The sequence below is a fragment of the Breoghania sp. JC706 genome (assembly GCF_037026715.1).
In the GTDB taxonomy this organism is placed as follows: Bacteria; Pseudomonadota; Alphaproteobacteria; order Rhizobiales; family Stappiaceae; genus Breoghania.
Window position 1 is genome coordinate 1 of the sequence record NZ_JBANCG010000014.1, and the last position, 57,671, is coordinate 57,671.

Consider the following 57,671-nt stretch of genomic DNA (forward strand, 5'->3'; position numbering starts at 1 on the left):
GTCGCGCCATCATTCATGCAAGCCCCAGTTTCGATCAGGGTCGTTACGTCGATTGTCGGCCTCCGGCGGGACCGTCTCGGAGTGCCGGGGCTGACCATCCGATCCTGTCCAGTCAAACCGAACGCGCCAACCGGTGCTCTTCCCGCTATTGCTCTTGTAGCCGATGACCTGCTTATGCACTGTGATGCCCGCTAACACCATCGAACCTGATCCGGTGCCGATGTTAGCAATAAAAACGCTGTCGATCAGGCGATGATCCATGAGATCGCGCTCTAGAATTAGCGATGGGTTTTTGACCGCTTGCTCCCTCCTCCTTCTCTCCGCGAGCTGCTCCCTAAGTTTGTCTCCTTCGGCGAGATAAGCCTCTGCTTCCGGCGCATTCGTTGGCGTACAGCCTCTCTTCATCGGAAGGCGTCCGTCCTTGTAGGCTGACAGGATCGCCGAGGCCGCATCAGGACCGACCTCAAGAACGAGATCGAGCCAATTCCTTTCGCGCATGTAGATGTCGGCGCGATCAGCTTTCGACAGAAGACCTCCTTCGAGGACGAGCTTCCTCGCCTTGATGGGCATGATACCAGGCAAACTAGCAAGGAAATCCGTAAGTGAGCGCATCGCCGAGTCCTATAGAGTCATTCGTAGGCCGCTAGAGCAGCAGATGTACTACTGCTGTCGATCGAACAAGATCGCGTCAGCCTTCTCCCCCCAGTGTCAGGCTCGTCCAATCCGGAAAACTGCCGCGCTGAAGGATGGCTTGCACGACACGGACAACAAGCTGATCGGCGAGATCGAGATCGACCTTAGACTTCGGCGGAAGCACACCCGAGTGGACCGCATCCGATCGGGCCTTATATAGATATTTCATCTCATCGAAGATCTTGGTCCGCTCGGCGGCACCCTCACCCAAGAGCCAGGCAGCGCGACTGCCGATCTTATAGGTGATTTCGGTATTCGACGTTCCGAGATCGTGCATCAGCACGATTTCCGCCGCCATGCCCAAATCGAGAGCGCGGTCGACAGGATGGATTGCCAGCCGCGAGCGCCCGAGTCGGTCGATTGCTCGGGTAAGACTATCTCCCTCGGCGAATGCCGCAAGCTGCCCAAAGACGGTCTTGATCATCGCCATGTCCGCTGGGAAAGCCACGAGCGGGTGAGCCGCAAACGGACGGCCTGACATAGTGCCGCCGGCCGACAGCAAAGCGCGGCGATCCGACAGAATTACCGACATCGGCAACTCGACACCGCCACTGGAGCCAAGCAAACAGGCGAGCCGGAAACGACGGCGGATTGCATCACGCGCTGTTGAGGCGGGCTGTGTTATGCTGCTCCTGGCTGGCCCATTTGCTTCGACGGTGCGTTGCTCAAAGGCTGGCTTAACCTTGTAGGACTGGATGAGGAAGCCGGTTCCTGTGGGCATGCTCGGCCACGAATATCGCCAAGGGTAGTCGAACGCGCTGAAGATGTCCGCCGCTGGCGGCACAAGGCGAACACCATCGCCCAGTTCACAGGGCTCGTTGATTTCGATGCCAAGCACCGGCGAAACGTCCTCGTAAACTGCGGCATTCCTCGCCACTTCGTCCGTGAAGAGCGCAACGATATCTTCCGGCGCTATTTTTTCGACAAGCCGGTCAATCGCCCATTCACCGAAGCGGCCCCCAACGAATGAGCCACCGCCGTCACCACTGAACACCCAACACGTCGCGAAATCGGAGAACGGCTCCGCGCCGGAGAGATATTGATCGACGCGGTGCTTCGCCTCGCCGCGCCAGAGTGAATAGTCGCTGCCGCGGTGGATCTCGGCGAGCTCTCCAGCGATCCCGCGCAGGAAGGCTACCGCGTCGGGGGCAGTGTCCGCTCCACTCATTCGTCCCACCGCCCGAGGTTCACGTCGACGAAGCCGGCCGGGTAGCCCCGAGCCATGGCGCCGAAACTGGGCTCGCCTTCGCTATGAACGGCGAGGACATGCTCAGGACCGAGCGGCTGATGTGTGTAGAGGTCGAACGCATGTTTGTCCGGCCGGCAGCCGAGCAACCGGCCATAAGTGGCAACCACGGCCTCAGCCGCCGGGTAACCATGGCGCGAATGGACGAGCGGCATGGCAATCTCCAGGACACGCGGCCGACCGATCCGCTTTAGCATGTCCTGAAGTGCCGCATCTCGCTGCCCAAAATAGGCTGACTCGCCGCCCCAGCTCTCGAGGAGCAATTCAACGCCGCCGTCTTCGACGTCGACGGGATGCGAGACCATCCAGAACTTGTCGGAGCGGGAGTCGAGCTGATCGCTTTGGTACGGGCTGTCGGCGAACAAGCGATCTGCCACCTCTTGGCTGAATGCGCCAGCAGCAACTTGCGCCGCGAAGCGTGATCGGATGGTGTCGAGGCTAGATGGATAAATGCCGCCCTGCCGAAGAACGTCGACTTCTGCGTCGGTCAGGCGGGTATAGTGCCAAGCGCGGATCGTGCGGACTTCCATCAGCCGCATGATATGCTCCTTCACCCACATGAACTCGCCCGCATAAGGATTCTCGGGATAGGGCATGGTGCGATCGGAGGCTTCACGCTCAAGCCATTGGCGGCGCGAGGTGAGCATGTAATCGCGGATGACATCGGTGTGGGCGTCGAGGTCCCCGCGCAACTCGCTGTCGAAGGTTTCGACGTCCCAGACGTCAATGATGGCGACGCCCTCGATCATGCCTCATTCTCGTTTCTTGCTACGATCCGCGCGCATGACGGGCCGACCAACTCCCAAACCCCTTCGATGATCGATTCCAGCGAAACAGCGTCGAGTTCGAGCGATGCGGCGTAAGCACGCCATTGCCGTTGCTTCCCTTCGTCGCCGAACATTTCGACCGAGAGACCTGGTGGGCGTACTTTAGGGATTGGCGTCCGACGGCGTTCGAACGTCGCGCTGATGGCCGCATCCAGATCGTCTGCGGAAATGTCGATCGCGCGTGGGATCGCCCACAGGTCGTAATAGTCCTTCATGCGTCCGTTCAGGACACCAAGCACCACCATTGCCTGGAATTTCTCGGCGATCACCGTGGCGGGCGGATAGGAACGAACCTGCGGAGCGGGAAGATCCAGCAATGTTGGATAATCGAGGCGCTGCGCCGCATCGGCCATAGCGTCTCCGAAACCGATGTCGATTGTGACGGGAATGCGCGTCCTTTCGAGATAGGCCGCGGTTTTGAGGCGAACGCCGCCGTATTCCATCTCTTCTCGAATAACCGTCGCAGCGAGCGCGTCGATATCGAAGGCAAGGCCATCGTCGCTCTCGATCGCCATGATCTCCCCGAAGTCGGCGATCAGGCGGTCAGGATCGGCGTCTCCATGTCCGAGAAAGTCCGCATCCCGCGTCACCCGATTGTTGTCGGCCACCCAGACCGTGACCAGCATGCCGCCTTTCAGGACGAAGCGGTCCCGATGCGCTGAGATTGACAGGCGGTAGAGCAGCCGTTCGAGCGCGAACCGCACCAACAGGATATCGAATGCGCGGCCTTCCTTCCGGGCGATATTGAGCAGCCGGTCCTTGACCGACTTCGCCATATTCGTCGCTGCTTTAGCCATTGGAGGTGAGCGCCTCGAGATAGGGTTGCATCACCTTCCAAGCGCCACCGGCCTTCGCGGCCTGGGCGATTGCGCTCGGAGTTGCCTTGCGTTGCTGGAGAGCAGCGCGCAGGCCTTCTACAGCGACCGAGCGGTCGACCAGTTTGGGGTTTCGGAACAGGTCGGCAAGGGTCTTCGGGATCGAATAGACCGGGACGTCGATGCCCGCGATCACATGATGCTCGATGCCCTGGCGCAGATAGGACTCCGTGAAACGGACCACGCGCAGCGGCGGATAGGACTGCACGGGTGTCCAATCGCTCGTCCCGATCGCCATCCAGACGCGCCGTGGCATCTGGTCGGTCAGTCCATGGAAGGCGAGCGCCGAAACCAGAGCGACCACGCCTTTGGAGACGCGCATGGCGGCTTCTGCGAGGATTTGGTTCTCTTCGACCTCCGCGCCGCGCTTCTGATAAACCCCGCGCGAGATACGCGCGACTTCACCGCTCTCGACGGCGCGCGCGATCGTTTGCGCGCTGACGCCAGCCTCGCGCAGTTCATGCGCATGCATCATGCTGCGCGCATTGAGCAGGCTTCTGAGTTTCGCCTTTTGCGAATTTTGCGCCGAGGGCATGTTACAAATCCTCTAATCTGTCGCGATTTTATCAGAGGTTTCGTCACAAGTCACCACTCCTCCCGCGAGGAAGAAATCTTTGAATTGAACCTCCGATGGGCCACTCCCGGATGACCGTGCTGTTGCGGCGCCGGACACGAATTCCACAAAGGTACAGAAGCTCGAAGTTTGGCGCTCTTTATCCGAGGAATCACTTCACTCGCTCCGGAAATGGACGTAACTGTGAGTGTCGGGCCATGGCGGCAATTATGCTTGCGAAGATGGCAGTTATACAAGAAATAATAAACGCATGGGCGAAGCAACTGCTTGGGAGGGGTTCATTATCTCGATATGTTTCACTGATCTGCATCTCAGTAACGATCTCGTGGGATATCTTCGAGCTCGCGCCTGCGTGGCCCACCTTTTCAATCTCGGTGCCATCAACCAATTGGTCACGGACCTATCTGCTCGGTGCGCTGGCGATAAACGGAGGGGCGCTTGACACCGCAAACGATCGCTCGGTTATTGGCATCCATGAACGCAGGTCGCCTCTTGGTGGTCTGCGGTGCCGGCCTTTCCATGGCGCCCCCCAGCAGCCTCCCATCTGCGCGTGCAGTGGCGGAGCGTTGCTTCGACAAATATCGGCTTGAGTCAGACCCTGATTGCGACGTCGGCCTGCGGGAAAACCTGGAGGCGCTGGCAGAGCACTTCGCTGGCCTCAACACCCTACAATCTGTCTTCATCGAGCACCTCGTCCCGTGGTCGTCTTTTGTTCGGCCTTCGAACACGGGTCATGCCGCCATCGCAGATTTCCTCATCACACGCGCGGCGGTAGCCGGCATATCGAGCAATTACGACACGCTCATCGAGAGACGAGCCTGGGACTATGGCGCGGACTTTCGTGGATCGCTCGATGGAGACGAGGCCACAGCCGACACCGTTCGACAGGCGCCGTTGCTGAAGTTCCATGGCTGCTCCCACCGTGATCGTCCCGCCACCGTTTGGGCGCCGTCGCAACTCGACGATCCGACGATTTCAGCACGCATCGCCCGCAGCAAGGTCTGGATGGCCGCCAACATCCGATAAAAGGATGTCCTCGTTGTCGGTTTCTGGTCGGATTGGGAGTACCTCAATGCGGTGATCGGTGAAGCTTTGATCGATGTGCAGCCGCTGTCCGTCACCGTGATCGACCTGTCGCCAACAAACGCCCTCGAACAAAAGGCACCGCAGCTCTGGCAGATCGCGCACGCGCAGAACGTGGCGTTTGAACATGTCCAAGAGTCCGGCGCCGCAGCCCTTGATGAGTTGCGACGGGCATTCTCATCCAACTACCTCCGCCAGGTCTTGAATGCTGGACGGGCCGCCTTCGAGCAGGCTGCCGGAGTTCAATGCGACCCCGCGTGGCTCGAGATCGGCGACTTCGATAGCGAGGTATTATATGGGCTACGACGAGATGCCGAAGGCGTCTCGTCGGCGGAGCCTGCGACGCTCCTGCGTCCGGCCAATCCGGAAGCGCTCGGTTTCTTTCACTTGTTGCTCCGTCAGGCTGGTGCCGTGCAAAGCGCCGACGGCTACGATTTCAATGGCCGGAGCATTCGCGTCGTCAACGGAGCGCAGAGTGTGCTCGGCACGCTTCGCGGGCGGTTCGTTGAACCGCCGGCAGGGATCGACGCAGAAATTGTGGTCGCCGTCGGCGCGATTGATTTGGGCGTCCCCGATAACGTCATTCGCAGCGGGCGGGCGGGCAATCTGATCCGTCCAGATGCAGGCGGCGAATGGTACGATCTCGCTGGGGCAAGAACGGCGTTGGGCATATGATGGACATCTACATTCAATCCGAAATCCTTCTTCGCGATGCCCAGTATGACACTTGGACATGGACCGGCCCGTCTGGGCCGGTGACGTGTTTTGAAAATGCGGCGCTTATGGGTTTTGTACACGTCTTCGACACGACAGATGCGCTCCTCGCGTCTTGGGAAGAACGGCAAAAACTCGCACTGGCTCGACACGCGACGTTTCTGCGCAGCGCCGGCACCAAAGCGTGGAACGTCTATTCCCTCTTTCTCACTGAGGATGCAGACGCACGCCGGGGGCGTGAGATTGAGCGCATAGAAGAAGATTTCTCGCTAACTCGTAAGATCGCGAGAGCCTCAATCAAGACGGTCGATGATGTCGAGATGGCCTTGCTACCGCTGCTATCCATTCGATCCAAGCCATTACTCGGCGCCGCCAACTTCGAAACGAGACTGCGCGCCAGGCTCAAAGAAATCGCCCCGGACGGCGTTACAGCCTTCCTCAATGATGCGTCCCCGGCGGAAGTCGCTCGCATCTTGGGAGCGAAATCATGAGGCTGGATTTCGTCGAGATATGTGGTTTCCGTGGGTTCAGGGAGGCCGCACGGATAAGCTTCGGTCGCGGCTTCACAGTCATCACCGGTCGAAACGGTGTGGGCAAGAGCACGGTATGTGATGCTGTAGAGTTCGCCATCACGGGTTCCATCGACAAGTATTCTGTCGAGAAAGCCGCTAAGGAAAGCCTCAGCGATTATCTCTGGTGGCGCGGTGAAGGTGTGCCCAAAGCGCACTACGTCATTGCGTCATTCCTCGATGACGACGGCAAGCCGTTCACGATCACGCGGACGCGGGAATCGGGGGCCGACCGCTCGCCGGAAGAGATCGAAGCCGCGCTATGTCGTGGGCCAGTGCCCGATGACGCGCTCAAGCAACTCACCCGCACGTCAATCATCCGCGACGAGTGGATCGCCGCACTTAGTTTGGACCTCACCGAAACAGAGCGTTTCGACCTTGTCCGTGCGGCGCTTGGAGCGATGGAAGGCTCGGAAGCCGGTAGCAGGGCAAAGGAGGTTGTGGCCGCTGCCGAAGCCAATCACAGCAAGGATGAAACGGCCTATGAGGCAGCTCGCACACGGCTAGCCGATCGGCTCACGCAGCAGTCAGAAATCCAGACTGCTCTGACCCGGTCTGGCGACGTATCCTTGGCTCTGCAAGTCGTCGCTGCAGCCGCGCCTGATGCGCCGCCCGAGCTGACCGCGCAACTGTCTGCAGCGCGGGCCGCTCTCGCGAACGGGCGCGCCAAATTGGGTCGCATGAGCGAGGCCATCCAGCTCGGTCGAGACATGGCAACCGCACAAGAAGCCTATAACGACCCGGCTGCCGTTGCCGTGCGCGCAGCGGCAGCCGCCGCGCATGAGCTGGCGCAGCGAGAGCACGAAGCGGCACAAAAAGCAGTCTCTGACGCCGAGCAACGCCTCGCGCGTGAAGAAGATGTGGATGCGGTCGCGGCCTCCCTCGCACTTCTGGTCGAGCACGGGGAGAGCCTGGGTCTGCATGACGATCACTGCCCGCTCTGTGCGGCTCATCGCACTTCAGAGGAATTTGCGGCCGGTCTCGCGATAGCACGCAAGAGGGTTGCGTCGCTCTCGTCGGGCATTCAGACCGCTCGCGATGATCTCGCCAGCGCAAATGCGAATGCGCGCGAGTCGGGCCTCAAGCTCCAACAAACCGCGGCCGCCGTTCAGGCCCATGCGGACGATCTACGAAGGCTGCATGAACAGGAAGCCGCGCATGTCGATTTCTACGACCACTGGAAGCTCGATCACAGCTATATCCAAAACCCCGAGGGCCTCGATCGAGCCGTCGCTTTGGAACGGGATCGGCTGATAGACCTTGAGCGGGCGCTGCTTGTGATGGAGGCATCGCAGGCGGTTTCGCGGATGTCATCGATAGAAAGCAATATCGCCGCGCTGCGTGAAGACATTGAGAAACTGGCGCTGGCGGTTGGCCAATCGCAGACGGCCGTTACGGCAGCCCGCGAAATCGAGCGGTCAGTCAGGCGGGTGAGTGGAGAGATCATTGACGAGCGGCTTGCTCAGATCAGCCCCTTGCTCAACGAACTGTATCAGCGTCTTCGTCCTCACGCCGACTGGCGCACGATCGACTACAGCATCCGCGGTGATGTTCGTCGGTTTCTAAGCCTGAAGGTGGGCGACGGCCTGAATCCCCAGTTTGTCTTCAGCAGTGGCCAGCGCCGCGCGGCCGGTCTTGCGTTTCTGCTGTCTGTCCACTTGGCTCGCGCATGGACGCCGCTGCGATCGCTCCTGTTGGACGATCCCGTTCAACACATCGATGACTTCAGAGCGCTTCACCTCGTCGAGGTGCTTGCGGCCCTGCGTTTCGATGGGCGCCAGATCATTTGTGCTGTTGAGGATCCAGCTCTTGCCGATCTTCTCAGTCGGCGTTTGATCAGCACGGCCACGCAAGGCGGCCGCCGTGTGGATATCGAACTCGGACCACTGGGGGCGACGAGCGTCGTCATGGAGCGGGAGATCTACCCGATGCCGGTCGGTGTTCTGCGAGGTGTGGACACCGCATGAGCACTGAGACTGAGTTGAACAGGCGCCGGGCACATGGTCCCTGGAGCGATCTGGCGCTCCACACAATCGGGTGGCGCGCATTCCAGGACCTGTGCTCGCAAGTTTGCGAGGTCGTGCTCGGCCGCCCAGTTGAGATTTTCCGCGAAGCCAATGATGGCGGACAGGATGCAGTGTTCCTCATCCCTTCCGAGCCCACGACTCCCCCGATCGGCACTGTTCAATGCAAACATACGTCGGACGCCGGCAAGGCGCTGAAAGTTTCGGATCTGACCGCTGAGTTGGGGAACGTCGAGGAACTGGTCAAGGCGGGGCAAGCCGACACATACATCTTCATGACAAACATGAGCGTGGACGCGCCAGTGGCTGTCGCCGCACGTGCGAAGCTGCGGGCGCTCGGCGTGCGCAAAGCGCATATTTTTGGCCGACAGCATATTGTTCGGGTCATCAGGAGCAGCGCGCGTCTCCGTGCGTTGGTTCCACAGGTATATGGCCTGGGAGATCTCACGGCGATCGTCGACGAACGCCTCTGTGAACAGTCTCGTGCGCTGCTGGATAGCTGGATTCCAAAACTACGCACCTATGTCCCGACCAAAGCCCACCGCGACGCTGTAAATGCCATCTCGAAACATGGCGTGGTGCTGCTGCTCGGAAATCCATCGAGCGGAAAGTCCGCAATAGGCGCTATCGTTTCAACGATCGCCTCGGAAAATGCTGACAATACCGTCCTTGCTCTGACGAGCCCGCGTGATTTCGAATCCGGATGGAATCCCAACGATCCTGGCCGCTTCTTCTGGATAGACGACGCGTTCGGCTCGAACGTCCTGCGCGACGATTACGTCCAGGACTGGGCATCGGCTTTTTCGAAGCTCCGCGCGGCCATCGCGCACGGAAACCGCTTTCTTCTCACCTCGCGCAAGCACATCTACGAGGCGGCGCGGCGGCGGCTAGGCCAGCGAAACCTTCCGCAGTTTGCCGACGAAAGCGCGGTAGTCGATGTCGGTGAACTGACGATCGATGAGAAGACGCAAATCCTGTATAATCACGTGCACTTCGGCACCCAGACTCAGAGTTGGCGGTCGAGCGTGAAGCCTCATCTCGAGGCAGTCGCCGCTGTACCAGGGTTCCTTCCGGGCATCGCCGAACGTATGGGCGATCCAAACTTCACGAAAAGCCTGGCGCCCCGCGAAAGCGCGCTCGTCCAGTTCATGAAGGAACCGCGCGAGCATCTCGTCGACACCGTCAACGCGTTAGACGACCACCTTCAGGCTGCTCTCATCCTGGTCTATGTGCATCAATCGGGCTTCGACCCGAACGATCATGATCCTTCAGCCGCGCAAGCCGTCGCCGAGCTGACAGGCTTCTCCCTGACGCGCATCCAAGATTGCTTCGCTGAACTGAAGGGTTCCTTCCTGAAGCTCTCCGGGAGCAAATGGACATTCGCTCATCCGACGATCTCCGACGCCTTGACGGAGATCCTGCGACAAAAGCCGCACATGATGGCCGCACTCATCCGCGGCGCGACCATCGACACGATCCTCAGCAGTTTCACCTGTGAAGGTTCATCGCTCATTCGCGACGCGCTGGTGATCCCCACTAGCCTCGACGACGCTCTTGTCGGCCGGCTCGGCCGCACGCCCAACGAGCTGCATCGCAATTGGATGCTCTTCCTCTTCCTGGCCTACAGGGCCAGCGACGCGGTCTTCATCAAAGCCATAAGTGCTTCGCCGGAATTATTGCGCCGCTCATGCTGGCACACGGAACCGGTAGGGAATGATCCGCGTGTAGCTACCTATGCCCGCGCGCATCGGCTTGATTTGCTTCCGGGCGACCTCCGTTCGGAGGTGGCCGACGAGCTTGAATCTGCCGCACTCAAGAATTTCGACGCATCGTTTTTCGGTGAGGAGGACAAGCTCGCCCTCATTCCACCACTTCGGCTGGTCGGCTTGGGTGTTGGGCTACGAACTGCGGTGCTGCCATCGCTCGAAGAGCGCATCGATGAGATTACGGCTGATGCCGACCTAGACGAGGAGCCGGATAGCCATTTTGAGAAACTGCTTGGCGTGCTGGACCATGTCGAGGCTATCGGTGTCGATGACGATGCCACCACACTTATCGATGACGCGCGTGAGCAGGTGAAACGATCGGTCAGGGCGATCGAGGAGCGCAAGCGCGAACGCGACAAAGAGGCCGCAGACACCACAGACTGGACCCATATCGTCACACAGAAGAAGGACGAGGCGTCGACCAGCACTCCGCCTCCAACCGCCACCAAACGCTCGGTGTTCGACGATGTCGACAAATGAGCCTCGCAGCGTCGACGCTGTAAACACGGTGGAACATTCGCCCGCGCAAACACCGCCACGTTCCAGGCAATCCCTGCGAGGAGCAGCCGCGGCTCAGGCGGGGTTTGATTACCAGCTCGACGTCTCGATTCTGGCGGCCCTGCAGCTCCTCCTCATATCCAAGGCTGCGTCGCGCTTGGTCCTGGAACCCGCAAACGAAGAAGATCTCGAAGCGGATCTGCAACCGAATGTGCCCGGCCGCGTGCAATCCAGCGCGACTGTGACCGGTAGCCAGAAATTGGTCGTCCAGGTCAAGCTGGACAACGGAGATCCGTGGCGGGTCGAGGATTTCGAGGCGCTGCTCAAGCACGGTTCCGATAAGAAAGGCAGTCGCCGGAAGGCATTACATCATCTTGACGACTCCAACACGCGCTACCTCCTCGTGACCAATGCTGATGCCGCGGGCGTCGCGAGAGGACTGCTCGTTCAAGGCTTTGAAGAGCTATCCGATAAAACAAGCTTTCCCCCCAGCCTGCATGCGACGCTGAAGAATTCTCCTGAAGGTCGTGTGGCGATCTGGGGAAAACTCACCGAAAAGCAGCTCGCCTCCGACATCCGCGAGCTGATGTCGGACCTCCTGCATGTTCCCAAAGTTGAACAGCAGAAACTCCTTGAACAGCTACGCCTCGAAGCGAAGCGCCGCACCAGAGGAGGCGCCCCAGGCATATGGACCCGCGACGATCTTCTCGCGACCGTGCGTGCGCATGGCGGCTTTCTTGCCAGTTCGGCGAGCCTCGAACATTTCGTCGCACCGGCAAATTTCGATGAGATGGTCCGTCTCCTGAACGATAGGAATGCCGTGGTCCTTCGTGGTCCATCGGGAACGGGCAAAACCCAAGCTGCGCTGAAGCTGTGCGACATGGCACGGCGTCGGGATGGGACGTTGGACATCGTCAGCCTTGGCCCCGACGATGCGCCCACGAACGCGCGCAAAGTGGTCGATACGGGTCCCACCCTTTTCTACGTAGATGATCCATGGGGACAATACAGCCTCGCCGGCGGTAACGAGGCTTGGACCGAGCAGTTGCCGCGCCTGCTGGCGAAAGCTACGCCGGGGCATCAGTTTGTCGTCACGACCCGGAGTGACATGCTGCATGGCGCGGGCGTCGGCAGCAGCCTCGACACCTGGTCCGTCGAACTGGACGCCGTTCAATATCGCGACGGCCAGTTGGGCGACATCTATGATAATCGCATGGACCAACTGCCGGCGCCCCTGCAGACGAAGGCGTATGAATTCCGCAAGGATGCACTCGGAAAACTTGAAACGCCGCTAGAACTCGAACTGTTCTTCAGTCATTTGCAGGTTGGCCCCGAGGCAGACGAGCCAGACCACGCTTTCTGCCGTCGCCTGCTCGAACTGGCACAGCGCGACGCAGTTGAGGGCGTGGTCGTTCGAGCGCTTTCGTCAATGGACACATCCGGCGCTTCAGCCCTCGTTTGGGCACTTCTGGCGTCGCGGGCTCAGTTCGACCGCGCTCGAATGCACCCCCTCCAGCGCGCCCTGCGCGCCTTCGACAGCACACTCAGCGAAACCTTCGGCAAGGTCGTCGACCGGATGGTTGCCGCCCGGCACCTTCGCCAGCCGGCGAGAGTGGTCGCCTTTGCGCATCCCAGCGTCAAACAGGGCTTCGAGGCGTTTGTCAGCGCTAACTGGGTGCGGGGCGAAGCCGCCATCGAAACCCTGATACCGGCCCTTGTCCAGTTGCCAGAGGCTCACAGAGAATGGGGATTGGAGACAGCCACGCGCGTGCTGGAAATGACCCGGTCATTCTCTCGCCGCAGCGATATCGATCAGCCTTTCGACATCGATGCTGCCAGCCAATCATTGATCGACGGCTGGCTCGACGAGAGATTGCTGGATCCACGATCGAAATTTGCGCCCTTGCTCGAACTTGCCTCGGAGGTCGGAAGCGACGCATCCGTCCCCAGCCGAGTGGCGCGCTGGCTCCTGAAAGGCACACAGCGCGGCGCTTCGGTCTTTATCCGGAACTGGCAGCCCCCGATTTTTGACGACGACTGGTATCGGACCGTAGCGGCCGATCCTGTGTCGGCCCAAGTTGCGGCACGGTTCATCCGAGAGGTGCTTGGTTTCGATAGGGGCAACTACGGATCCAGCTTCGCCCAGCGGCTCGACCGTTTCGCTCCGAACCTAACACCAGCCTACTTAGACGCGGCTCGCCAGATGGTGGGCAATGGGTTCGAACTGAACGCAGATGCCGTTGCGACCGGGGCAATTCGCGATCTCGTCGGATTCGAAAGCGTGCTGCAGGCGTCGCTCGACGATCTGGCCACGCTCCACCGCCGATACGCGCAAGACGGCCTGGAAGAATGGCGCGCGATCGAGGACGGAGAGCGTGACCATGCTGCCGAAGAGGCAGCGCAGTGGAACCACGAAGGTGACGGCTACACATCAGGTGTCTTCATCGACGCCTATGTCCGCCGGCTTCGTGCCGAGGGGCGCTGGCAGGTTCTATCCGATCACCCTCGCATTGCTGAATTGGTCCAGGCATGGTCTCAAGATCTGCACAGATCTGCTGACCGCGCGAGCGAGGATGAGCTTAGGGCGCTGATAAATGCCGGCAAAGGGCTCGACGCAGAAACGAATATCTGGGCCGCCGTCCGACAACACTGGCATCCCGCACTGGAGGTCTTGCTGACCGAGCGATTAGGCGCAGGGCTGCTCGCGGCGAACCTTCGCGATGAACTCGCGCTTACCGCTCTGAGTGTCGCACCCTCCGCGCTGATTGCCGCGTGTGCTGCCCAACGGGAGCATCCTGAACGACAGGTGCATCTGCTGTGTAATATGCGGCGCGCTCAGTATCGGCTTGGAAAAAGTGGCCGGGCGCGCAAGCTGAAACGCGTCACCGATGCGCTATCACCGGACTTGGCAGAGATCGCCAACGCCCTGCCGAACAAGCGGAAGACTGCGCATCAAGTTGGACCGGGAGCCCTCGCTCTTCTGACGAACTGCGCAGCGAAATTGGAAGCGGACTCGCTCGCGCTGGTCGTTCCAGTCATTCTCAAAAGTGGCAGCGCCGCCTCAGCAGCGATCGCGCAGTGGCTTGCCGTTTCTTCCCGCAAAGAGCAGGCCATCCAGGCAACGGAAGCTGCAATCGCTACCGGCGACACCCCTCTGATCGAACAAGCGCTCCGCCACGATCGCGCCGATGCACGTCGTTTGGCGTTGCTGCATTTGGCGCAGACCCTGCCGGACCCATTGCCGCCAGCGTTTCTGGCGATGGCGGAAGATCCTGGTAGTCGTGTGCGGCGCGCCTTGGTCTCCATCCTTAGCGAGCGCCCGCATCCGGACCACCTTCGTACCTTGCTGAGTCTGATTTACGACACGTGGTCGAGCGCAGAGCCGCATCATCATGAGCCCGAGAGTTACGATGTGGCCCAGGAGGCCGTTATCGCGCTCGCGGCCAACAAACCTTTGTCGGATGAAATTGGAGATATGCTGCTGCATCTCGCCAACACGACAGATGATCGAGTGCTCAGCCAATACGCGCTTATTGTTGCGGTCCATTGTTGTAGCGCCGGAATCCAGCAGAAGATTTCGAACTTGGTCAACATCCCCGAAGCGCGATGGATACGGCTGGACGCCATGGATGCGCAGGCCGATGCAGAAGCCATCGACCCTTCTATCGTCTCCCAGCTAACGCCCGCGTATCTGCTGAAAGCGCCGCCCATTCTGGCCGCGCCGGCCGCTCACCTTATCGGCGCGCATGCCGCAATCCCTGAGGCCGTGCGGTGTTTTGAAAGGATCGCAAGCTCGAACAAGAGGCGCGCGCTCCTGCTCGTTGGAGCCGCTGCCATGGCGCCACGCGACGGAGACGCTGCCGCTCGTATTATCGATCTTCTCGAACCAGAGCATCCCGGACGCCAATTGCTCTCGACGTCCGAACCTTTACCGGCGTCGATATTGGATGACCTCGGCAAAGTACAGCTCCGAGAGGCAGTCCGAAAAAGACTCGGAAATCGCATCGCATCTGCCGAGAAGTAAAGGTTCTGGTCGCCCCTTTCAGCTACCACATGGACACCGCGACGAATGCTGCATGGTTCGCCGACGCCGTTCCCGTGCCCAGACGACAAAAGACTGCGCACACGAGACTTCGATGCCCGCGACCTGCACATCGCTCGCCCCCCCCCCCCCGCAAACTGAGGACGCAGATTTTCCGTTGACGTGCCGGTCTAATGTCGCAGAAAGCGCTAACGCCTCTTGCCAGAAAGGTATGGGAGCGGGTTTGATACCAAAAATTGCTGCCGATCTGCGGGCCATAGCTTATCCGGTCGAAAGTAAATATCTCCAATTTGGGGCTGGAGGGCTCATGGCAGGCGAAGAACACGTTTCCGTTGCAGTAAGAGATGACTTTCTGGCACGGCAGACCAAGGCGAAGCCGATACCTGCTCTCGCGGAATTATTGTGGAATAGCCTCGACGGTGATGCCACCGATGTCTCAGTGGAATTCGTATACGAAGACTTGGCCGGCGGAATGTCCAAAATCGTCGTCTATGACAATGGTGACGGGTTCTCACGAAACGACGCGCGCGCGCTTTTCGGCAATCTCGGTGGCTCCTGGAAACGCCATATCCGTCAGACGAAGCGCAACCATCGTATGATCCATGGGCAAGAAGGACGCGGCCGCTACAAGGCATTCGCCCTCGGTCAGTCCGCCACTTGGAAGGTGTGTTACGACGAGCCGTCTGGACGAAAGGCATTTGAGGTCAAGCTGCTCGAAGCTGATCTCACGGACGTCACCATAACTGAGGAAGCACCAGCGCCGAACCGCTCGACAGGGGTCATCGTCGAGATCGATGATCTCCGGCGCGATTTCAGAACCTTCGAGAGCGACGAAGGCATTCAGGACATGAACGAGATTTTCGCGCTCTATCTCATGAATTATCGGGCCGTATCCATCTCACTTGCTGGCCAGAGGCTCGATCCTGAAAAGGCGATCGCGAGCCACCATAAAGTTCCGCTGCCGCCGATCGAAACTGCGGAAGGTGCTCGGCACAGCGTTGAGCTGGAGATTATTGAATGGCGAACGGACGCGCGCCGCGTACTATATCTCTGCTCCGCAAGCGGATTTCCGTTCGATCAGGTCGAGACCCGCTTTCACGTGCCCGGCTTCTCTTTCTCCGCCTACCTGAAATCCACCTACGTCGAGGAGCTTCACAACGAGGAGCAGGTTGCCCTGTCGGAGATGGATCCTCTGCTCACCGCGGCAGTCGAAAACGCCCGATCAGCGATCAAAGATTATTTCCGAGAGAAGGCCGCAGAAAAGGCCCGGTCGCTCGTCGACGAATGGATCGCCGAGGATGTCTACCCATACCGAGGCGAGCCGCAAAACGCCGTTGAAAAGGTTGAGCGTCAAGTCTTTGATATCGTCGCGGTTCAAGTTCAGGAGCTGGCGCCGGACCTCGCGATCAGCTCGGCAAAGGCCAAAGCTCTGCACCTTCGTATGCTTCGGAACGCAATCGAGCGCGGACCCGAAGAGCTGCAACTGATCTTGAAGGAAGTTCTAGACCTACCTGCGCGCAAACAGAAAGAACTCGCCACCCTCCTGCAAGAGACGACACTTTCAGCAATCATCACCGCCGCGAAAACAGTTGCCGATCGGCTCAAGTTCATATCTGCCCTAGAGTAGATTGTATTTGATCCTGAAACCAAAGGTCGACTGAAAGAACGAACCCAACTTCACAAGATACTCGCCGAGAATACGTGGATTTTCGGAGAAGAGTATAATTTATGGGTGAGCGACAAGGACCTCCGTCGCGTCCTTGAAAAGCATCGCGATTATCTCGATCCGGACATCTCGATCGACGAGCCAGTCAAGGTGATCGGCAAGGCGCGTGGGATCATCGATCTGATGTTCTCTCGCTCCACCCGGCGGCATCGTGCCAACGACATCGAACACATGATCGTCGAGCTCAAAGCTCCTAGGGTGAAGATCGGGGCCAAGGAGATCACGCAGGCAAAACAATATGCAATCGCCGTCACCTCGGATGAGCGGTTCTCGACTGTCGATGGGGTCCGCTGGCATTTCTGGCTCGTTTCGAACGCCTACGACGATTTTGCCAAGCACGAAATTGAAAGCGGACCCGATCGCGAAAGGCGTCTGATCGCAAAAGGGCCGAGACATATTGTGGGAATCAAGACATGGGGCGAGCTCATCGAGGACAATCGTGCTCGACTACAGTTCTTCCAGGAGCATCTGCAACATTCCGCCGATGAAAGCACCGCGATCAAGTATCTCCAGGAAAAGCACAGCCAATACCTGGAGGGTGTCATTGTGGAGGAACCCGAGGAGAGCAATAGGGATGAGTCTGCGACTGGTGCCTCGGAAGATCCAGAGCAGCCTATCCACCCATCTGCTCCGCCTGCAGCCCCCAGCGACGAGCGTCCGCACTGACATTGACGATGCGAGGTTGATCGAAAGCAAACGCATGCCCGCAGACAGGGCTGGACAGGAGATAGGGCATGCTCACGCTTGAAATCTTCGATGATGGCGGTGTTTTCCGTCATGCTGACGACTATGATCGGATCGTCGAAGAGTTGGATGATGCGCTTGAGCAGCGCGACGGCGGGGCGCTCGCGCCTGCAAAGTACCTCAAGACGCTGAAGGCGCTGGTCGATCGTCATCCTCACTTCATCGATGGCCATGCCCATCTGGGCTATGCGCTCATGGAAGAAGGCAAGCCCAAGCTTGCACTCCAAGCCTGCCTTCAGGGTCTGGAAGTAGGTGAGCGTGCGATCCCCGCCGGCTACGCCGGTTTGATCGAATGGGGCTTCCTGGAAAACCGTCCCTTTCTGCGCGCGGTGCATGGCGTTGTCCTGTCGCAGCTCCGGCTTGGCCAGCGCAAGGACGCTCTACGGCTGATGGAGAAGATGCTCGCCTGGAATCCGAACGACAATCAGGGAATCCGCTACCTGATTGGTTCGGAATATCTGCGTGCTGGCGAAACCGCAAAGGCCGAGCGCATCTTTACGGATGAAGCCTCGCACTACCCACCTTATCACTATGAGCATGCCCTGCTGCACCTGAAGGCCGGTGATCCCGTCTCTGCCGCGACTAGGCTGCGCCATGGTTTTGTCGCGAACGGCTATATCGCCGAGATGTTGTCAGGGAACCCCGAGCCGGCGGCGCTTGCGATTTGGCACGGCTCCAACCTTGCCGAACCGGAAACGGCTCGCGACTATCTGAATCAATGCGGTGACCTGTGGCAGCGAACTCCCGATGCTGTCGCCTTTGTGCGCTGGCTGCACACTCATCCGAAAGTCCTCGCCGAAAGGGTCCCCGTCCTCGAATGCCAGGAGGCGCTGTTATGGGAGCGTGACTTTGAAAAGCGGCAAATGCTGGTCTTGAGAGAGGAGGCAGCACGCGCACGGATAGATGACGTTCTTTCGGCGGAGATCGTTCAGAAGAAACCCGACCGTCACGGGCACCTGATCGAACCATGGCGATATCAACGCACGCGTTTTTGAAGCCTTGAGTACGGCGCCCGGCTTCATGGTTCTCGGGTTCGTCCTATGACCATTGAAGCAGCGCAACCAGAGTCCATGAGGCGGATCGGCCTTTGGTGTCGATCATATTTGATTAATTATCGGACCTTATACGTCAAATATGAGTTAAAGAACGTGCGCCGTTTCCGTCTCAGCGCCGACGAAAGCAGCCTCATAGTCACGCGCCAGCGCGCCAGAAACGCCAACCTGTCTGAAGGCTTCCCGCCATCCGTCCGAAATGCGCTGCGCCATGGTTCGGATGATCTCCCGTGCCTCGGCCTCGGAAATCTCGAAAAATTCGCAGGCTTCCAGTGCGAGGATGATCGACCGATCATGGGCCCCGCCCTCAAGGATCGCAGTTTCGAGATGCGGGTTGCGATCCGGCGCCGGGTTCACGTCGAACACCGGCGACAAGCGCCACTGACCCGCCCCCACATAGAGGAAGCCGTGGTTCTTCAGGTGATCGTCTTTGTTGGACACGAGGACCGTGAAGATCAGACGGCGGTAAAGTTCACGGAAATCGTCAGAGGGGTCGGGTGAGTAAGCCCGCATGAAATCGACGATCTCCGTATAGGAGCCCAGCTCCACTCCCGTTTTGCCGAGTGCGGTGCGCGCGGAGATGTACGGAATCCGTGCGGCCCCACGGCGGTCGAACCGCTGGATCAGCGCGACCGGGAACGGCGTGTCGGCCAGTTCCAACCGTGTCTCGGGCGTGCGGATACCGCAGGCCGCCGCCAGGCGGAGGGTTGCGACCTCGACGCGCTCGATCGGCTGCTGATCGTGGACGGAGGTGAACTTCGCCAGCCACAACACATCGCCGTCCCTGACATTCGCTTTGGGACGAGCGCCGCCCGAGCCGCCGGCGCCGGCCAGCGCCTGCATCTCCTCGGGCGAGATTTCCTTGCCCTGCTCATAGGCTCGCGCAATCGCCGTGATGGTTTCGAGATCGACCAGACGCGGAACGGCGTCGACCGCCTTGCCGCGAATGACCTCGCCCTTGTCATCCAGAAAGCGCAACGCGCCTTGCCGACAGGCATCGTCGGAAAGCGTCAGGTACTCGAATTCGTTGAGACCATTGCCATAGGCGCGTTCGAGCAGCCTGCGTCCCCAACTGTCCGGAGACGCATCGGCGAAAACGCCCGCCAAGGCGTCGCGCATGTTGCCGGGCTGCCCCGAAGTGTGGAATGGACCGGCCTCCAGAAGAAAATCAGGCTGTATGGCGAAGGCGCGCGGGTTTTCGATCCATTCGGGACTATAAGCGAAGGTCGAGAATTGCCGTGGCCCGGCATGGGTGAAACGCAACTGGCCCACCGATGCCCGGGCTTCGCCAAGCGCAACATGGGCGACGAAATCGGCCATCAGAAGGAGGCCCCGTCAGGGTCCACGACATCCTGCTGATCCTGCTTTTCCTCGGCCTGAGCCTTCTGCCTTTTCAGCCTTGCCGCGAAGGAGCGGCCCCTGCGCGGTCCGTGCTCCGCTGCCAGCGCCAGCCCCAGATCGTCCTTGCGGATATCGACCAGGTCAGCGAGCTTCTCCAGAAGGCCGAGCACAACGAGAACGTCGGCAAGCGTTCCGATCGCAACGCCCGGATCACCCCGTTCAAGGCGGGCGATGGAACTTGGCGAGGTTCCCGCACGCACGGCGAGATCCGCCACGGCGATGCCACGCCGCAGACGCGCGTTGCGTATATCCTGGCCCAGCCGTTCCAGCGCTGGTTTCGCCTTGGGAGACCCCATATCAATCATCCATATTTGATGGCATACTGCAAACAAACGGTCATATATGACAAATTAAGCTATTAGTCAAGATTTCTAACCAGTGCCCCGGCAGCGCGAGCGTTTCGGTTCGATATTTGTGACCAGAAGGTGGGGAAGGCCTTCCCCTGCGTCCGAGCCTTGGGTTTCGGCCGACCCCTTCGAGCGGGGAGATCCCCGCAACGCCCCAGAGTGAGAGAGCGGACCGGTTTCCGTGACGGGTGAATAGCTGGGAGAGAGGCTCCCCGCGCCCGTCGTGGAGATTGGTACCATGAACGTGCAAGCACTCGATGCGCGCCGTGACACGAGCGGCGGTTACAAGGTGGATGTCAGCCGTGGCGAGCGGATCGGCCGCGTCTCGTCCGAATGGTTCTCGCGCCCGGCCGACGAGCGCTACCTGTCGCTGTCCGAGTTGGCGCGATCGGTCCGCGACCGCGCCGATCGCAGCCGGACACGCGTGGTGGAAAGCGCACTGATCCATGTCGAGGCCAATCGCAACGATCCGGAGCGGCTGGCGCTCATGTTCCCCGCCGCCGACGCACCCGTCTCGCCGACGCACTGGTCTTTCGGTCAGCTCGCCAGCCTGGTCGGCGCGCCCGCCGCCTATTTGCGGCAGCTCCCCGCCGCGCTTGTCGGCATCAATCTGCAATATGGCCTGAGCTCCAACCGGGCCGAGCAGATCAAAACGTTCGAAACTGACGATGGACGCGTCGAGCTGCGCGCTGTCACCGGCCCGGACTATGGCCGCATCTTCGATCACGAACTGGTCGAGGCGGTACAGCACATCGCTGGCAACGGCACAGGCGACACACGTTGGAAGGTGCCCGGCGTGCTGGACTGGTCAACCGGCGTCTACAATCCGCGCGTCGACATCACCAAAGATACGACGACGCTCTACGCCTCGGATCGCGACGTCTTCCTCTTTCTCGTCGACGATCTGAATCCGATCGAAGCCGGCCGCCTGCCGGACGGATCGCCCGATCTGTTCTTCCGCGGCTTCTACTGCTGGAACTCGGAAGTCGGCGCCAAGACCCTTGGCATGGCAAGCTTCTATCTGCGTGCCGTTTGCCAAAATCGCAATTTGTGGGGCGTTGAGGATTTCGAGGAAATCACCATCCGCCACAGCAAATATGCCGCCAACCGCTTCTCCCATGAGGCGGCGCCGGCGCTCCTGAACTTCTCGAACTCGTCGCCCATGCCCTTCGTCAACGGCATCAGGGCCGCCCGAGAACGGATTGTCGCCAAGACCGACGAGGACCGCACCGATTTCCTGCGCCGTCGCGGTTTCTCCAAGGTCGAGACCGGCAAGATCATCGACACGGTGCTGGCCGAGGAAGGTCGCCCGCCCGAAAGCATCTTCGATTTCGTGCAGGGCATTACCGCCGTCGCGCGTGACAAGCCGCATCAGGATGCCCGCCTCGATATGGAGGGCAAAGCGAAGAAGCTGCTCGATCGGGTCGCCTGAATTACTCAAAGCCGGAAATGCAGATGTCCGTGTTTCCGGCTTGCTATCTGGTTGATCCAATATGTCACAAACAGGCCTACGCGGTGGAGACACCCTCTCGCTCCAGAACCGCTCGCACCTCTTCAAAAGCTGCGGCTATATTGTTGCGAGGAAATCTGATCTGACCAAGCCCCTGAATGTTCGAGAACTCCGCACATCCCTCCTCCAACAGGACTATGGCTTTGGTGAAGCCGAGACGACCCTGAAAAAGCCCTACCTCATGAATGACATTCATCCGGGCACGCTCGGACCCGTCTTTCATTTCATCTTCAGCGGTAAGTACGACCAAGGCACACGCCGCGCCGTCCAGCATCTCTGACAGGCGCGCGATATTTGTGACGCCAGCCACGGGAACGCGGTTGAATTCCTCATAAGGCAGCCCCAGTCGACCCACCACGAAATCTTTCAACTCTCGCCACAAAGGAGATCGGCCGTGGCCAATGAATACATTGGTTCCTATCCGCTCTTCTCTACGACTTTTCTTACTGCGGCGACCCAAATGAGAACCCGCCTTTCTAGCAATTTTACTTAGCTCGCTACATTCATCGGCAGGAATTTGTAGGGCCGCAATTTTTGCAATAACTTCTTGGTGAGGTGCGAGGTGCAGGCCGCCGCTAATCGCATTACTGTCGCGCGACCAAACTTGACCGCTTGGTAGCATGGCGCGACCTAAAACATCTGCGGTTGGCAGAGATATTTTCTCCGCCTCATCTTTTAGCCTTCGGAGAAACTCGTCACTTTCTTCATCCAAAGCGACCGTCAATTCTGAAATAATTTCATCACGGATATCTTCAATTTTTTCACGTATTGCCGCGCTATCACGGATGGCTAGTGTAATATCCGGATTACCTGCTCGCCGCTCGATCTCCTCCTTCACGGCCCCACTTGGATATTCCTGCCAATCGCCAACAGATCCCATGCTGGTAAAACTCATGTCCATTAGCCCCCATTCCGGACTAAACTGCGCTCCTGGTGGCCGAGACGACAAATTAGAATAATAGACATAGGCATGATAACCCATGTTGGAACCACTCCAGGATTCTTGAAGACGCACCGCCTCATCCATTATTTTTTTGAGTTGAGGGTGGTGCACCTGCTTAAATGCCTCAGATAAATTTTGTAAGTCTTCAGCATATCCTAATAAGCTCAATGGATTTCTCCCAGGCAACAAATGGCATTGATTCGATTTTCTTGATTATTGTAGGGCTTCTGTCCCTTTCTGTATCCACATCTTCGGTAGGCGCTGCCCTCCAAGAGTGAGAGGGCGGCGCTTCGCTTCGTGACGGGTTGGAGGTCGAGAGAGAGGCTCTCGGCCGCCCGTCGCGGAGTAAATCCCGATGGCTACTGCCGTTCAGAAAATCACCCTGTCGTCCTCGCGCGACATCCCCTTCAACAAGCTGGTGCTCAGCCAGTCCAACGTCCGGCGCGTGAAGGCCGGCGTCTCAATCGAAGACCTGGCGGCTTCGATCGCTCGTCGCGGCCTGATCCAGAGCCTCAGCGTCTTTCCCGTCGTTGATGCCGAAGGCAACGAGACTGGCATGTTCGAGGTGCCCGCCGGCGGCCGCCGCTTCCGCGCACTCGAACTGCTGGTGAAGCAGAAGCGTCTTGCCAAGGTCGCGCCCGTCCCCTGCGTGGTCCGCGATCGCGACGACGCCATACTCCCCGAGGAGGTGTCGCTGGCCGAGAACATCGAGCGCGCCCCGCTCCATCCCCTCGATCAGTTCCGCGCCTTCCACGACATGCTGACCAAGGGCATGACCGAGGAGGAGATCGCCGCGGCATTCTTCGTGCCCGTCAACGTAGTCAAGCAGCGCCTGCGCCTCGCAACCGTCTCACCCACGCTGCACGACGTCTATGCCGACGACGGCATGACGCTGGAGCAGCTCATGGCCTTCACCGTCTCCGAAGACCACGAGCGTCAGACCCAGGTCTGGGACGCGATCAAGGACGCCTGGTCGAAGGAACCCTATCAGATCCGGCGCATGCTGACCGAGACCACGGTGCGCGCGTCCGACAAGCGTGCCGTCTTCCTCGGCATCGAAGCCTATGAGGCGGCTGGCGGCACCGTCATGCGCGACCTGTTCCAGGCCGACGATGGCGGCTGGCTGCAGGACGTGGGGCTTCTCGATCGCCTAGGACCTGTCCCCATAAAGGGGTTTCGTTGATGTATGAGATTTGATTCAACCTCCCTGATAAGGAGGTTGCCATGCGCCGTCACGAGTTGAGCGATAAGGAATGGTCGATCATCGAGCCGCTGCTGCCGCGCAAGAGCCGGGGCGTGAAGCGTGTCGATGATCGACGTGTCATCAACGGGATCCTTTGGCGTTTCCGCACCGGCTCGTCGTGGCGCGACGTGCCAGAGCGCTACGGCCCACGCACGACGCTCTACAACCGGTTCTGCCGATGGCGCGCATCAGGCGTCTGGGACCAGCTTCTGGACGCGGTGTCAAAGGCTTACGACGGCGACATCGTGATGATCGACAGCTCCTGCGTCCGCGTTCACCAGCATGGTGCCGGCGCGAAAAAGGGGGATCTGAAGATCCGTGCATGGGACAGTCCCGCGGCGGGTTGACGACCAAGATCCATGCGCTGGTCGATGCTGAAGGTCGCCCGGTGAGGATCGAGCTCACCGCCGGGCAGGCCGGCGACGCGCCCATGGCCACGAAGTTGCTGGAGACGATGACGCCGGGCGCAACCGTACTGGCCGACAAGGCCTACGATACCGACGGCATCCGGGCTTTCGTGGCCGCACGCGGTGGCTGGGCGAACATCCCGCCAAGGATCACCCGCAAAGGCACATTCGCCTTCAGCCCCTGGGTTTATCGCCAGCGCAACCTGGTCGAGCGCTTCTTCAACCGCCTCAAGCAGATGCGAGGTATTGCGACACGTTATGACCGGCGCGCCGACAACTACCTCGCAGCTGTCAAACTCGCTGCTCTCAGGATTTGGATCAAATCGTTATGAGTCCGCTGCCTAGAGGCAGCTCGCAGGCGAGGCGCACCGCCACCAACGACCACGCGCACCGGCATCATGCATATGCGGAGGGCACCAGCCTTCACCTACGCCATGATGATCGAAGGCGCTTCACCCCCTTCGTTCAAGATTGGCTGGGCGTTTGACTGGAGGCAGCGGGAGCGCGATTTCAACCAGGTAGCCATGCCCGAGCTCGGTGGCGTTCGATATCGCACGATCCTTCACGAACTGTGGGATACTGCCATGGATGCTTTTCGCATGGAGCAGGCGCTCCTCCGCCATTTCGACGCTCTCCGGCATGCGCGCAATCAGGAGGTGGTATCCGCGGTCGCGGCGGACAAGATCCAGAAGTCGTGGATCGACTACCTTTCGAACCACAGAAGGCGGAGCACTCGGGGAGGAAAAGGCACATGAAGAATCCATCCCCCATGGTCAGCAAGAGCACCAGGTTTCCCTTCCAGGTTGCTGTTTCCTGTTGGGTTGACCTGCTCGGCTATGGCGAGATGATTTCCGCCTCCGGGTTCAATCCACTGCACGCCGAAGCGCGCGATGCCCTCGCTCGCATCAGGACTTTTCATCGTATCGTCGCCGAGCACAGCGCGAGATACTTTCCTACATTGGTGATGAATGATGGGGCGGTCGCCTATCGTGATCTCTCCCTGCGAGCGCGCTCACCTACTCACGATTTTCTCGTGCGGGCGTGGAAGATGTTCGAGGAGGTCCGGAACGAGGACATGAAGAGTGGCCATCCAGGACCGCGGATGGTCTTGGCCTGCGGGTTTCGCATGCTGGGACGGCGTGCCGGCCTGGACGCGTCTCGCGACCACTTCAAATCAATCGTCGATCGGTTGCAGAGGGGCGATATCGGCGCCGAGCAAGCGGTACGCGAGGCGGCATCGATGCGGCCGCGCTTTGATATCGTCCCTCAACTGCAAGCGAACTTCGCCTTCACAAAAGCCTATGTCGCCGAGCAAACCGGGACGAAGGGCAAGCTTCCTGGTCCCGCATTCTACGTGGACATGGCGATATTCGGCGACGACCGTCCGCAATGGATTGATCTCGGCCCTGACATTGACTGGGCACACCCCAAGCTGAACTTGCACGCGGTGTTCGCCGAGGTCCGTGGCATGCAGGATGGGCGACATCCGATCGGTGGCCCGACCGATATTCGCGATGGCCTTGCCGTTGCGCAGACGCTCGCCAATGACCCAGATGTCCTTTTGGCGCTACGCGCTGCGGAAAAACGGTAAAGATCGCCTGTGGGTGGCCCGCTCCCCATCCACAGCTGGACTAAACAGATCTGCGTCCGTTAACCCCATGTGATCGCCGCTTTCGTGGCCCAACGCGCCGCAGCAGTGCTTGGGCCGGGATGCGCTTCCGCTTGGACAGAATGCGTTCCGTAGCGTCATAGCGCGTGATCCGCCGGCCCTGACAGGGTATTCGAGAGTCGTAGTGTTCCGGAGAGGCGACAACCGTGCCGCATTACGTTTTCGAATCCGATGATGGTGGCAACATCGTCCGAATCCTAAAAGACAACCAGCCGCACGACCAATCGGTGCATCTGGAGCAGCTATACTCGATCGTTACAATCTACTTCCGGCTCGCATCCGAGCATCTCGCGCGGATGGTGTCGCTCCAGGAGTGTAACGCCAGGCGGTGTGCCGGTCTGCAGTCGTTCCTGATGGGCCTCACGGGACTAGAGGCGTTCACTAATACATTCTTCCAACTACGCGCGCAGGAGCTAGGGAGCGAGGAGATGATCGCACGAATCGCTAAGACCCACGGTTCGCTCTCGCGGAAGATATCCGACCTAGTCGCGATGACGCCGGACGGCCCCCTCGTCGATCAGGAAGCGCTTGTCAAGAGGATCTTCGAGCTCTCCCAATTGCGACACGAGATCATGCATCCCCGCTGGACCCCGTCAGCGCTGACCATCGCCGGACAGGTACCGGTCAACATTATGGGTCTAGTCGAGAACCGCCAGGCGATGTTCGAGGACGAGACGCTGTGCCGGGAGGCCCTTCTCTGGTGCCTGCTAGCCGTCGCGCGGATAGGTGAGGCTCGTGGCCACCAGGAACTGAGCGGTTTCATGTTTCACTGGACCGGGAACTATGGCCTGACCCTGGGTATGATCACTTTACAACTCGGCATTCCCTAATGGGCCTATCGCCCCACCTACCGTCGCCCTGAAAAACCAAAACGCTTATGTCCGCTTTATCCATCGCGATCCAAAAGCTGCCAATCCGCAAACAGGCCTCTTCCCGGACGTACCAGTCTAGCTGAGGAAATGTCAAAAAAGTCCGGCGCTTCGAGCTTTGCCCGATTCTCAATTGCCTCCCATAAACACCATCGACGGTGGCAACAGCGTCGGCACTCGCTTCACTCCGTTCACCCAGGCATCGACCATGTCGGCCCATTCCTGGAGCATATGCCGGCGCTGCGGTTCGTATTCGGCCTTGTTGTAGACGCCGCGTGACGAGCGCCCGTCCTCGTGGGCGAGGCATTTCTCGATCCAGTCGCTGTTGAAGCCCATCTCGTTCAGGAGCGTCGAGCCGGTCCGGCGCAGGTCGTGGACGGTGAACGGCTCCAGCGGCAGCCCCTGCTTCTTCGCCCGGGCCACGACGGCCGTGGTCACGCGATTGAAGGTCGCGCGCGACATGGGGGCATCGGCATCATAGCGGGACGGCAGCAGATAGCGCGAGTTGCCGGCGCAGGTTTTCAAGGCGATGAGGTTGTCGAGCGATTGTTGCGACAGATAGACGTTGTGCGCCTTCGACCGCTTCATGCGCTCCTTTGGGATGGTCCAGACGGCGTTCTCGAAATCGACTTCATCCCAGACCGCGTCCTGCAGCTCGCTCTTGCGCACCATGGTGAGCAGGATCAGGCGCAAGCCGAGGCGGATGGTCGGCAGGGTCGGCACGTGCTCGATCTGCTGCAGCATGATCTTGATCTCGGCCGGTGACAGCGCGCGATCCTTCGGCTGGAAGGTCGCGATCGAGGCCGGCCCGACCTCGTCAGCCGGGTTCGGCACCTTCTCGCCGTGCAGGATGGCGAAGGCGAAGATCTGTTTGACGATGTCACGAGCGTGGACGGCGGTCGCCGGGGCGCCGCGCTCCTTCACCTTGGCGCAGAGCTGGCGCAGATCGTCCGGCGTCACCTCGGTCAGAAGGCGGTTCTTCCAGGCGGGGAGAATGTCGCGATCGAGGATGGCCTTACGCATCGAGCGGGTGCTTTCCGCCATGCGCGCTTCCTTTATCCATAACGCGCTCACCGCGCCGAAGCTGCGCTCCATGGCCTTGCGCCGTTTGTCGCGCTGTTTCTCGTGCGCGGGAGAAAGCCCCTCCGCCACCTGCTTGCGAGCAGCGATGCAGCGCTCGCGGGCTTCGGCGAGTGTGAGGCCATCGGCGCCATAGCGGCCGATCGTCAGCGTCTCCCGGCGGCCGTTCAGACGGTAGTCGTACCGGAAGGTGATTTGACCTGTCGTGGCGACGGAAACGTACATACCGTCACGGTCGGCCACCTTGTATAATTTATCCTTTGGTTTCAGCCTCTTGATGGCCATGTCTGTGAGCATTTGGACGGCCTCGTTGACGATCTAAAACGCCTTTTCGAGCCCCAATTTTACCGTCAAATCTGATACCGTCAATCAACGCGAATAATCGTTATAAAACAGCCTGCTAACTTTGTTTTCCGTGGGCTTCTTCCGTTTTCGGTCTGACGGTAGGGTAAAAATCCGCCTGACGGCGAAAAACACATACCGTCGCGCACACCGTCAGAGCCCATCGCTTGAAGGCGATAGGCTCCGATAGTGATCGATTGACTTTTTGTTTGATTTCAGCTAGTTATGAGGGTGTGGCGATAGTTCGTGAAACGCCACGAACCACATCATTTCACTCCCACTCGATCGTTCCCGGAGGCTTGGAAGTGATGTCGTAGGTGCAGCGGTTGATGCCCTTCACCTCGTTGATGATCCGGGTCGCCGTTTCTCCCAGGAACTCGTGGCTGAACGGATAGTAGTCCGCCGTCATGCCATCGACCGAGGTTACAGCGCGGAGCGCGCAGGCGTAATCGTAGGTGCGACCGTCGCCCATCACGCCGACCGTGCGTACGGGCAGGATTGCCACGAATGCCTGCCAGATGGCGTCGTAAAGGCCATGCTTGCGGATCTGGTCGATGAAGACGGCATCCGCCCGCCGCAGGATCTCAAGCTTTTCCCGCGTGATCTCTCCCGGGCAGCGGATGGCAAGGCCTGGCCCCGGAAACGGGTGCCGGCCGATGAAGTGGTCAGGTAGACCAAGCTCCCGGCCGAGCTCCCGGACCTCGTCCTTGAACAGCTCGCGAAGCGGCTCGACGAGCTTCAGCCCCATCTTCTCCGGCAGGCCACCCACGTTGTGGTGCGACTTGATCGTGACCGACGGGCCGCCGGAGAACGACACGCTCTCGATCACGTCCGGATAAAGTGTGCCTTGCGCGAGAAATTCCGCGCCGTCGATCTCGCTCGCATGCTTCTGGAACACGTCGATGAAGAGCTTGCCGATCGTCTTGCGCTTCACTTCCGGATCGGACACGCCTTCGAGTGCGTCGAGGAAAAGATCCTGCTCCTGCGCATGGATGAGCTGCATGTTGTAGTGGTCGCGGAACATCGTCACGACCTCTTCAGCCTCGTTCAGGCGCAGGAGACCGTGATCGACGAAGACGCAGGTGAGCTGATCGCCGATGGCCTCGTGAATGAGGACGGCAGCCACCGAGCTGTCGACGCCGCCGGAAAGACCACAGATCACCCGCTTGTCGCCGACCTGTTCGCGGATCCGGGCGATCGCCTCCTCGCGGTAATGGCCCATCGTCCAGTCGCGCTTGCAGCCGGCGATCTCGATGAAGTTCTCGTAGAGCGTCTTGCCATTCGGGGTGTGATGCACTTCCGGATGGAACTGGACCGCGTAGAAGTGCCGCGCAACGTCCGCAGTGATCGCGAAAGGCGCATTCGGCGACGTGCCATAGACCTCGAAACCCGGCGCGATCTGGCTGACGTGGTCGCCGTGGCTCATCCAGACCTGCTCGCGCTCGCCTTCGAACCAGCCCTTCAAGAGATCAAGCTTGCCGTTCTGAGGCGTGACGTAGGCGCGGCCGAATTCCGCCGTCTTGTGACCGCTCTCCACCTTGCCGCCAAGCATGTGCATCATTGCCTGCTGCCCGTAGCAGATGCCGAGCACCGGAACGCCGATCTCGAACACCGCCGGAGGCGGCAGGGGCGCCCCGTGCGAAAAGACCGAAGCAGGCCCGCCCGAGAGGATGACCGCCTTGGGCGCAAAGGTCTCAAGGAAAGCATCATCGACGTTCTGGAACGGATGAATCTCGCAATAGACGTTGAGCTCCCTCAGGCGCCGGGCGATGAGCTGCGTTACCTGGGAACCGAAGTCGATGATGAGAATGCGATCGGTCATGCGGCGGCCTGTTCTTGGCGAGTGGAACTTGAAGTCATGCGGCGGTCATGCGTTCTTGACCATGACAGCGACAAAGAAGCCGTCGGTCCCGGTGGAGGCCGGGGTCATGGTTATGGTCTTCATGTCGGCGGACCAGGGATGCGGCTTGTCGAAGCCGAACGTGTCCTGCCAGACCTCGCCAACGGAAACGAGCTCGAACTCCTCGTTGGCCTCGGTGAAGCGGTACACCTGCTCCTCGTTTTCCTCTGCCAGGACGGAACAGGTCGCATAGATGAGGAAGCCGCCCGGCTTGACGAACGCCGATGCGATCGAAAGTGCCTGTTCCTGCTCCGCGATCCGGTCCTCCAGCGCGGGTTCGGAAAGCCGCCACTTGGCATCGGGCCGCCGGCGCCAGACGCCAGTGCCGGTACACGGGGCGTCAACCAGCACCCGGTCCATGCGCCCGACCAGATCATCAAGCGCGCCTTCGACGGGTTGCCGCACCTGAATGTTGCGGGCCCCCGCCCGCGCGATGCGCTCGTGAATGGGCGCGAGCCTCAGCTTGTCGCTGTCATAGGCGTAGATCTGTCCCTTGTTCGCCATCGCGGCCGCCAGAGCCAGGGTCTTGCCACCGCCACCGGCGCAAAAGTCGAGCACCTGTTCGCCGGCCTGTGCGAAAACAAGCAGGGCAGCGATCTGGCTCGCCTCGTCCTGAAGCTCGAACCAGCCCTTTCGGTAGCCCTCTTCCGCCTGGACATGCGGCATGCGCGCAGGCCCCGGGCGCGCCTTGAGCCGGACGCCCGTTGGGGCGATCCGCGTAGACTCGGCACCGAGAGACGAAAGCCGCTTCAGCACCTTCTCCCGCGTCGCCTTCAGCGTATTGACACGCAGATCGATCGGCGCCCGCTCGGCAAGCGCGGCACCTTCGGCCACGGCTTCGTCATCGAAATTGGCGGCGAAGGACGGCCAAAGCCATTCGGGAATATCCGCCTTTACCCAGTCGGGCGCATCTTTAAGGGAATTGGCGGCAATCGCCGCCTTTTCCTTGTCGCTCAATGCAGCCGGCGCGTGACGATCCTCGGCCAGGGCCGCATTCACGGCCTCGGCGTCGTTGCCCCATTCCAGCGCATAGACACCGAGCACGAGATCGCGGGCGCTCTCCGCCCCCATCCGCCAGGCGAGCGATGAGCGTTTGCGCAGAACGTCGAAGACCAGGTTGCCGATCACCGTCCGGTCGCCCGATCCGGCGAAACGATGGCTCGTCCCCCAGTCCTTCAACGCTTCCTGCACCGGGCGGCGCCGGCTTTCGATATCCTCGATGACCTCGATTGCCGCAGAGAGGCGGCCGCCGTCCTTCATACCGTCATCCCTTTGCGCACCCGGCGCGTTTGAGCTGTCTTGAGGCCCTCGCGATCAGACGTGCGAGGGGTAGTTCGGGCTTTCGCGCGTGATCGTCACATCATGCGCATGACTTTCGCGCAACGAGGCCGAGGTGATGCGCACGAAGCGGGCCTTCTCCTGAAAGTCCGAGATCGTTTTGGCGCCCGTATACCCCATTGCCGCACGCAGTCCACCGGCAAGTTGGTGCAACACACTGGAAAGCGCCCCCTTGTAAGGCACCTGCCCTTCGATCCCCTCCGGCACCAGCTTCAACGTGTCGCGAACTTCCGCCTGGAAATACCGGTCGGCGGAACCGCGCGCCATGGCGCCAACCGACCCCATCCCGCGGTAGGCCTTGTAGGAGCGGCCCTGGTGCAGATAGACCTCGCCGGGGCTCTCGTCCGTGCCGGCCAGAAGCGAGCCGATCATCGCGCACGAGGCACCGGCGGCAAGCGCCTTGGCCAGATCGCCGGAATACTTGATGCCGCCATCAGCCACGATAGGAACATCGTCCTTGGCGGCCACTTCAACGGCCTCAAGGATCGCGGAAAGCTGTGGCATGCCGACGCCTGCCACGATGCGGGTCGTGCAGATGGAGCCCGGCCCGATACCAACCTTGACCGCATCCGCACCTGCATCGATCAGTGCTTTGGTCGCATCGGCCGTCGCCACGTTGCCAGCCAGCACCTGAACCGCGTTGGAGAGCTTCTTGACCCTGGCAACCATCTCGAGAACGCGCTGGGAGTGTCCGTGCGCGGTATCGACCACCAGCATGTCGACGCCGGCATCGATCAAACGCTCTGCCCGGGAAAATCCCTCGTCGCCGACGCTCGTCGCCGCAGCGACCAGCAACCGGCCCTGAACGTCCTTGGACGCGTTCGGATTGAGGTGGGCCTTTTCGATGTCCTTCACCGTCACCAGGCCAATGCACTCGTGATCGGAATTGACGACGAGGAGCTTCTCGATGCGGTGCAGGTGGAGGAGTTTCTTGGCTTCTTCCTGGCTGACCGTCTCGCGAACCGTCACGAGCCCTTCCCGCGTCATCAGCTCATAGATGCGCTGGTCGGGATTGGAGGCGAACCGCACATCGCGGTTGGTAAGGATGCCGACGAGGCGCCCGACGTGCTGCCCGCCGGAGCCACCGTTCTCCACGACCGGAATGCCGGAGATCTTGTGCATGGCCATAAGGTCCAGCGCGTCCTTCAAGGTCGCGTCAGGGCCGATCACCACCGGGTTCACCACCATGCCCGATTCGAACTTCTTGACCTGCCGGACCTCTTCGGCCTGCTGATCGTGGGTCATGTTTTTGTGAACAACGCCGATGCCGCCCGCCTGGGCCATTGCGATGGCAAGCTTCGACTCGGTGACCGTGTCCATCGCGGACGACAGGATCGGCAGGTTCAGTTCCAGACCACGCGTAACCCGCGAACGCAGCTCCGTTTCGCCGGGCAGCACTTCGGAATGTCCCGGCAGGAGCAGGACATCATCGAATGTCAGTGCTTCGCGGCTTTGAGAAGGTTCATAAAAGGCGGGCATCGGCCAAGTCCCCTTGAATAAAAAACGGATTACGCCGCGCGCCTTGGGAGGAAGACGGGCGGGCGACGAATCTCTGCGGTCCCGGAGGAGTTGGCGCGGGTCAATACCACGCGCACCCGGCAATGGGAAGTGCAATCCAACGGCCTCAATGCCGCGCCTCGTTTCGACGGGCATGCCCCGGCCTGCCGGTTGCGACGGCCTTATCGGTTTCTGATATACATGAGGATCGGAACCTCAGCTCCCCGCCATCGTTCCCACGCATGAATGGAAAGACCCGCCGGCAGAACACGCTGCGCGCGGCGCCCGAAGACAGGGCACAGCGACCGCGCGATCCCGCCACAACCAGGACATCCCGTTGAACTCCCGACAACGCATCGTCGCACTTACCGTCGCCTGCGCCCTGTTCATGCAGACGCTCGATTCCAGTGTCCTCGGCACGGCGCTGCCGGCAATCGGACGCGATTTCAATCTCGACCCCGTCCGCCTGCACCTGGCGATGACGTCCTACCTGATCGCACTCGCGGTTTTCATGCCGATGAGCGGCTGGATCGCCGACAGATACGGCACGCGCAACGTGTTGCGGATCGCAATCGTCATCTTTGTCGGCGCATCGATCGGCTGCGGCTATTCGACGTCCATTCTCGAACTCGTTCTGATGCGGATCGTCCAGGGCGTGGGCGGCGCGATGATGGTGCCTGTGGCCCGCCTCGCCCTGCTGCGCGCCGTCCCAAAATCCTCGCTCGTGCAGGCGATGACGTGGGTTTCCGTGCCGGCCCTGCTCGGCCCCGTCGTCGGCCCGCCGCTCGGCGGCTTCCTGGTGACGTATGCAAGCTGGCCCTGGATCTTCTGGATCAACGTGCCGATCGGCGTCATCGGCATTGTGCTCGCCACAATCTTCTTCGAAAACCTGCGCGCACCCGACATCCCGAAGTTCGATCGCGTCGGCTTTCTCTATTCCGCCATCGGCGTTGCCGGCACCCTGTTCGGCCTCGAGCTCGCGCCCCGTTCGAACGCCGCGACTCTTCCCGGCTACGGCCTGCTCATCGTCGGCATCATCTCCGCCCTGCTCTATGCACGGCACGCGAGACGTCACGAAGCGCCGATTCTCGACCTGTCGCTTCTTTCGGTGTCGACCTTTCGCGTCTCGATCCTTGCCGGCTCGCTGTTTCGCATCGGCATCGGAGCGATTCCCTTCCTGCTGCCGCTGATGCTGCAACAGTCCTACGGTCGCTCGGCCCTGTCCTCGGGACTGATCACGTTTTCCGCCGCAGCCGGCGCCATCGCCATGAAATTCGTCGCGCCGCGCGCGCTGGCGGTTGCCGGCTTTCGCAAGACACTGACCTGGAACGCTGCACTCGCCGGTGTGTCGATCGCCGTCATCGCCGCCTTCACCGATGCCACTTCGGTTGTGGTGATGCTCATGGTGCTGTTCATCGGCGGCTTTTTCCGATCGCTCCAGTTCACCGCAATCAATGCCATCGGTTTTGCCGATCTGGATGACCGTCAGATGAGCCGTGCGACGGGGTTCTCGGCCATGGTGCAGCAGCTCTCACTCTCGATCGGCGTGAGCATCGCGGCACTCATCCTGCAATTGTTGCCCTACCTGCGCACGGAGGCAACCGCCTCGGAGACCGATTACTCGATCGCCTTCCTGTTCGTGGGAGCTCTGGTGACAGCATCCGCCCTCGCCTTCGCCCGGCTTGAAGCGGATGCCGGGCAGGCCGTTTCCGGCCATGCGGCAACCGTCGGAGGGGCGCACCGTCCACCGTCCGATCCGCGAACCTGAAGACGTTCGTTACCGGTCGCCGTCCGGTTTGCCGCGAAAGCCCTTGGCGAGAACGAAAAGCTCCGGGCTTTCCTTGCGGCTCGACGGCGGCTTGAGGTGGTGAACGGAGGTGTATTCCTTCTTCAGCTCCGCCAGGAGCGCGTTTTCCGTGCCTCCCCGGAAGACCTTGGAGAGAAACACGCCGCCGGGCACGAGCACCTCGCGGGCAAAGTCGGCCGCCACCTCGAAAAGATGAGTCGTGCGCAGGTGGTCAGTCTGCTTGTGGCCGGTGGTGGGGGCCGCCATGTCGGAAAGGACGAGATCGGCCTTGTGACCGCCCAACGCCGCCTTCAGCACCTCCGGCGCGTCGTCGTCCAGAAAGTCCTTTTTCAGAAAGACGACCCCGGGGATCGGGTCCATGTCGAGAAAATCGATGGCAACCACATGCGGGTCCGTATCTGTGGAACCGACGCGGTCCGCAATGATCTGGCTCCAGCCTCCCGGGGCGGCGCCGAGATCCACCACCCGCATGCCGGGCTTGATGAAATCATGCTTCTCGTTGATTTCCAGAAGCTTGAAGACAGCCCGCGAACGATAGCCTTCCTGCTTGGCACGCCGCACGTAGGGATCGTTCAACTGCCGCTGAAGCCATCTGGTGGACGACGACCGGCGCCCGCGCGCGGTCTTCACCCGTACATGCATTCCGCGATCGCCACTGCCGCGCTTGTCGTCGCCGCTCATTTCCGCTCCCAAACACTTCCGTTCGGTCCGTCGTCCGCCACTATCAATGGCGAGGACGGCCCGGCTTGCGCCCCTTGCGGTCCGCAGCCATCAATTCCATCAGAATACCCTCGCGCAGGCCACGATCGGCCACGCGAAGTCTCTTGCACGGCCAGCGCCGCCTTATCGCCTCCAGAATCGCACAGCCCGCGAGCACGAGGTCGGCCCGGTCCGCGCCAATGCAAGGATTATCGACACGTTCCTCATAGGGCATGGCGAGCAGGCGTTCGATCATCGCCGACACATCGGTATCGGCCAGCCACGTTCCATCGACACGCCGCCTGTCGTAGCGCTCAAGCCCCAGATGTACGCCCGCAAGCGTGGTCACCGTGCCGGATGTCCCCAGCATATGCACATCGCCGGAGCTGATTGCATCGCTCAGCATCGCCCCCATGGCGAAGGAGGTCAGATGTTCCGACACATCCTCCACCATCGCCTCGAAGCTCTCCGGCCCGACCTTCGTTCCGCCATGGCGCTCCGCCAGCGTCACGACGCCGAGCGGCAGCGACGTCCAATGGCGGATGAAACGGGTGAGCGCAAGCCCCCGCGCCCCGCAGCGGTTCCTGAGATCAAGCCAGACAAGCTCCGACGACCCGCCTCCGATATCGAACAACACGACGCCATCCGCATCCGGCGCGACCAGAGACGTGCAGCCGGCCACCGCGAGCCGCGCCTCCGTTTCCCGTGTCACGATTTCAAGCGCCAACCCAGTCTCCGCCCGGACCCGCTCGATGAAGAGCGGTCCGTTCTCCGCCGCCCGGCAGGCTTCCGTCGCGATCAGCCGCATTCGTACGGGACTGCCGCAAAGGGCCAGCTTGTCGCGGCAGACAGACAGCGCCTCGATTGCCCGCACCATGGCGGCATCCGAAAGTCGGTGCGAATAGCCGATGCCTTCACCAAGCCGCACGATGCGCGAATAGGCATCGACCACCCGGAAGGAGCGGCCTTCCGGCTTTGCGACCAGCAGGCGACAATTGTTGGTTCCAAGATCGAGCGCGGCGTAAAGCGTACCGCGATAGTCGCCCGCCCTCGGATCGCGTTCCGCACGGGCCCCGCGGGCTTCGCCGGGAAGTGCAGCCACGGCCCCGCTCGCCCGCCCCGGCACGGAGTGCCGGTCCGACGGCGGCGGCGCCCGACGTGGATGTTCCTCGCGACGAGGACCGACATGCACGCCTTTCCCAGACGCGGACCGACTTTCTGCGGGGGCGGATCGGCGCTCCGCCCCCGGACCGGCCGAGCGGATTGCAGCTTTGGCGACGTTGGCCGACCGGCTACCGCGCCGCACCGTATACGCCGCGCGCCCTGTCGTCTCGCCGCCCCCCTCATCAGAACCGGCTTGCCGAGCACGTTCGACCACGCACTCATTGCCGTCGTCCGCACGCGGACTTTGCTCGCGCCCCGCTGGTACGGCGCGTTTGCCGTTTGCCGGCGTTGCGTCTTTGCCCGCGTGAGACGGTCGGGCAGCGCCATGCGCACCCTCCCCGTCGCGGCACCGCTTGCGCCGACGTCGCTTCTTCTGTCTGCGCTCTCCACCCGGCGAACACGTGTCGGCCACGGTTGGCGTCTGCACGGTCGAAGCGCCATGCACCGCCGCTTGCGACGCGGATACACCGCTTTCAACCTGCTTGCCCGACTTCCGGGCCCGGGCACGCTTGCGGCGCTTGGCTCGCTTCTGCGCGCTTCTCGTGTTCGCTTTGGCGGAAGGCTGGCGGATGGATCCACCGTCTTCCGAATCGCTCAAGGTCTCGAACCTCTTGATCGCACAGCGCTTCCTGGAACGGCGCGGCTGCGGCGACCGTTAGTTGCCTAGTTGTGCACAAGTCTATCACCTCCCGGCGTCCCCGCAACCGGCAACAGTTCCTGGCGACGGCATATGACGGTGAACGAACTTCCATCTCCTCCGTGCGAAAAAACTGCCTGCAAAGCCGCGATAGTCCGCCCTTTTCCAAAAGATCCGAAAATACCACGGGTTGAAAATATCCGCCGAATTCCCATAATCATTGAATTGGAAGCGCTTTTTCCCGATTTCGGCCGGCTTCAACAGCCTGTCGAAAACTTCAAAGGGGGTGGTTGATTGTCTCTCGACCCCACGCTATAAGGCGCTCCGTTCACTGATCACAGAGGCGGTGAACAGCGGACCGGGCGACACGCTCTGTATCCGCTCAAATGTTGAAAGCCAAGCAAGTGGAATGGCTTGCGCAGGTTATTTCAACAGGCACTGGGGAATAGGTTAACGGTAGACCCGCGGACTCTGACTCCGTTAGTCCTGGTTCGAATCCAGGTTCCCCAGCCAACTCTTTCCAGTGCATTGATATCATTGAGTAATTCGGAAAAGAATTCCGGATTGACTGCTCAATCGACCGACTGATGCCCAGGACTGGTCCCCATCGGGTTCCGTCCGAGCTTTCGGAAACATTGGGCAATGGCTCGATATCACGCAGTCCCGAACCTCCAGCGCCGCGGTAACATCTGGTATTGGCGCCCTCGCGTGCCTCGGCATATTTCGCAAGCCGACCTTAACCAGAAGCTGTCATTCAGTCTGAGGCAGTCCGACCATGACCGCGCGCGCTACATGGCGCTGCGGCTCAACACGCTGCTCGCCGAACTGAAATTCCGACGGCCGTGGGCATCGATGACCAAAGACAAGCCAATCACAAAGAATCTACGATCGCGCGGGCGAACTTTTGGTAGGGACTTTCATAAAGCCCCCGCTCCCCATGTGGTAGAAATCCTCGGACTTGCCGGGCTCGATTTCGTCGTCATCGATCAGGAACTCGCGCCGATCGAGCTCTCCCAGGAGGAACGCCATCTATAAGGACAAGGATCCTCGCGCGGATCTGTTTGCCGCAGCAGCCAAGCCGCAGTCGACCGGCCTGATCGCCGAGGAACAGGTCGCACTCTTCTATAGCCGGATCCCCAGGAGAGCGCAGCGGATGCGAAGACCTGCTACGTCCGGGGCTGCAACGTCGTGATCGCCTATTCGGAAGTCACGGCCGGTGCCGTGCTGAACTACCGGACAACAGACCGGCGCTGAGGGACGGGCCAAGGAAATCTGCGATACTCACGTTCGCGGAATCTGACCCGGACCGGATCCGGAGGGGACTGTCGGCGGGTGCCAATGCTGCTGCGCGGGGAAATCTGGGGCGTGAAAATCAAGAAGACCGCAGGATTTACAATTTGCCAAAAGATGAGTGCGACTGCTAGACACGACCGATCACAAGCGAACTGCCCACTTCCCCCCAGCCATTTCGAAACATTCCGTTTTCGATATCTGCATGTCCCTACAGGTAAGAGAGATGAAAACCGGCAGGCTCAAGCTCGCTAATCCTGACCTGGTGTGCGAAGAGTTCGATGGTGAACTCGTGGTTCTCGATCTGGAAACCGGAAAATATTTCGGGTTCGATCACGGCGCGAGCGCCATCTGGAACTTGCTGCAATCGGGCATCGCTCCCTCGGCCATAGAAGACGCTCTGGGCAGATCGCTAGACCCCCTGATCACGAAACTCGTCGACCTCAAGCTTGTGACGATCACGTCGGAAGAGGGCGATACCGCGCTCGATCCGCAAACCCGCACGTCACTGGCCTGCTTCGATACGGAGCCGACAGTCGAGGTGTTCGACGATCTCGCCGATCTGATCCGCGCCGACCCAGTGCATGATGTCGATCAGGAAGCCGGTTGGCCTCACCAGCAGAAGGCGTCCGCGTGCTGACGAACATCCGCAAAGTGGACCGGGCGGACCTCGGCCGATTTGCACGGGATGCTCTGGCCTTCGCGAAGACATGTGATGATGGCCGGCTGACGCATCGCCGCTTGCGCCTGCATGGACTGGACTTTGAAGCCGCCTTTGCCGATCCCGCCTACGCGGATGCCTTGACGCGCGTCTACGCGGTCGATGACATGGCCAGTACGCCGCAACGCGGTCTGCGGGTGACCGTGCTGGACGCCACGCTTGTCCCGGACATGCCGCGTTGCGTGTGGTCCGACAGCGTGGTCGGTGGCGGGCCGGTGCGCGATGCCCTTCAGGTGGACGGTCTGATGGGCGTCCACGATCCCGATCGCGATGTCTGGCTGTTCTACGATCCCGAGACTGGCGAGGGCGTTCAGCTCATGCCGACCCCGCAGACGCCCCCTCCCTGGGAGGCGTCGATGCCGCTGCGTCTGTTCGTCCATTGGGCGATGCACGGCATTTCCCGCCCGCTTATACACGCCGGAACGCTCGGGCTCGGCGGCGACTGCGTGCTTCTTGCCGGGCCCGGCGGAGCGGGCAAGTCGGGCACCACACTTGGCGGGATCCTGCACGGACATGCAAGCGTTGGCGACGACTACGTGCTTGCCGAGCTGGCCGACGGTGAGGCCATTACCCGGCCGATCCTGAAAATCATGAAGCAGGATGCAACGGGCCTGCGCCGGCTGGGCCTAGCCCCGGAAGCACCGATATTTCAGGGCCCAAACTGGCAAGGCAAGCTCGAATTCGAATTCGCCCGTCTTTGTCCCTCGGCCACGGTTCCCGCGATGCGGGCAAAGGCGATCCTGTTGCCGCATGTCAGCGGCGAGACGCGGACGAAGGCGGGGCCGGCCTCTTCAAAGGAGGCGGTTCTGGCGCTTGCTGCCAGCAGCTTCGCCCAGCTCTTTGGCACCTGGCGGGCCGATCTGGTGTTTCTCGCAAATCTCTGCCGGCAACTGCCGGCCTGGCGGGTTGATCTCGGCACCGACCCGGCCGAAGTCTCCGGTTTTATCGGCGGCGTCATCGCGAAAGGGCACCCGTGAAGCTGTCGATCCTCATGCCCGCCTACAACGCCGAACGCACCATCGCCTCGGCCCTGAAGTCGCTCCTGCGACAGCGCGATGCGGCGACGCTGGAAATCGTCGTGGTGGACGACGGCTCGACAGACGCGACAGTAACCGTGGTGAAGAGCCTGGCGGCCTCCGCGCCCGAGATCCGTCTGCTGGAGCGCCCCCATTGCGGGATCTCGGCAACGCGCAATGCCTGTCTTGCCGCCATGTCGGCGGAAGCGGATTTCGTTTCCTTCCTCGACGCCGACGACCTCTCCCCCTCGGACAGGTTCCGGCGCGACCTTGCCAAGTTCGCAGCCCGGCCTGAGCTTCAGATGATCTACGGCGCCGCCCGCTTCTTCGAAGAGGAGGACAGCGAACTTCTGGCGCCGGCCCCCTCCAGCCGCACGCTCGACGGGCGGATCATTCAGCTCGGCGCCGGTCTCTATCGCGCCGGCTTCGTGCGTGGGCTCGGGCCTTTCGATGAAAGGCTGGCGCAGGCGGAAGACACGGAATTCATCCTTCGGATGTTCGAACGCCCCGTCGCCCACCTGATCGACAGCGAGGTGGGCGTCTACTATCGGCGCAACCACGGCAGCGTCACGGACGACGTGGAACAGGCACACCGGGAAACCGTGCGGGCATTCCTGCGCGCCGCCAACCGCCGCCGCAAGCTCGGCGCGCCGCCGCTGCCGAAGGGCTTCCTCACCGACACGCATATCGCTGAACTGGCACGATGGAACGATGAACGCCTACACCGCTCTCATACCGGCGTATAACGCGGCCGACTTCATTGGCGAAGCCATCGCGTCGATCCGGGCGCAGAGTGTGCCGCCGACGCAGATCATCGTCGTCGACGACGGTTCAAACGACGGAACTGGCGACGTGGTCAGGTCCAACGGCGATGACATCATCGTCATCCATCAGGAAAACCGTGGCGTCGGCTCGGCGACCACGGCAGGCTTTGCCGCGGCAACGGCCCCGCTCGTGGCCACTCTCGACGCCGACGACATCTGGCTGCCGCACAAGATGGAGACGCAGCTTGCCCGGCTCGCAGGCGAGCCCGCGCTTGCCGGCGTGTTCGGCAACATCCTTGCCTTTCATCGTACAAGACAACAGCCAACCGGATCCCACGTAGAGGGCTGGCTGCGTTCGACGATGGCGATCCGACGCGCGGTATTTGAACAGGCCGGCCCGATCATCGATCCCCCAGGGGGATGCGGAGACATGGTGGATTGGCTGGCACGCGTGCGCGAGGGCGGGCACCGGCTCGCCATGCTCGACGAGACACTTGCCCTGCGCCGTATCCGGCCCGGAAGCCTCAGCAACAGCGGCGCGGCAAAGCGCGATGGCGGCTATCTGTTTGCCGCACGGCAGGCGATCCTCCGCCGCAGGGCACGAGAGGACTGACCATGGGCCCAGCACCGGACGCGGCCGGGTCTAACGGGTTGGCACCCCAGCCGAGGCGTCGGCCCTTTCCCTCCCCCGAATGGGCATGGCCACGCGGCCCGAGAGAGTTGCTGATCATTGCCGCGGCCTGTGCCAACGAGGCGCGCGCGGCCGCCACGCTCCGGCAGTGGCTGGCGACCACCGACTTCGATGCCGCGACCTTCGCCGATCAGCGGTTGCTGGTGCGTGCCGCGGACCGCTTTCCCGCCTCCCGCCTCGCCATTCACGAACGAGGCCGTATCGACGGCATCGTGCGCATGCTGTGGAGCAAATCCCGCCTTGCCCTGAAAGGGGCCGAACCGGTGCTGCGGGCCCTGTCGGAGGCGGGCGTGCCGATGCTCGTCATCAAGGGCGCGGCCCAGTCCGCTCTCGACATGGCAAGTCTCAAGGGTCGCATCGCCCACGATATCGACATCGTCATCCATCCCGACGACTACCCGCGTGTGCTCGATGAACTCGAGACAGCCGGCTGGCGTCCCGACCACGGCGCCTCGTTTCTCTATCTGAAGGCGCTGGGCACCCGCTTCCACGGTATGAACTTCCTCAAGCCGCCCGCCGGCGACATCGACATCCACAGTCGTATCTGCCGGACCGTCTCTCACACCAATCCAGCAGAGACCGGCATCTGGGAGCGGGCCCGCGCCGCATCCTTCATGGGCGCACGTGTCCTGGTGCCAGCCCCTACCGATCTCTTCACCATCGCAATCGCCCATGGCGCGGTTGACGCCCAACACCATTGCGACTGGATCGTGGATTGCACCCGGCTGATCGGTGAAGGGCGCATCGACTGGCCGTTGTTCTTGAAGACGATCCGCTCGCTCAACATGCTGCCGCATGCGGCAATCGCTCTCGGCTACATGGAAAAGGCGCTCGACGCTGCGATCCCGGCGGAGGTACTCGCGGAGGTGCGGCACGAGGCCAGGGCAAGTCGGCTCACCTATCTCGAAGCGCTCTTTCTTTTCCGGGCGCGTGATACGCATTCGATCATCAGCGGTCTCGCCCGGCGAGCCTTCAAGCAGCGCCATCTGGAGCGGATTCGGGCGGTAAATGTGGCCGAGACTGACGGGACTTCGAAACGAACCCGAAAGATGCGGCGAACTGGGGCGACAGGACTTGATTTTGGCGGTGCGGAACCCGTCCTGATCCGGCGTCTTCCCCTGGATGCCGGGCAACTGCGGTTCGGGCTTGTCGTTGATTTCGGAAACGTGGGCGTGGCACGTCGACACATCCTGGAAGTCAACACCTCCGATCGCCACCTGTTCAGGCTCAAGTTCCGGGACATGACCGGACGCGGGAGAGCGGTCGCCACAGCTGCAATTGCTTTGCCCGATGACATAGACCCGGCGGATGTCTGGATAGAGTCGCGCCCGGCAGGCCCCCTCCCCCTGCGCCCTTCGCCGGAGGATCTGCGGAAATTCGGGGCCATGCCGTTTCGCATCGCCATTGCGTGACGAACACCAAAGACCGCGGGTGACAAGGCACGATCAACGCCAATAACTGATCCTCAGGACGGGCCTTAATCGGGCGCCGTCAGAGCTGGGGAACCATTGGCATTGTCTCGATATCACCCCGCCGCGAACCTCCAGTGCTGCGACAACATCTGGTACTGGCGCCCTCGCCTGTCTCGGCACGTCCGGATACCAGGTGTGGACGACGTCAGTCGTCGGAATTGAGAGCAATACGGCCAGATAGCCGTGGTCCGCTGTGCGCCTCCCAAGTCGGTCGCTCCATCGCAGAGGTGGGCTGCCTACACGCTGGACTCAATCATTTGAAGATTGCCTGCATCCCGTGAGCCAAACGTCGCCATGCCCTTCAGGAGCGCACGTTCCCTCCATCAGTCGTTCAATCCGACCAACGCGTTCGTTAAGCGCAGTATCATCCTCACGGAGATTATAGGATGCAGGCGCGATAAGAGCGGCTACCAGACGGGTGAATTCGCTCTTGTTCAACTCGGCTGGCATTCGTGAATAGATCGCGGAACTTGCCCGATAAAAGCCCGTGATCCAGCCTTCTGGACCTTCCCCCATTTCCAGCGTATCGAGCCAAAGTGCAAGAATCTGCTCCTTGGAAAGCCGACTTTCCAAGCCGATTGCGTATCCGGTCTGCCTAATTTTCGCGATGCCCGGGCGAAAATTCTCAAAGGCGAGGCGCTTGGCAGCCGATTGCGTGATCGTCGTGCTCCCCGCTCCAGGCGTGGAAAAATCCACTCCTGAGTGTTCGTTGAAATTCGGGTCTTCTACCGCCAGCAGTATCGCCAGATGTTCCTCGCCAAGCGATGCTCCATCACGTCCTTGGGCGATTAATTCATCTGCTCGCCTAGCGAGTTGCGGCGCATCGGAAAGAGCGTCCCAATATCCACTCCCGCCATACAGAGCAGCCGCAAAAACCGAGGCAAGAACGAAAATAAATACAGACCTAAACATCTTTCTCATTATACCACCCGAAATAGCTTAAGGAAAAAATAATACATTTCTAAAGTAAAGCCTTCGAAACGAACCCTTCGCTTCAAGATAAGGAGGGCAAACCCGGTCTACCTAGGGTGCGCTTGGAACTGCCCGAAATGGTCGGCAAACAGGGAATCCACAGTCGCAACCTAGCGCCTCCATGCCGAAACGGGGGCTATCGACACACCGCGCCAGCCGGAAAAGCGACACACAACCAGCCACCCTCCTCACACCCTTCGCGATCAGGATCGGGCCCAAGCCGGATCCTGATCACTCCGTTCAGGCCGGGCGCTTTGGCTTGCGGCTTTTGTGTTTCGACGGCTTGCCGCGATCGGCTCCCGGGGCCTTGTGTTTGCGCGGCGGCTTGCCGTCGGACCTGTATTTCGGTTTCGCCGGCAGCGGCCTTGCGCCCACCTCGCCGGCCGGCGCGATCCGGATGCCTTTCTCGAGGCTACCGGGTTGCCTGAGATGCTGCGCAAAGCCGTCGGCCTTGTCGGCGGAAATCTCGAAACGGGTTTCGGTATCGTCGATCCGGATCGCACCGACATCGCGTCTTGTCACGCCGCCGGCGTTACAGATCATCGGCAGAAGGAATTTCGGATCAGCGCGCTGCCGGCGCCCAAGCGAAATCGTGAACCAGACGCCGTCTTCCATGGCAGGGCCACGCGGCTCGCGGGACGGCGCCTGTTCTTCCCGAGATCGCCGTGCACGCGCGGGTCCCTTGCCCTGCAGGGCCTCGGCGGGAAGCGGCGAGAGTTCCTCGGGAACGGGGTTTGCGGCCAGTTGCTGGCGAAGGAACGCAGCTGCGATACGCTCAGGACCGGCCCGCTCCAGCAACTCCGCCACGAAATCCGCCTCCAGCTCGTCAGGCTCCGCGGCGGAGGCGGCGGCATCGAGGATCCGGCGTCGGTAGCGTGCCTCGATCTCGGCGATGCCGGGCGCGGCGCGCACGGTCGCCGTCAGCTTGGCGAACCCGAGCACACGGTGGGCAGCACCGCGCCTGTGTTCGGGAACGATGAGCACGCAGACCCCCTTTCGACCCGCGCGGCCGGTCCGTCCGGACCGGTGCAGCAGGGTCTCCGGGTTGCTCGGCAGATCGGCGTGAACCACGAGGTCGAGGTGTGGAAGGTCGATGCCGCGTGCCGCGACATCGGTCGCCACGCAGACGCGCGCGCGCCCGTCCCGCATGGACTGCAGCGCGTTCGACCGTTCCGACTGCGCCATCTCACCCGAGAGGGAAACCGCCTGAAAGCCGCGATTGACGAGGCGCGCCGTAAGATGGCGAACCGCTTCGCGCGTGTGGCAGAACACCAGGGCGCTCTCGCTGTCAGTATCCAACAACGTATTGATGATGGCGTGCTCGCGCTCGTCGCGCCGCACCAACATCAGCTGGTATTCAATGTCCGCATGCTGCTCGGTCGGCGCGATCGTCTCCACGCGCACCGCATCGGTCTGCACCGCACTGGCCAGTTCGGCGATACCACGTCGCACGGTTGCGGAAAAAAGCAGCGTTCGGCGTTCCTCTGGCGCCGCGCCGAGGATGAATTCCAGGTCGTCGCGAAAGCCAAGGTCCAACATCTCGTCGGCTTCATCGAGCACCACCGCACGAATGGCGCCGAGGTCAAGCGCGCCCCGCGTGATGTGATCGCGCAGACGGCCCGGCGTGCCGACAACAAGATGGGCGCCGCGTTCGAGCGCACGTCGCTCGCCGCGGATATCCATACCGCCCACGCAGGTCGCGATCCTGATCTGAGTTTCTGCAAAGACCCAGTCGAGTTCGCGTTGAACCTGAATGGCGAGTTCGCGCGTTGGAGCGATGATCAGGCCCAGCGGTGCAGCAGCAGCATCGAAACGATCGGCGTCTCCAAGAAGTGTCGGCGCGATCGCAATGCCGAAGCCGATCGTCTTGCCCGAACCTGTCTGCGCCGAGACGAGAAGGTCAGCTTCGCGATATGCCTCGTTCGTCATCGCCAGTTGAACGGGTGTCAGCTGGCTGTAGCCCTTCGCCGCCAGCGCGGAAGCGAGGGCCGGATGTATGGCTGCGTTCGGGGGGGTGGGGGTAGAGTTGGTATTCGGCGTCATGGTCACCATCTTTGTTGGCCGCCGAATATCACAATGCGTGCGCATTGGGCAGCGATAGTTTGCCAGGTATCTCCGCTCTTTTGGAAAGCGGGGTTGATGATGAACACCGAGCTGCCTCATCTGACTGGTACAATGGGGTTTCTAAGGTGTGGATCCCTGAAGGAGACAGGAACAGCGTCGCCGGTGACCACCGCGGAAAAGCCCACCGTATCGAATCCGCCCCTCACGATTGCCCGGAAGAGGGACTTTCCCGAAACCAGTGTGGGCCGATAAAGCGTTAGCGTCCCTCTTGGGCATCGAAGCGAGCCCTCTTCTCCCGGCCGAGTTCGAAGTCGGAAATTCCAAAATTGGTATCGACTGGCCGAAATGGCCGCTTCCGAAATCACCATTTCCAGTGCGTTGTCGCCGGAAAGCGAAGAGCGAGCGGACAGATGGTGCGGCCACGGGGCTTCACGATTTCGGCCAGAAGCGAGATCGATTGCCGGATCACGGATTAGCGCTCCAATCGAACCTCTTTCGTCTCTTCGGCGCCCCGAAAGAAAAACACCGCTCCCCCTTCATTCCGCTGCCAAAATGTGTCAACTTATATTGACACTCAAGATTGGCGGCTTTCCATGTCCAAACCTTTTCCGTTCTCGGCGATCGTTGCTCAGGAAGATATGAAAAGGGCCCTGCTGATGGCGGCGGTCGAGCCGCTTCTGGGAGGGGTCCTGATCTTCGGCGACCGCGGCACCGGCAAGTCCACCGCCGTCCGCGCCCTCGCCGACCTGTTGCCGAAGATCGAGGTCAGAAGCGGTTGCCGGTTCAATTGCGTTCCAAGCGAACCGCAGGAGCATTGTCCGGTCTGCAATCGTAAAGACGGCGAAAAACCTGCGAAATCGGTAAAAATTCGAACGCCCATGGTCGATCTGCCGCTCGGAGCCACGGAAGACCGCATTTGTGGCGCGCTCGATCTTGAAAAGGCGCTGGTGGCCGGCGAGAAGGATTTCGAGCCTGGGCTCCTGGCCGCAGCAAACCGGGGTTTTCTCTACATCGACGAGGTCAATCTCCTCGAGGATCACCTTGTCGACCTGCTGCTCGACGCAGCCGCTTCGGGTGTCAATGTCGTCGAACGCGAGGGCCTTAGCATCCGCCACGCAGCCCGCTTCACCCTGGTCGGCAGCGGCAATCCGGAAGAAGGCGATCTCAGACCGCAACTGCTCGACCGCTTCGGTCTCAGCGTGGAAATCAGGACGATCGTCGATCTCGGCCAGCGCATCGAGGTGATCCGTCGGCGTGACGCCTATGAAGCCGACCCCGACGCGTTCTTTGAAAGGTGGTCACGCAAGGACGCGGCGATCCGCAACAACGTCGTCAAGGCTCGCCGTATCCTGCGGCAAGTGGAGATCCCCGACCATGTGCTGGCTCGCATGTCGCAGCTGTGCATGAGCCTCGGCATCGATGGCATGCGCGGTGAGCTGACCCTGATGCGTGCCTGCCGAGCGGCAGCGGCCCTGGCCGGCCGGCTGGAGGTGACCTGGGACGATGTATCCGACATCTCGCCACTGGTGCTGTGCCACCGGTTGCGCCGCGATCCGCTGGACGACGCCGGCAGCGCGCCGCGCATCGAACGGGCCGTGGCCGCCGTTGGTGCGGAGGTTCTGGTTGGGCATGGATGACCTCGGCGCCCTCCTCGACTTCGAAGCGGTCTTGCCGTCGGCCGGGCCGGATCCGTGGCGGGATGCCCTTCTCGCCGCAAGAATTCTCCGGGCAGGCGGAAAATCTGTCGGCGGCCTTTGGCTGAAGGCACGCGCCGGCGGCGTGCGGGACGCCTATCTGGAATATCTCCGCGCTGCTCTCTCGCCCGACGAAAACTGGGTTCGCGTGCCGACAGCCGTCCCCCTTTCGGCACTGACGGGCAGCATCGACATTGCGGCGACCGCTGTTGCGGGGCGCCTCGTGAGCCAGGCCGGATTGCTCGCCAGGGCCCATCACGGCGTCCTGCTTGTTCCGATGGCGGAGCGCTTGGAGCCATCCGCCGCCGCGCTGATCGGCAATGCGATGGATACGCGAAAGAGCACCAGGGTCGGACGTTCCGACCGGGAAGCCGAGTGCGACCCGACAGAATTCACGGTGATTGCGATTGATGAGAGCGCCGGGCCGGAAGAGAGGCTTCCAGCCGCGCTCGCAGAGCGGCTTGGCCTAGTCGTGGACCTCAATGCCGTCTTCTGGAGCCGGATCTCGGCTGCCGATCCCGAGCAATGCGCTGCCGGCCGGCCGAACCATCTTAAGGTCACCATTGCCGACGATATGGTGAGGCTTCTCTCCGCGATTGCCGGCGCCTCGGGTGCCGCGTCGCTGCGAACGCTGCAGCATCTCGTCAGCGTTTGCCGGACAGGCGCCGCCCTTTCCGGTCGAACGCACGCCAGCGAAGAAGATGCCCTGACCGCGTTGAGGCTATGTCTGGGGTTGACGCTTGGCCCACAGCAACAACCTGGCCCCGATCATGCTGAGACGCCTTCGCAGGAAGGTTCGCCGCAAGGCTCATCGGACAATGAAAATGACGGGGAGCCGCCGCGGAGATCGCCGGACAGCGCGGAGGACGGCGAGCGCGCCCTCAACGCACTTGCCGCACTCCTTGCAGCCGTCGAAGCCGGCACGATTGATGGGCTGCCGGACTTTACGCCGGGCCGGGCGAAAGCCTCCATCCGCGCCAGGTCCGGCCAGTCCGGTGCCGCCCGCAAGAATACCCGTCGCGGCAGGCCCGTTTCCGTCGCACGTTCTGCCCCCTATCCGGACGCCCGTCCGAATGTCATCGCGACTTTGCGCGCTGCCGCCCCCTGGCAGCTTATCCGGATGCAAAAGCGGAAAGATCTGGAGAGCAAGCTGGGCGTAACGCTGCCCGCTGCCGCCAAACGACGGCGCCCGCTGATCACGCGGGATGACTACCGCTATCAGCGTCTGCGGCACGAGACCCCGTCGACGGCGATTTTCGTCGTTGACGCGTCAGGCTCGACCGCACTGGAACGGCTGGGGGAAACCAAGGGCGCCATCGAGCAGCTTCTGGCGCGCTGCTATGTCCGTCGCGACGAGGTCGCGATGATCGCTTTTCGCGGGACCGCGGCTGAAACGGTTCTGCCCCCGACCCGATCGCTGGTGATGGCAAAGCGAAAGCTTGCCGACCTGCCAGGTGGCGGTCCCACCCCGCTTGTCGCCGGCCTGGTGCGGGGGCTGGAAATGGCGCTTGGCCTGCGTCGCCAGGGCAGCACCCCGATCCTCGTGCTCCTGACGGACGGGCGCGGCAACATCGCGCTGGACGGCACCCCGAACCGAGCGCTTGCCGCTGAGCAACTGGTCGGCATGGCTTCGCGCTGCCGCAGCGAGGCGATACGCTCCATCTGCATCGATATCGCGCGGCGGCGGCGAGAGGCCGTCACGGGGCTGGCGCAAGCCATGGGCGCGGACCTCCATTTCCTGCGTCACGCAGATGCGCGTCAGATGTCCGATGTCATCAACACCTCCCTTGAGGAGGCACGCCCGTGATCGTGGACCGCACCTGGCTCGACTGGGAGACGGACGGCCGGGCTTGGCCCCATCGCGAGGCAAGCCAGTTTCACTCGACGTGCGGATATCGCTGGCATGTTCAGACTTTCGGGCACCGGCAGGCGCCGGTGCTGGTGTTGCTTCACGGCACCGGGGCCGCATCCTTTTCCTGGCGCACCCTCGTTCCTCTCCTTCAGGAGCGGTTTCACGTCGTTGTACCGGACCTGCCCTGCCACGGCTTCACCCGCCCGCTCGACGATGCGGATCTATCGCTGGAGGGGATGACCGCCTCACTCCACGGTCTGCTTCGGCATCTTAAGGTTCGCCCGGATTTCGTCCTCGGACATTCGGCTGGCGCGGTAATCGCGCTCGCGCTGGCAGCCGCCATTCGCCACACCAGCGATGGCAGGGCGGGACAAGTGCAAATGGTCTTCGGCGTCAACGGCGCACTCGAGCCGATTCGGGGCAAGCGCCTGTTGTCTCCGATCGCCAAGGCGCTGTTCGCCACCCCCCTTTCCGCCTCCATGTTCTCCCTGCTGGCGAAGGCAACGCCGCTCGGAAGCAACTTGCTCGCGGCCACCGGATCCAAGATCGACCCCGAAGGCCAGGCCCTTTACCGCCTTCTGCTCGGGTCATCTGGCCATGTCCATGGGGCACTCGGCATGATGGCCGCCTGGGACCTGAGCCAACTTCCTGCCATGTTGCGACGCCTGCCGGTTTCCCTCGCGCTGCTCGCTGCTCGCGACGATCCGATGGTGCCGGCGAAGAGCTCCGAACATGCGGCAGCCCTTTGCCGGGATGCGCGCCTGACGATGGCGGAAACCGGTGGACATCTGCTCCACGAATGCGACCCCGAACGTGTCCATGCCTGGATTTCCGCCGCGTTGCACGATCGTCGCAAGAACGGGTCTGATGCCGCATGACGATCGCACAAAGCCCTCATCTTTCGGGACTGGCCGCGCACGGTGACCGCAAACCTCACGTCGTTATCGTCGGCGCCGGCGTGGGCGGTCTCACGGCCGGCGCGCTGCTTTCGGCACGCGGCTATCGCGTCACCATATTCGACCCTCTCGACGCACCGGGAGGGCGCGCCTACGCGTATCGGCAGAATGGTTTCACTTTTGATGCGGGCCCGACCATCATCACCGCTCCCTGGCTGTTCGAACAGCTTTGGTCCGCGTGCGGCGGCTGCCTGAGGGACGATGTGGACATCAGACAAAACGATCCCTTCTATAAGGTCCGCTTCGATGACGGGACGGTCTTCAGCTACTCCGGCGATCAGGCGGCGATGGAGGCGGAGATCGCGAGAATTTCACCGGAGGATGTCCCCGGCTATCGCAGCTTCATGGCGGAAAGCCGCAGGATCTATGAGGTCGCCTTCCTTCAGTTTGCCACACAACCTTTTCACAGCAAGTCATTCACCGCCAAGGCGCTGGCCAAGCTTGTCCGTCTGGGCGGCTACCGCTCGGTCTATGCACTCGTCTCGCGGCATTTCCGGCACCCCAAACTGCGCACGCTCTTTTCCTTCCATCCGCTGCTCATCGGCGGCAATCCGTTCACGGCGACCTCGTTCTACTGCCTGATCGCGCATCTGGAGAGCAAACATGGCGTCCACTATGCCCTCGGAGGCACAAATGCGCTGGTGAACGGCATTGCAAAGCTCGTCTTACGCAACGGCGGAACGATCCAGCTTGGCGAGACGGTCGAGACCATCCTCACCTCCGGGCGCCGCGCGACCGGCGTGCGTCTCGTCGGCGGCGAAACGGTCGAAGCCGATGTCGTCATCTCGAACTGCGATCCGGCGACAACCTACGGCAAGCTGCTGAAGGACTTCCCACGCAAGCGCTGGACCAATGGAAAGATCCGCCGCGCCGATTACTCCATGAGCCTTTTCATCTGGTATTTCGGGACCAACCGTCGCTACGAGGATGTCGGCCACCACACCATGTTGTTCGGCCCGCGCTACCGGGCTCTCCTCAACGACATCTTCAGGAGCAAGACGCTCGCCCCGGATTTCAGCCTCTATCTGCACCGGCCCTCCGCGAACGACCCGTCCGTCGCGCCGGCCGGCTGCGACGCATTCTACGTCCTGAGCCCCGTCCCTCACCTCGCCGGCGGAACCGACTGGGCCGAAATGGCCGAGGTCTATCGTGCCCGGATCGCCGCCCGCCTGGAGGAGACGATCCTTCCCGATCTCAGCCGACACGTCGTCACGTCGCGCGTGACCACGCCGATAGACTTCCGCGACAGACTTCTTTCCTGGCAAGGAGCCGCCTTTTCGCTCGAACCGAAGCTTTTCCAGAGTGCCTGGTTCCGGCCGCACAACAAGAGCGAGGAGCTTGACAATCTCTATCTCTGCGGCGCCGGCACCCATCCGGGCGCAGGTCTGCCCGGCGTGGTCTGCTCCGCCCGGATCGTCGCCGAGCTCCTCCCCGATCCGGCCAATTTCGCTCCGTCATCCATCGGGCAAACGATCGGGAGGGATCGAGCGTGAGCGATATCGTCCCTTGCGCGTTCAGCGACATGCCCCCTGCCCAGCCGGTGAGGCAACGCCTTTCCCGCGGAGCATCTTACGGATTTTCCGGGCATCAGTCGGACCTGAGGGCCTGCGCCGCCGCCATCCGGAAAGGCTCCAAGTCCTTTCACCTCGCATCAATGATGCTGCCGCGTGAGACACGTCAGGCAGCTCAGGCGCTCTATGCCTTCTGTCGTCACGCCGACGATCTGATCGACGACGCCCGGGCGAGCCCAAAGGCACTGAACCAGCTCCAAGGACGGCTCGATCTGATCTACCGCGGCACACCGGCATCTTACTCCTGCGACCGCGCCTTTGCGCGGACCGTTGCCGAGTTTTCGATCCCCAAAGCCATTCCCCAGGCCCTTCTGGACGGATTTGCCATGGACATCGCAAATCGTCGCTACCGGACCATCGCAGACGTGAAGGACTACGCCACCTGCGTTGCCTCCACCGTCGGACTGATGATGTCGCTGGTCATGCGAACCGGGGAGACGCACGCGTTGGCCCGCGCTGCCGACCTCGGAATTGCGATGCAATTGACGAACATTGCCCGCGATGTCGGTGAAGATGCTCGCAACGGTCGCCTTTACCTGCCTCAGGACTGGCTGGAGGCGGCCGGCGTGGACCCACAAGACTTCCTCGACGAGCCCTGTTTTTCCCCCGCGCTCGGCGACGTCATCCGGCGCCTTCTGCAGGAGGCGGACCGCCACTATCGGCTGGGCCACGCCGGCATCGGTGCACTGCCGCCAGCCTGCCGCCCGGCCATTCGGACAGCGGCGCTCGTTTACGAGGCTATCGGCTCAGCCATCGCGGCCAACGGATATGACAGCGTGTCGCTGCGTGCCCATACCAGTTTCGCCGGCAAGTTGGCGCTGATGATGCGGTCACGCGCGGCGAACGTCTCCAAACCGGAAGAATCGGCTGCCCTCCTGGCTGCGGCACCCGACCCGGCGGCCACCGATCTGGTTGCCGCTGCGGCTATAGCCTTTGCCGCAAAATCGTCGAAGGCATGCACCGGGCGGACCGATCCGGGCCGGTTCCTGACGATCATGATGCGTCTGCAATCCAGTACCAAAGATGAGTGGCGCTCCCGGCGGCTCGCCGCGCGGGAAAAGGCTGCCAGCCTTGTTTGAGAGCTACTTCGGACTGATCGAAGCGATATTCGTCTTCGCTCTCGCGATCGCCTTTTACCTCTGGCAGCGCAGAGATCTCCGGAAGGCGCGAGACGCGGCCCGCGCCAAGGAGGCAAAAGAGCGTGAGCGCAAAGCCGCCGATTAGCCGAATGGCCGGCGCGGCATGCGAAACGGCAGCATCAGCCTGACCAGCGGATTGGCCAGTCGCCTGCAGCACAGCGTCTCGTGAACCATAGTGACGGGATCTCCGGAGAGCGATGTGCGAACGAGCGCGCGGTTGTAGAAGGGCGTGTCCTCAAGCCGGCGCAAAAGCTTCGGCGAGGCTCTGGGATCGCACGCGATCCCCCCACGAACGCCCCACAAACCAGTCGGAAGCGGGCTGCGCGGCGGGGGCGAAAAGTAACTGGACCGGCCGTCAGCGGCCTGTGTCAGCCCGATTGCGCGCCGCCGACCGTCCTTGAGGACTGCGTCGTAGAGGATCAACGCGGCATCTCCGCCACTCCGCCCCCGCGCCCAATCCCAGCCGCGAAAATCGGCTTCCACCGGCCGGTCGCCTGCGTTGAAATCATGATAGGCCTCGCCTTGCCACCCACCTTCCGGCAGGCTGTCGCTCAGGACGGAGATCCGAGCCCGTGGAAAGACCGGTCGCCAGATGTGATGGCCCTCCGGATCGAGTTCGTGGAGGCGATCGTTCTCTATTTCCGGTTCAACCACGATCCGCCCGGAGATCTTCGCGGGCAAAAGACGTTGCCCCGGCCAGGGAAGCGCAATTTCCTCGAACATGATTTCCAGCCCGCCGGAAGAATAGACGAGACGACTGTTACCGATGCATAGTGTCGTCCTGGAGCGGGTCAGACTATTGCGCCCACGCTCGGTCATCGCCCAGGCACGTCCGCCGGGGCCATAAAGCGCTATATTGATCGCGACGTGGTTCTCAGGCTCCTTGCGGCCAGCCCAGTGATAGTAAGGCGAGAATACCGAACCGACGAAGGCAATCACGGCGAGCGCGAACTGGCCGCAGTCGCTGGTCGCATCCACATACCACCAGCAATAGCCACCGGGCGGAACCGGCCAATCGAATTCGGGCCGCCCAAGCCCAGATCGGCCATCAGGCAGTCCGCCGCGATTTTGCCCGACAGCGCCGCCATCGGCAGCCCTGCCCCCGGATGGACGCTCCCCCCGGCCAGATACAATCCCTTGAGCGGCCCGCGCGCGGCCGGGCGCCTGAACGACGCCATCCAGCCGTGCGTCACCTCGCCGTACAGCGCCCCGCCCGTGGCCGGATAGAGCCGATGGAACGTATCCGGTGCCGTCAGCACCTGCGCCCCGCCGTCGCGGCCGAGTGTCAGTCCATTTGCCGAAAGACGGCGGTCCATCGCTGCCAGACATTTTTCCAACTCGCTTTTCGTGTAGGTGCGCCGATCGCCGTCCGCCGGCAGGTTCATCAGGCAGTAGATCCGCTCCGCAGCTCCGACGGGCACGCCGGCGGGCAAGGCCCCTGCCGAATCCCGATCTTGCGCGCAGACGTAGACTGTCGGATCGGCGGGTGGTGTCCGATGCTCGAACACAGCCTTGAATTCGGATTCGTAGTCGTCGGAAAAAAACACGGTGTGGTGGGCAAGGGGCACGCCTTCGGTCCTCGCGAGCCCACAGACAACCAGCGCGGACTGGGAACGACTGCCAGGAGCGGCGCGTTGACGCCTGCTTTTGCCGCTTGCAAGCAGACCCGACAAGGCGGCGACATCGCCGTTGAAGATGACCTGAGAAGCCGGAACGACCTCTCCATCCGCCAGCCTGACGCCCGTGACGCGCCGTCCGGATGCGTCGGCGAGGATGGCGTCGACGGGCGTCCCGTTCCGAAAATCCGCCCCTAGCCCGACCGCCAGTGCAGCGAAGCGTTGTGCCAGCACGTGCATTCCGTGCTTCGCAATCCAGACCCCTTCCCGTTCCACATGGGCGATGAGCATCAGGGTCGCCGGGGCTAGGTAGGGCGATGATCCACAGTATGTGGCATAGCGGGCGAACAGCTGCTTGAGCCGCTCGTCCGTAAAATAGTCATCGAGTGCGGCCCAGAGCGTTGAAAACGGTCTTAAGGCGAAGAGCGCACCGGCCTTCGACAGACCGATCCGTCGGGAAAGGCTCACCGGATTTGGGCGCGTCGCGTCGATGAAAGTGTCTTTCAACAGCGCATGAACCCGACTGCTGTCGGTGGCAAACCGCCGATACCCGTCCGCCTCGCGGCGCCCCGCGAACGCCTCGACCGCCTCGAAAGTCCTCGCCGGGTCGGCGTAGAGGTCGAGGGACCCGCCTCCGCTCCAATAGTGCCTGGCCAACACATCCGCCTTTTCCAAGGCGAGTTCGTTGTCGAGGCTGCTGCCGCATCCGGCCAGCAGATCGTCGAAGACCCATTTCATGGTCAGCACGGTTGGTCCGGTGTCGAACCTTCGCCCTCCCGCCGACACTTCGCGAAGCTTTCCTCCGGGGGCATCGGAGGCCTCCACAACGAGGACCTGGCGGCCCGCCGTGGCCAGCCTCAAAGCCGCCGCAAGGCCACCCATGCCGGCGCCGACGACCACGATCCGGTCTTGCGGTTTCGATGAGGCCACTGGTTGCCCTTCAAGTTGACTTTCATTCCCGATGTGTCACTTTATATTGACAGTTTATCGTCAATACAATTAGACATTCACGCCAAATGAGGGAGCGGCCCCATGGACCTGTCGGAACGCATCGAAACCGGGATGCAGACTGCCATCCGATATGCCACCGCAAACGGTTGCCCGCAGAAACTGGCAGCCGCGCTGCGTTATGCGGTCTTTCCAGGGGGAGCCCGCGTCCGCCCCAGGCTGTGCCTCGCCGTTGCCTTGGCCTGCGGCGACCGTGACCCAAGGGTCGCGACCGCCTCCGCAACGGCAATCGAACTGCTGCATTGCGCTTCCCTGGTGCACGACGACCTGCCGTGCTTCGACAATGCTGCCACCCGTCGCGGCATTCCATCCGTCCACGTCGAATTTGGCGGAGAGATCGCTGTTCTCGTCGGAGATGGCCTGATCGTCGCGGCGTTCGAGACAATTGCCCGGGAGACCCTGCACGCACCGCATCTGACGGCCCGCATCATCTCCACCGTCGCCAACGCGGTCGGCGCGCCATATGGGCTGGTTGCGGGTCAGGCCTGGGAAAGCGAGCCGAAGATCGACATCGCCGCATATCATCGCGCCAAGACAGCATCGCTCTTCACCGGTGCCGTATCCACCGGCGCGCTTTCCTCCCAGGGCAATCCGCTCGACTGGTATGCTCTGGCAGACGCCCTCGGTGCCGCCTATCAGGTCGCCGACGACCTTTACGACGCCATGGACGAAACCGGCAGCATGGGCAAGCCTGCCGGTCAGGACGCGCTGAATGGCAGACCCAATCTGGTGGCTGAACTGGGCTTGGGAGGCGCGCTGAAACAGCTTCAGGCGCTGGTCGATCAGGCGGCAGACAGCGTGCCGGAGTGTGACGGCGCCGACATGCTGCGCGCTCTGATCCAAAAGGAGGCCAAGCGCCTCATGCCGGCGAAACTCGCCGCTAGTGCGGCCTGAGGATGGACGGCCAGGCCGACATTGGTGACAGCCCAGCCAAGGCCGCCAAGCCGGGGCCGGCGATATCGCGATTGCAAACCAGAAAGCCGCTATCTCTTGGGGCGCGCTTGCGCCAATGGCGCAACGACTTGATCGCGTCCGCGAAATTTCGCAACCAAATGCTGCGGTTTCCAGGGACGCGCTGGCTCGCGCAACGAAAGGCGAACGCCCTGTTCCGGCTGACCGCCGGTTTCGTCTTCAGCCAGATCTTGAGCGCCTGCGTAACGCTTGGCGTCCTCGACAGGCTCCGTCGCGGGATCCTGAGCACAGACGCCCTGGCGGAGGCCTGCCATCTCGCCCCTGCGCGCATGCGGCTGCTGCTGGAGCAGGCCGAACGCCTTGGACTGATCAGGCATGCGGGCCGCGACCACTGGACCCTAGCCGATGCGGGCACCGTGGTCGCCGCCGACGCCGGCTTGAAGGCAATGATAGAGCACCACTGCCTTTTCTATCGCGACCTCGACAGGCCCGCCGAACTATTCGGAACTGCCGAGCGCGATACCGAGCTGAAGCGCTACTGGGCCTATGCCCGTTGCCCGGACCCGTCAGGCATCGAGACAGAAACGGCGAATGCCTATTCCGGCCTCATGCGAAGCAGCCAGGCGATGATGGCGGACTGCATTCTC

At 61.7% G+C, this 57,671-nt stretch carries 45 protein-coding genes, 1 tRNA gene and 2 pseudogenes (1 of these 48 running past the window's edge); 30 read left to right on the forward strand and 18 right to left on the reverse strand.

What is annotated here, in order from left to right; translation table 11 throughout:
- Positions 1–9: 9 nt before the first annotated feature.
- The 5 genes from V2L18_RS21715 to V2L18_RS21735 all read right to left on the reverse strand — a co-directional run bounded on the left by V2L18_RS21715 (position 10) and on the right by V2L18_RS21735 (position 4,176).
- A complete protein-coding gene (locus tag V2L18_RS21715; RefSeq protein WP_336180447.1) occupies positions 10–612 on the reverse strand; it encodes a hypothetical protein in 603 nt (200 codons plus the stop codon).
- A gap of 76 nt (positions 613–688) precedes the next feature.
- On the reverse strand, positions 689–1,861 hold the full coding sequence (locus V2L18_RS21720) for a hypothetical protein (protein ID WP_336180448.1): 1,173 nt from the start codon (positions 1,859–1,861) through the stop codon (positions 689–691).
- A complete protein-coding gene (locus V2L18_RS21725) occupies positions 1,858–2,688 on the reverse strand; it encodes a hypothetical protein (RefSeq protein WP_336180449.1) in 831 nt (276 codons plus the stop codon). Before V2L18_RS21725 ends, V2L18_RS21720 begins: the two co-directional genes overlap by 4 nt.
- On the reverse strand, positions 2,685–3,563 hold the full coding sequence (locus V2L18_RS21730; RefSeq protein ID WP_336180450.1) for a nucleotidyl transferase AbiEii/AbiGii toxin family protein: 879 nt from the start codon (positions 3,561–3,563) through the stop codon (positions 2,685–2,687). The genes V2L18_RS21725 and V2L18_RS21730 overlap by 4 nt, the downstream gene beginning before the upstream one ends.
- Complete coding sequence (locus tag V2L18_RS21735) at positions 3,556–4,176, reverse strand: AbiEi antitoxin N-terminal domain-containing protein (RefSeq protein WP_336180451.1); 621 nt, start codon at positions 4,174–4,176, stop codon at positions 3,556–3,558. The genes V2L18_RS21730 and V2L18_RS21735 overlap by 8 nt, the downstream gene beginning before the upstream one ends.
- Before the next feature lie 477 nt (positions 4,177–4,653).
- Here V2L18_RS21735 and V2L18_RS21740 point away from each other — a divergent pair, with 477 nt between their 5' ends.
- From V2L18_RS21740 to V2L18_RS21780, 9 genes are all read left to right on the forward strand, one after another.
- Positions 4,654–5,241 (forward strand): hypothetical protein, encoded by a 588-nt coding sequence (locus V2L18_RS21740; protein WP_336180452.1) that lies wholly within the window; start codon positions 4,654–4,656, stop codon positions 5,239–5,241.
- A 51-nt stretch (positions 5,242–5,292) separates the two neighbouring features.
- On the forward strand, positions 5,293–5,973 hold the full coding sequence (locus tag V2L18_RS21745) for a hypothetical protein (protein WP_336180453.1): 681 nt from the start codon (positions 5,293–5,295) through the stop codon (positions 5,971–5,973).
- Positions 5,970–6,503, forward strand: a complete 534-nt coding sequence (locus V2L18_RS21750) for a hypothetical protein (RefSeq protein ID WP_336180454.1) — start codon at positions 5,970–5,972, stop codon at positions 6,501–6,503. Before V2L18_RS21745 ends, V2L18_RS21750 begins: the two co-directional genes overlap by 4 nt.
- Complete coding sequence (locus V2L18_RS21755) at positions 6,500–8,548, forward strand: AAA family ATPase (protein ID WP_336180455.1); 2,049 nt, start codon at positions 6,500–6,502, stop codon at positions 8,546–8,548. The genes V2L18_RS21750 and V2L18_RS21755 overlap by 4 nt, the downstream gene beginning before the upstream one ends.
- The gene (locus V2L18_RS21760) at positions 8,545–10,851 is read left to right on the forward strand and encodes a hypothetical protein (protein WP_336180456.1); all 2,307 of its coding nucleotides are present in this window, start codon (positions 8,545–8,547) and stop codon (positions 10,849–10,851) included. Before V2L18_RS21755 ends, V2L18_RS21760 begins: the two co-directional genes overlap by 4 nt.
- On the forward strand, positions 10,838–14,893 hold the full coding sequence (locus tag V2L18_RS21765) for a hypothetical protein (protein WP_336180457.1): 4,056 nt from the start codon (positions 10,838–10,840) through the stop codon (positions 14,891–14,893). Before V2L18_RS21760 ends, V2L18_RS21765 begins: the two co-directional genes overlap by 14 nt.
- A gap of 325 nt (positions 14,894–15,218) precedes the next feature.
- Positions 15,219–16,538 (forward strand): ATP-binding protein, encoded by a 1,320-nt coding sequence (locus tag V2L18_RS21770; protein ID WP_336180458.1) that lies wholly within the window; start codon positions 15,219–15,221, stop codon positions 16,536–16,538.
- Between the two features lie 105 nt (positions 16,539–16,643).
- Positions 16,644–17,303 carry a type I restriction enzyme HsdR N-terminal domain-containing protein gene (locus tag V2L18_RS21775; RefSeq protein ID WP_336180459.1) on the forward strand — a complete coding sequence of 220 codons (660 nt, stop codon included), beginning with the start codon at positions 16,644–16,646 and terminating at the stop codon, positions 17,301–17,303.
- A 68-nt stretch (positions 17,304–17,371) separates the two neighbouring features.
- On the forward strand, positions 17,372–18,376 hold the full coding sequence (locus V2L18_RS21780; protein ID WP_336180460.1) for a hypothetical protein: 1,005 nt from the start codon (positions 17,372–17,374) through the stop codon (positions 18,374–18,376).
- Positions 18,377–18,520: 144 nt separating this feature from the next.
- Here V2L18_RS21780 and V2L18_RS21785 read toward each other — a convergent pair whose 3' ends face one another.
- Together V2L18_RS21785 and V2L18_RS21790 are read right to left on the reverse strand one after the other, a co-directional pair.
- On the reverse strand, positions 18,521–19,753 hold the full coding sequence (locus V2L18_RS21785) for a type II toxin-antitoxin system HipA family toxin (RefSeq protein WP_336180461.1): 1,233 nt from the start codon (positions 19,751–19,753) through the stop codon (positions 18,521–18,523).
- Entirely contained in the window at positions 19,753–20,130 is a 378-nt protein-coding gene (locus V2L18_RS21790; protein ID WP_336180462.1) for a helix-turn-helix transcriptional regulator, read from the reverse strand. The genes V2L18_RS21785 and V2L18_RS21790 overlap by 1 nt, the downstream gene beginning before the upstream one ends.
- A gap of 289 nt (positions 20,131–20,419) precedes the next feature.
- Between V2L18_RS21790 and V2L18_RS21795 the strand changes: the two genes are divergently transcribed.
- Complete coding sequence (locus tag V2L18_RS21795) at positions 20,420–21,613, forward strand: DUF932 domain-containing protein (protein WP_336180463.1); 1,194 nt, start codon at positions 20,420–20,422, stop codon at positions 21,611–21,613.
- Between the two features lie 76 nt (positions 21,614–21,689).
- Here the strand turns inward: V2L18_RS21795 and V2L18_RS21800 are convergent, their stop codons facing one another.
- On the reverse strand, positions 21,690–22,802 hold the full coding sequence (locus tag V2L18_RS21800; protein WP_336180464.1) for a TIR domain-containing protein: 1,113 nt from the start codon (positions 22,800–22,802) through the stop codon (positions 21,690–21,692).
- 187 nt (positions 22,803–22,989) lie between these two features.
- Here V2L18_RS21800 and V2L18_RS21805 point away from each other — a divergent pair.
- The 5 genes and pseudogenes from V2L18_RS21805 to V2L18_RS21825 form a co-directional block, all read left to right on the forward strand.
- Positions 22,990–23,787 (forward strand): annotated as a pseudogene (locus V2L18_RS21805) (ParB N-terminal domain-containing protein); the annotation flags it as partial.
- Between the two features lie 71 nt (positions 23,788–23,858).
- Positions 23,859–24,616: pseudogene (locus V2L18_RS21810) on the forward strand (IS5 family transposase).
- A gap of 102 nt (positions 24,617–24,718) precedes the next feature.
- Complete coding sequence (locus V2L18_RS21815; protein WP_336180465.1) at positions 24,719–25,039, forward strand: hypothetical protein; 321 nt, start codon at positions 24,719–24,721, stop codon at positions 25,037–25,039.
- Positions 25,036–25,875, forward strand: a complete 840-nt coding sequence (locus tag V2L18_RS21820; protein ID WP_336180466.1) for a hypothetical protein — start codon at positions 25,036–25,038, stop codon at positions 25,873–25,875. The genes V2L18_RS21815 and V2L18_RS21820 overlap by 4 nt, the downstream gene beginning before the upstream one ends.
- A 224-nt stretch (positions 25,876–26,099) precedes the next feature.
- Positions 26,100–26,783, forward strand: coding sequence for a hypothetical protein (locus tag V2L18_RS21825; protein WP_336180467.1), 684 nt, complete (start codon positions 26,100–26,102; stop codon positions 26,781–26,783).
- 168 nt (positions 26,784–26,951) lie between these two features.
- On the opposite strand, the gene V2L18_RS21830 is transcribed toward V2L18_RS21825, so the two are convergent.
- From V2L18_RS21830 to guaB, 4 genes are all read right to left on the reverse strand, one after another.
- Positions 26,952–28,199, reverse strand: coding sequence for a tyrosine-type recombinase/integrase (locus V2L18_RS21830; RefSeq protein WP_336180468.1), 1,248 nt, complete (start codon positions 28,197–28,199; stop codon positions 26,952–26,954).
- A gap of 316 nt (positions 28,200–28,515) precedes the next feature.
- Positions 28,516–30,066: a glutamine-hydrolyzing GMP synthase gene (guaA, locus tag V2L18_RS21835; RefSeq protein ID WP_336180469.1), complete on the reverse strand. Its 1,551-nt coding sequence runs from the start codon at positions 30,064–30,066 to the stop codon at positions 28,516–28,518.
- Positions 30,067–30,111: 45 nt separating this feature from the next.
- The gene (locus V2L18_RS21840) at positions 30,112–31,404 is read right to left on the reverse strand and encodes an RsmB/NOP family class I SAM-dependent RNA methyltransferase (RefSeq protein ID WP_336180470.1); all 1,293 of its coding nucleotides are present in this window, start codon (positions 31,402–31,404) and stop codon (positions 30,112–30,114) included.
- Positions 31,405–31,458: 54 nt separating this feature from the next.
- A complete protein-coding gene (gene guaB, locus V2L18_RS21845; protein ID WP_336180471.1) occupies positions 31,459–32,961 on the reverse strand; it encodes an IMP dehydrogenase in 1,503 nt (500 codons plus the stop codon).
- Positions 32,962–33,316: 355 nt separating this feature from the next.
- Here guaB and V2L18_RS21850 point away from each other — a divergent pair, with 355 nt between their 5' ends.
- Positions 33,317–34,747, forward strand: coding sequence for an MFS transporter (locus V2L18_RS21850; RefSeq protein WP_336180472.1), 1,431 nt, complete (start codon positions 33,317–33,319; stop codon positions 34,745–34,747).
- Between the two features lie 9 nt (positions 34,748–34,756).
- On the opposite strand, the gene V2L18_RS21855 is transcribed toward V2L18_RS21850, so the two are convergent.
- Positions 34,757–35,467 (reverse strand): RlmE family RNA methyltransferase, encoded by a 711-nt coding sequence (locus V2L18_RS21855; RefSeq protein WP_336180473.1) that lies wholly within the window; start codon positions 35,465–35,467, stop codon positions 34,757–34,759.
- A gap of 43 nt (positions 35,468–35,510) precedes the next feature.
- Positions 35,511–37,094 carry a hypothetical protein gene (locus V2L18_RS21860; RefSeq protein WP_336180531.1) on the reverse strand — a complete coding sequence of 528 codons (1,584 nt, stop codon included), beginning with the start codon at positions 37,092–37,094 and terminating at the stop codon, positions 35,511–35,513.
- Between the two features lie 631 nt (positions 37,095–37,725).
- Between V2L18_RS21860 and V2L18_RS21865 the strand changes: the two genes are divergently transcribed.
- The 7 genes from V2L18_RS21865 to V2L18_RS21895 all read left to right on the forward strand — a co-directional run bounded on the left by V2L18_RS21865 (position 37,726) and on the right by V2L18_RS21895 (position 43,180).
- Positions 37,726–37,799 (forward strand) — tRNA-Gln (locus V2L18_RS21865).
- A 129-nt stretch (positions 37,800–37,928) separates the two neighbouring features.
- Positions 37,929–38,321 (forward strand): DUF6538 domain-containing protein, encoded by a 393-nt coding sequence (locus V2L18_RS21870; protein WP_336180474.1) that lies wholly within the window; start codon positions 37,929–37,931, stop codon positions 38,319–38,321.
- 481 nt (positions 38,322–38,802) lie between these two features.
- Positions 38,803–39,216: a PqqD family protein gene (locus V2L18_RS21875; protein ID WP_336180475.1), complete on the forward strand. Its 414-nt coding sequence runs from the start codon at positions 38,803–38,805 to the stop codon at positions 39,214–39,216.
- A complete protein-coding gene (locus tag V2L18_RS21880; protein ID WP_336180476.1) occupies positions 39,210–40,274 on the forward strand; it encodes a hypothetical protein in 1,065 nt (354 codons plus the stop codon). The genes V2L18_RS21875 and V2L18_RS21880 overlap by 7 nt, the downstream gene beginning before the upstream one ends.
- Positions 40,271–41,059, forward strand: a complete 789-nt coding sequence (locus V2L18_RS21885) for a glycosyltransferase family A protein (RefSeq protein ID WP_336180477.1) — start codon at positions 40,271–40,273, stop codon at positions 41,057–41,059. Before V2L18_RS21880 ends, V2L18_RS21885 begins: the two co-directional genes overlap by 4 nt.
- The gene (locus V2L18_RS21890; protein WP_336180478.1) at positions 41,025–41,690 is read left to right on the forward strand and encodes a glycosyltransferase family A protein; all 666 of its coding nucleotides are present in this window, start codon (positions 41,025–41,027) and stop codon (positions 41,688–41,690) included. The genes V2L18_RS21885 and V2L18_RS21890 overlap by 35 nt, the downstream gene beginning before the upstream one ends.
- 107 nt (positions 41,691–41,797) lie before the next feature.
- Positions 41,798–43,180 carry a nucleotidyltransferase family protein gene (locus tag V2L18_RS21895; RefSeq protein WP_336180479.1) on the forward strand — a complete coding sequence of 461 codons (1,383 nt, stop codon included), beginning with the start codon at positions 41,798–41,800 and terminating at the stop codon, positions 43,178–43,180.
- Between the two features lie 309 nt (positions 43,181–43,489).
- On the opposite strand, the gene V2L18_RS21900 is transcribed toward V2L18_RS21895, so the two are convergent.
- Both V2L18_RS21900 and V2L18_RS21905 read right to left on the reverse strand, forming a co-directional pair.
- Positions 43,490–44,161, reverse strand: a complete 672-nt coding sequence (locus V2L18_RS21900; RefSeq protein WP_336180480.1) for a transglycosylase domain-containing protein — start codon at positions 44,159–44,161, stop codon at positions 43,490–43,492.
- Positions 44,162–44,452: 291 nt separating this feature from the next.
- Positions 44,453–46,255: a DEAD/DEAH box helicase gene (locus tag V2L18_RS21905; RefSeq protein ID WP_336180532.1), complete on the reverse strand. Its 1,803-nt coding sequence runs from the start codon at positions 46,253–46,255 to the stop codon at positions 44,453–44,455.
- 614 nt (positions 46,256–46,869) lie between these two features.
- Here V2L18_RS21905 and bchI point away from each other — a divergent pair.
- The 5 genes from bchI to V2L18_RS21930 are packed head-to-tail and all read left to right on the forward strand — an operon-like array spanning position 46,870 to position 53,428.
- Positions 46,870–47,913 (forward strand): magnesium chelatase ATPase subunit I, encoded by a 1,044-nt coding sequence (bchI, locus tag V2L18_RS21910; protein WP_336180481.1) that lies wholly within the window; start codon positions 46,870–46,872, stop codon positions 47,911–47,913.
- Positions 47,906–49,777, forward strand: coding sequence for a VWA domain-containing protein (locus V2L18_RS21915; protein WP_336180482.1), 1,872 nt, complete (start codon positions 47,906–47,908; stop codon positions 49,775–49,777). The genes bchI and V2L18_RS21915 overlap by 8 nt, the downstream gene beginning before the upstream one ends.
- The gene (bchO, locus tag V2L18_RS21920; RefSeq protein WP_336180483.1) at positions 49,774–50,700 is read left to right on the forward strand and encodes an alpha/beta fold hydrolase BchO; all 927 of its coding nucleotides are present in this window, start codon (positions 49,774–49,776) and stop codon (positions 50,698–50,700) included. The genes V2L18_RS21915 and bchO overlap by 4 nt, the downstream gene beginning before the upstream one ends.
- Positions 50,697–52,271: a phytoene desaturase family protein gene (gene crtI / locus V2L18_RS21925; protein WP_336180484.1), complete on the forward strand. Its 1,575-nt coding sequence runs from the start codon at positions 50,697–50,699 to the stop codon at positions 52,269–52,271. Before bchO ends, crtI begins: the two co-directional genes overlap by 4 nt.
- Complete coding sequence (locus V2L18_RS21930) at positions 52,268–53,428, forward strand: phytoene/squalene synthase family protein (protein WP_336180485.1); 1,161 nt, start codon at positions 52,268–52,270, stop codon at positions 53,426–53,428. Before crtI ends, V2L18_RS21930 begins: the two co-directional genes overlap by 4 nt.
- A 141-nt stretch (positions 53,429–53,569) precedes the next feature.
- Here the strand turns inward: V2L18_RS21930 and V2L18_RS21935 are convergent, their stop codons facing one another.
- Positions 53,570–54,466: a carotenoid 1,2-hydratase gene (locus V2L18_RS21935; protein WP_336180486.1), complete on the reverse strand. Its 897-nt coding sequence runs from the start codon at positions 54,464–54,466 to the stop codon at positions 53,570–53,572.
- A complete protein-coding gene (gene crtD / locus V2L18_RS21940; protein ID WP_336180487.1) occupies positions 54,424–56,034 on the reverse strand; it encodes a 1-hydroxycarotenoid 3,4-desaturase CrtD in 1,611 nt (536 codons plus the stop codon). The genes V2L18_RS21935 and crtD overlap by 43 nt, the downstream gene beginning before the upstream one ends.
- Positions 56,035–56,136: 102 nt before the next feature.
- Here crtD and V2L18_RS21945 point away from each other — a divergent pair, with 102 nt between their 5' ends.
- Positions 56,137–57,006 carry a polyprenyl synthetase family protein gene (locus tag V2L18_RS21945; protein WP_336180488.1) on the forward strand — a complete coding sequence of 290 codons (870 nt, stop codon included), beginning with the start codon at positions 56,137–56,139 and terminating at the stop codon, positions 57,004–57,006.
- A 2-nt stretch (positions 57,007–57,008) separates the two neighbouring features.
- Positions 57,009–57,671: the 5' portion of a methyltransferase gene (locus V2L18_RS21950; protein WP_336180489.1), read on the forward strand. The gene runs 534 nt beyond the window's last position; the window shows 663 of its 1,197 coding nt (coding positions 1–663); it begins with the start codon at positions 57,009–57,011; its stop codon lies beyond the right edge, outside the window.

Excerpts from the sequence above, each read along its gene's own strand:
- V2L18_RS21715 (WP_336180447.1), bottom strand. The coding sequence starts at position 612 with ATGCGCTCACTTACGGATTTCCTTGCTAGTTTGCCTGGTATCATGCCC.
- V2L18_RS21720 (WP_336180448.1), bottom strand. The coding sequence starts at position 1,861 with ATGAGTGGAGCGGACACTGCCCCCGACGCGGTAGCCTTCCTGCGCGGG.
- V2L18_RS21725 (WP_336180449.1), bottom strand. The coding sequence starts at position 2,688 with ATGATCGAGGGCGTCGCCATCATTGACGTCTGGGACGTCGAAACCTTC.
- V2L18_RS21730 (WP_336180450.1), bottom strand. The coding sequence starts at position 3,563 with ATGGCTAAAGCAGCGACGAATATGGCGAAGTCGGTCAAGGACCGGCTG.
- V2L18_RS21735 (WP_336180451.1), bottom strand. The coding sequence starts at position 4,176 with ATGCCCTCGGCGCAAAATTCGCAAAAGGCGAAACTCAGAAGCCTGCTC.
- V2L18_RS21750 (WP_336180454.1), top strand. The coding sequence starts at position 5,970 with ATGATGGACATCTACATTCAATCCGAAATCCTTCTTCGCGATGCCCAG.
- V2L18_RS21755 (WP_336180455.1), top strand. The coding sequence starts at position 6,500 with ATGAGGCTGGATTTCGTCGAGATATGTGGTTTCCGTGGGTTCAGGGAG.
- V2L18_RS21760 (WP_336180456.1), top strand. The coding sequence starts at position 8,545 with ATGAGCACTGAGACTGAGTTGAACAGGCGCCGGGCACATGGTCCCTGG.
- V2L18_RS21765 (WP_336180457.1), top strand. The coding sequence starts at position 10,838 with ATGTCGACAAATGAGCCTCGCAGCGTCGACGCTGTAAACACGGTGGAA.
- V2L18_RS21770 (WP_336180458.1), top strand. The coding sequence starts at position 15,219 with ATGGCAGGCGAAGAACACGTTTCCGTTGCAGTAAGAGATGACTTTCTG.
- V2L18_RS21780 (WP_336180460.1), top strand. The coding sequence starts at position 17,372 with ATGCTCACGCTTGAAATCTTCGATGATGGCGGTGTTTTCCGTCATGCT.
- V2L18_RS21785 (WP_336180461.1), bottom strand. The coding sequence starts at position 19,753 with ATGGCCGATTTCGTCGCCCATGTTGCGCTTGGCGAAGCCCGGGCATCG.
- V2L18_RS21790 (WP_336180462.1), bottom strand. The coding sequence starts at position 20,130 with ATGGGGTCTCCCAAGGCGAAACCAGCGCTGGAACGGCTGGGCCAGGAT.
- V2L18_RS21795 (WP_336180463.1), top strand. The coding sequence starts at position 20,420 with ATGAACGTGCAAGCACTCGATGCGCGCCGTGACACGAGCGGCGGTTAC.
- V2L18_RS21815 (WP_336180465.1), top strand. The coding sequence starts at position 24,719 with ATGATGATCGAAGGCGCTTCACCCCCTTCGTTCAAGATTGGCTGGGCG.
- V2L18_RS21820 (WP_336180466.1), top strand. The coding sequence starts at position 25,036 with ATGAAGAATCCATCCCCCATGGTCAGCAAGAGCACCAGGTTTCCCTTC.
- V2L18_RS21830 (WP_336180468.1), bottom strand. The coding sequence starts at position 28,199 with ATGCTCACAGACATGGCCATCAAGAGGCTGAAACCAAAGGATAAATTA.
- guaA (WP_336180469.1), bottom strand. The coding sequence starts at position 30,066 with ATGACCGATCGCATTCTCATCATCGACTTCGGTTCCCAGGTAACGCAG.
- V2L18_RS21840 (WP_336180470.1), bottom strand. The coding sequence starts at position 31,404 with ATGAAGGACGGCGGCCGCCTCTCTGCGGCAATCGAGGTCATCGAGGAT.
- guaB (WP_336180471.1), bottom strand. The coding sequence starts at position 32,961 with ATGCCCGCCTTTTATGAACCTTCTCAAAGCCGCGAAGCACTGACATTC.
- V2L18_RS21855 (WP_336180473.1), bottom strand. The coding sequence starts at position 35,467 with ATGAGCGGCGACGACAAGCGCGGCAGTGGCGATCGCGGAATGCATGTA.
- V2L18_RS21870 (WP_336180474.1), top strand. The coding sequence starts at position 37,929 with ATGGCTCGATATCACGCAGTCCCGAACCTCCAGCGCCGCGGTAACATC.
- V2L18_RS21875 (WP_336180475.1), top strand. The coding sequence starts at position 38,803 with ATGAAAACCGGCAGGCTCAAGCTCGCTAATCCTGACCTGGTGTGCGAA.
- V2L18_RS21890 (WP_336180478.1), top strand. The coding sequence starts at position 41,025 with ATGAACGCCTACACCGCTCTCATACCGGCGTATAACGCGGCCGACTTC.
- V2L18_RS21900 (WP_336180480.1), bottom strand. The coding sequence starts at position 44,161 with ATGAGAAAGATGTTTAGGTCTGTATTTATTTTCGTTCTTGCCTCGGTT.
- V2L18_RS21905 (WP_336180532.1), bottom strand. The coding sequence starts at position 46,255 with ATGACGCCGAATACCAACTCTACCCCCACCCCCCCGAACGCAGCCATA.
- bchI (WP_336180481.1), top strand. The coding sequence starts at position 46,870 with ATGTCCAAACCTTTTCCGTTCTCGGCGATCGTTGCTCAGGAAGATATG.
- V2L18_RS21915 (WP_336180482.1), top strand. The coding sequence starts at position 47,906 with ATGGATGACCTCGGCGCCCTCCTCGACTTCGAAGCGGTCTTGCCGTCG.
- crtI (WP_336180484.1), top strand. The coding sequence starts at position 50,697 with ATGACGATCGCACAAAGCCCTCATCTTTCGGGACTGGCCGCGCACGGT.
- V2L18_RS21945 (WP_336180488.1), top strand. The coding sequence starts at position 56,137 with ATGGACCTGTCGGAACGCATCGAAACCGGGATGCAGACTGCCATCCGA.